The 57,671-nt window shown below is 66.2% G+C and carries 49 protein-coding genes, 1 tRNA gene and 1 pseudogene (1 of these 51 running past the window's edge); 17 read left to right on the plus strand and 34 right to left on the minus strand.

Features of this window, described 5'->3' with window-relative positions; translation table 11 throughout:
* Window positions 1-4,017, minus strand: a 4,017-nt coding sequence (locus tag KF759_RS06825; protein WP_291223895.1) for a hypothetical protein, incomplete at its 3' end; no start/stop codon positions are given.
* 76 nt (window positions 4,018-4,093) lie between these two features.
* On the opposite strand from KF759_RS06825, the gene KF759_RS06830 reads away from it, so the two are divergent.
* Window positions 4,094-4,387, plus strand: a complete 294-nt coding sequence (locus KF759_RS06830) for a hypothetical protein (RefSeq protein WP_291223897.1) — start codon at window positions 4,094-4,096, stop codon at window positions 4,385-4,387.
* A 319-nt stretch (window positions 4,388-4,706) separates the two neighbouring features.
* On the opposite strand, the gene KF759_RS06835 is transcribed toward KF759_RS06830, so the two are convergent.
* Window positions 4,707-6,299 (minus strand): NAD(P)/FAD-dependent oxidoreductase, encoded by a 1,593-nt coding sequence (locus KF759_RS06835; protein WP_291223899.1) that lies wholly within the window; start codon window positions 6,297-6,299, stop codon window positions 4,707-4,709.
* Between the two features lie 189 nt (window positions 6,300-6,488).
* Between KF759_RS06835 and KF759_RS06840 the strand changes: the two genes are divergently transcribed.
* The gene (locus KF759_RS06840) at window positions 6,489-6,728 is read left to right on the plus strand and encodes a heavy-metal-associated domain-containing protein (RefSeq protein WP_291223901.1); all 240 of its coding nucleotides are present in this window, start codon (window positions 6,489-6,491) and stop codon (window positions 6,726-6,728) included.
* 20 nt (window positions 6,729-6,748) lie between these two features.
* Here the strand turns inward: KF759_RS06840 and KF759_RS06845 are convergent, their stop codons facing one another.
* Genes KF759_RS06845 through KF759_RS06870 form a run of 6 tightly spaced genes read right to left on the minus strand, consistent with a single transcriptional unit; the run spans window position 6,749 to window position 11,964 of the window.
* Window positions 6,749-8,047, minus strand: coding sequence for an MFS transporter (locus tag KF759_RS06845; RefSeq protein ID WP_291224042.1), 1,299 nt, complete (start codon window positions 8,045-8,047; stop codon window positions 6,749-6,751).
* Window positions 8,048-8,103: 56 nt separating this feature from the next.
* Entirely contained in the window at window positions 8,104-8,583 is a 480-nt protein-coding gene (locus KF759_RS06850) for a glutathione peroxidase (RefSeq protein WP_291223903.1), read from the minus strand.
* 10 nt (window positions 8,584-8,593) lie between these two features.
* Window positions 8,594-9,511: a heme o synthase gene (cyoE, locus tag KF759_RS06855; RefSeq protein WP_291223904.1), complete on the minus strand. Its 918-nt coding sequence runs from the start codon at window positions 9,509-9,511 to the stop codon at window positions 8,594-8,596.
* A 10-nt stretch (window positions 9,512-9,521) separates the two neighbouring features.
* Window positions 9,522-10,670 (minus strand): COX15/CtaA family protein, encoded by a 1,149-nt coding sequence (locus KF759_RS06860; RefSeq protein ID WP_291223906.1) that lies wholly within the window; start codon window positions 10,668-10,670, stop codon window positions 9,522-9,524.
* 5 nt (window positions 10,671-10,675) lie between these two features.
* Window positions 10,676-11,230, minus strand: coding sequence for a hypothetical protein (locus KF759_RS06865; protein WP_291223907.1), 555 nt, complete (start codon window positions 11,228-11,230; stop codon window positions 10,676-10,678).
* Window positions 11,227-11,964 (minus strand): SURF1 family protein, encoded by a 738-nt coding sequence (locus KF759_RS06870; RefSeq protein WP_291223909.1) that lies wholly within the window; start codon window positions 11,962-11,964, stop codon window positions 11,227-11,229. Before KF759_RS06870 ends, KF759_RS06865 begins: the two co-directional genes overlap by 4 nt.
* 59 nt (window positions 11,965-12,023) lie before the next feature.
* Here KF759_RS06870 and KF759_RS06875 point away from each other — a divergent pair, with 59 nt between their 5' ends.
* Window positions 12,024-12,233, plus strand: coding sequence for a twin transmembrane helix small protein (locus tag KF759_RS06875; RefSeq protein ID WP_291223911.1), 210 nt, complete (start codon window positions 12,024-12,026; stop codon window positions 12,231-12,233).
* A 98-nt stretch (window positions 12,234-12,331) separates the two neighbouring features.
* On the opposite strand, the gene KF759_RS06880 is transcribed toward KF759_RS06875, so the two are convergent.
* Genes KF759_RS06880 through coxB form a run of 5 tightly spaced genes read right to left on the minus strand, consistent with a single transcriptional unit; the run spans window position 12,332 to window position 16,523 of the window.
* Window positions 12,332-13,198 (minus strand): cytochrome c oxidase subunit 3, encoded by an 867-nt coding sequence (locus KF759_RS06880; RefSeq protein WP_291223913.1) that lies wholly within the window; start codon window positions 13,196-13,198, stop codon window positions 12,332-12,334.
* Window positions 13,199-13,220: 22 nt separating this feature from the next.
* Complete coding sequence (locus tag KF759_RS06885; RefSeq protein WP_291223915.1) at window positions 13,221-13,799, minus strand: cytochrome c oxidase assembly protein; 579 nt, start codon at window positions 13,797-13,799, stop codon at window positions 13,221-13,223.
* A complete protein-coding gene (locus KF759_RS06890; protein WP_291223916.1) occupies window positions 13,796-13,927 on the minus strand; it encodes a hypothetical protein in 132 nt (43 codons plus the stop codon). The genes KF759_RS06885 and KF759_RS06890 overlap by 4 nt, the downstream gene beginning before the upstream one ends.
* Window positions 13,928-13,965: 38 nt before the next feature.
* Window positions 13,966-15,603: a cytochrome c oxidase subunit I gene (gene ctaD / locus KF759_RS06895; protein WP_291223918.1), complete on the minus strand. Its 1,638-nt coding sequence runs from the start codon at window positions 15,601-15,603 to the stop codon at window positions 13,966-13,968.
* Window positions 15,604-15,629: 26 nt separating this feature from the next.
* Window positions 15,630-16,523: a cytochrome c oxidase subunit II gene (gene coxB / locus KF759_RS06900; RefSeq protein ID WP_291224044.1), complete on the minus strand. Its 894-nt coding sequence runs from the start codon at window positions 16,521-16,523 to the stop codon at window positions 15,630-15,632.
* 289 nt (window positions 16,524-16,812) lie between these two features.
* Here coxB and putA point away from each other — a divergent pair, with 289 nt between their 5' ends.
* Together putA and KF759_RS06910 are read left to right on the plus strand one after the other, a co-directional pair.
* Window positions 16,813-19,962 (plus strand): bifunctional proline dehydrogenase/L-glutamate gamma-semialdehyde dehydrogenase PutA, encoded by a 3,150-nt coding sequence (gene putA / locus KF759_RS06905; RefSeq protein WP_291223919.1) that lies wholly within the window; start codon window positions 16,813-16,815, stop codon window positions 19,960-19,962.
* Between the two features lie 316 nt (window positions 19,963-20,278).
* Complete coding sequence (locus KF759_RS06910; RefSeq protein ID WP_291223921.1) at window positions 20,279-21,418, plus strand: hypothetical protein; 1,140 nt, start codon at window positions 20,279-20,281, stop codon at window positions 21,416-21,418.
* A gap of 108 nt (window positions 21,419-21,526) precedes the next feature.
* Here the strand turns inward: KF759_RS06910 and KF759_RS06915 are convergent, their stop codons facing one another.
* Entirely contained in the window at window positions 21,527-22,864 is a 1,338-nt protein-coding gene (locus KF759_RS06915) for an outer membrane protein transport protein (protein WP_291223923.1), read from the minus strand.
* Window positions 22,865-23,102: 238 nt separating this feature from the next.
* On the opposite strand from KF759_RS06915, the gene KF759_RS06920 reads away from it, so the two are divergent.
* The 4 genes and pseudogenes from KF759_RS06920 (at window position 23,103) to nagA (ending at window position 25,946) form a co-directional block, all read left to right on the plus strand.
* Window positions 23,103-23,960: a PHB depolymerase family esterase gene (locus KF759_RS06920; protein ID WP_291223925.1), complete on the plus strand. Its 858-nt coding sequence runs from the start codon at window positions 23,103-23,105 to the stop codon at window positions 23,958-23,960.
* Window positions 23,961-24,017: 57 nt separating this feature from the next.
* Complete coding sequence (locus tag KF759_RS06925) at window positions 24,018-24,614, plus strand: class I SAM-dependent methyltransferase (RefSeq protein ID WP_291223927.1); 597 nt, start codon at window positions 24,018-24,020, stop codon at window positions 24,612-24,614.
* Window positions 24,615-24,675: 61 nt separating this feature from the next.
* Window positions 24,676-24,801, plus strand: a pseudogene (locus KF759_RS06930) (iron dicitrate transport regulator FecR); the annotation flags it as partial.
* Entirely contained in the window at window positions 24,801-25,946 is a 1,146-nt protein-coding gene (gene nagA / locus KF759_RS06935) for an N-acetylglucosamine-6-phosphate deacetylase (RefSeq protein ID WP_291223929.1), read from the plus strand. The pseudogene KF759_RS06930 and the gene nagA, both read left to right, overlap by 1 nt.
* 101 nt (window positions 25,947-26,047) lie before the next feature.
* On the opposite strand, the gene KF759_RS06940 is transcribed toward nagA, so the two are convergent.
* Window positions 26,048-28,765: an Ig-like domain-containing protein gene (locus KF759_RS06940; RefSeq protein ID WP_291223931.1), complete on the minus strand. Its 2,718-nt coding sequence runs from the start codon at window positions 28,763-28,765 to the stop codon at window positions 26,048-26,050.
* Between the two features lie 213 nt (window positions 28,766-28,978).
* Here KF759_RS06940 and KF759_RS06945 point away from each other — a divergent pair, with 213 nt between their 5' ends.
* The 3 genes from KF759_RS06945 (at window position 28,979) to KF759_RS06955 (ending at window position 32,973) form a co-directional block, all read left to right on the plus strand.
* A complete protein-coding gene (locus tag KF759_RS06945) occupies window positions 28,979-29,872 on the plus strand; it encodes a hypothetical protein (RefSeq protein WP_291223933.1) in 894 nt (297 codons plus the stop codon).
* Window positions 29,873-30,422: 550 nt separating this feature from the next.
* Window positions 30,423-30,830, plus strand: a complete 408-nt coding sequence (locus KF759_RS06950) for a MerR family transcriptional regulator (RefSeq protein WP_291223934.1) — start codon at window positions 30,423-30,425, stop codon at window positions 30,828-30,830.
* 4 nt (window positions 30,831-30,834) lie between these two features.
* On the plus strand, window positions 30,835-32,973 hold the full coding sequence (locus tag KF759_RS06955) for a VIT and VWA domain-containing protein (RefSeq protein WP_291223936.1): 2,139 nt from the start codon (window positions 30,835-30,837) through the stop codon (window positions 32,971-32,973).
* Window positions 32,974-32,982: 9 nt separating this feature from the next.
* On the opposite strand, the gene KF759_RS06960 is transcribed toward KF759_RS06955, so the two are convergent.
* The 4 genes from KF759_RS06960 to dtd all read right to left on the minus strand — a co-directional run bounded on the left by KF759_RS06960 (window position 32,983) and on the right by dtd (window position 37,602).
* Window positions 32,983-33,058, minus strand: a tRNA-Ile gene (locus tag KF759_RS06960).
* Window positions 33,059-33,443: 385 nt separating this feature from the next.
* Window positions 33,444-34,979: a S8 family serine peptidase gene (locus KF759_RS06965; RefSeq protein ID WP_291223938.1), complete on the minus strand. Its 1,536-nt coding sequence runs from the start codon at window positions 34,977-34,979 to the stop codon at window positions 33,444-33,446.
* 178 nt (window positions 34,980-35,157) lie between these two features.
* Window positions 35,158-37,002 carry an RNA polymerase sigma factor RpoD gene (rpoD, locus tag KF759_RS06970; RefSeq protein ID WP_291223940.1) on the minus strand — a complete coding sequence of 615 codons (1,845 nt, stop codon included), beginning with the start codon at window positions 37,000-37,002 and terminating at the stop codon, window positions 35,158-35,160.
* 159 nt (window positions 37,003-37,161) lie between these two features.
* Window positions 37,162-37,602 carry a D-aminoacyl-tRNA deacylase gene (dtd, locus tag KF759_RS06975; RefSeq protein ID WP_291223942.1) on the minus strand — a complete coding sequence of 147 codons (441 nt, stop codon included), beginning with the start codon at window positions 37,600-37,602 and terminating at the stop codon, window positions 37,162-37,164.
* Window positions 37,603-37,742: 140 nt separating this feature from the next.
* On the opposite strand from dtd, the gene KF759_RS06980 reads away from it, so the two are divergent.
* From KF759_RS06980 to KF759_RS06990, 3 genes are all read left to right on the plus strand, one after another.
* On the plus strand, window positions 37,743-38,657 hold the full coding sequence (locus KF759_RS06980; protein ID WP_291223944.1) for a lipid A biosynthesis acyltransferase: 915 nt from the start codon (window positions 37,743-37,745) through the stop codon (window positions 38,655-38,657).
* 83 nt (window positions 38,658-38,740) lie between these two features.
* A complete protein-coding gene (locus KF759_RS06985; protein ID WP_291223946.1) occupies window positions 38,741-39,241 on the plus strand; it encodes a hypothetical protein in 501 nt (166 codons plus the stop codon).
* Window positions 39,238-40,071 carry a hypothetical protein gene (locus KF759_RS06990; RefSeq protein WP_291223948.1) on the plus strand — a complete coding sequence of 278 codons (834 nt, stop codon included), beginning with the start codon at window positions 39,238-39,240 and terminating at the stop codon, window positions 40,069-40,071. Before KF759_RS06985 ends, KF759_RS06990 begins: the two co-directional genes overlap by 4 nt.
* A 62-nt stretch (window positions 40,072-40,133) precedes the next feature.
* Here the strand turns inward: KF759_RS06990 and KF759_RS06995 are convergent, their stop codons facing one another.
* From KF759_RS06995 to KF759_RS07030, 8 genes are all read right to left on the minus strand, one after another.
* Window positions 40,134-40,781 (minus strand): response regulator transcription factor, encoded by a 648-nt coding sequence (locus KF759_RS06995; protein WP_291223950.1) that lies wholly within the window; start codon window positions 40,779-40,781, stop codon window positions 40,134-40,136.
* Entirely contained in the window at window positions 40,778-41,497 is a 720-nt protein-coding gene (locus KF759_RS07000) for an ATP-binding protein (RefSeq protein WP_291223952.1), read from the minus strand. The genes KF759_RS06995 and KF759_RS07000 overlap by 4 nt, the downstream gene beginning before the upstream one ends.
* Window positions 41,494-43,917, minus strand: a complete 2,424-nt coding sequence (locus tag KF759_RS07005) for a serine/threonine-protein kinase (RefSeq protein WP_291223954.1) — start codon at window positions 43,915-43,917, stop codon at window positions 41,494-41,496. The genes KF759_RS07000 and KF759_RS07005 overlap by 4 nt, the downstream gene beginning before the upstream one ends.
* 126 nt (window positions 43,918-44,043) lie before the next feature.
* Window positions 44,044-44,649 (minus strand): hypothetical protein, encoded by a 606-nt coding sequence (locus KF759_RS07010; protein WP_291223956.1) that lies wholly within the window; start codon window positions 44,647-44,649, stop codon window positions 44,044-44,046.
* Window positions 44,646-44,972 (minus strand): tetratricopeptide repeat protein, encoded by a 327-nt coding sequence (locus tag KF759_RS07015; protein WP_291223958.1) that lies wholly within the window; start codon window positions 44,970-44,972, stop codon window positions 44,646-44,648. Before KF759_RS07015 ends, KF759_RS07010 begins: the two co-directional genes overlap by 4 nt.
* Window positions 44,973-45,011: 39 nt before the next feature.
* Window positions 45,012-46,250, minus strand: coding sequence for a patatin-like phospholipase family protein (locus tag KF759_RS07020; protein ID WP_291223960.1), 1,239 nt, complete (start codon window positions 46,248-46,250; stop codon window positions 45,012-45,014).
* The gene (locus KF759_RS07025; protein WP_291224046.1) at window positions 46,247-47,032 is read right to left on the minus strand and encodes a 3-hydroxybutyrate dehydrogenase; all 786 of its coding nucleotides are present in this window, start codon (window positions 47,030-47,032) and stop codon (window positions 46,247-46,249) included. The genes KF759_RS07020 and KF759_RS07025 overlap by 4 nt, the downstream gene beginning before the upstream one ends.
* A 212-nt stretch (window positions 47,033-47,244) precedes the next feature.
* The gene (locus KF759_RS07030) at window positions 47,245-48,642 is read right to left on the minus strand and encodes a sigma-54 dependent transcriptional regulator (RefSeq protein ID WP_291223962.1); all 1,398 of its coding nucleotides are present in this window, start codon (window positions 48,640-48,642) and stop codon (window positions 47,245-47,247) included.
* A 131-nt stretch (window positions 48,643-48,773) separates the two neighbouring features.
* On the opposite strand from KF759_RS07030, the gene KF759_RS07035 reads away from it, so the two are divergent.
* Window positions 48,774-49,553 carry a glycosyltransferase family 2 protein gene (locus KF759_RS07035; RefSeq protein ID WP_291223963.1) on the plus strand — a complete coding sequence of 260 codons (780 nt, stop codon included), beginning with the start codon at window positions 48,774-48,776 and terminating at the stop codon, window positions 49,551-49,553.
* 6 nt (window positions 49,554-49,559) lie between these two features.
* On the opposite strand, the gene KF759_RS07040 is transcribed toward KF759_RS07035, so the two are convergent.
* Window positions 49,560-50,396, minus strand: coding sequence for a glycosyltransferase family 2 protein (locus KF759_RS07040; RefSeq protein ID WP_291223964.1), 837 nt, complete (start codon window positions 50,394-50,396; stop codon window positions 49,560-49,562).
* Window positions 50,397-50,530: 134 nt separating this feature from the next.
* On the opposite strand from KF759_RS07040, the gene KF759_RS07045 reads away from it, so the two are divergent.
* A complete protein-coding gene (locus KF759_RS07045; protein ID WP_291223965.1) occupies window positions 50,531-51,526 on the plus strand; it encodes a glycosyltransferase in 996 nt (331 codons plus the stop codon).
* A 31-nt stretch (window positions 51,527-51,557) separates the two neighbouring features.
* On the opposite strand, the gene KF759_RS07050 is transcribed toward KF759_RS07045, so the two are convergent.
* From KF759_RS07050 to KF759_RS07075, 6 genes are all read right to left on the minus strand, one after another.
* On the minus strand, window positions 51,558-53,714 hold the full coding sequence (locus KF759_RS07050) for an ATP-binding protein (protein ID WP_291223967.1): 2,157 nt from the start codon (window positions 53,712-53,714) through the stop codon (window positions 51,558-51,560).
* Entirely contained in the window at window positions 53,693-54,265 is a 573-nt protein-coding gene (locus KF759_RS07055; RefSeq protein ID WP_291223969.1) for a DUF4390 domain-containing protein, read from the minus strand. The genes KF759_RS07050 and KF759_RS07055 overlap by 22 nt, the downstream gene beginning before the upstream one ends.
* Complete coding sequence (gene rsmB / locus KF759_RS07060) at window positions 54,240-55,586, minus strand: 16S rRNA (cytosine(967)-C(5))-methyltransferase RsmB (RefSeq protein WP_291223971.1); 1,347 nt, start codon at window positions 55,584-55,586, stop codon at window positions 54,240-54,242. The genes KF759_RS07055 and rsmB overlap by 26 nt, the downstream gene beginning before the upstream one ends.
* Window positions 55,583-56,518, minus strand: coding sequence for a methionyl-tRNA formyltransferase (fmt, locus tag KF759_RS07065; protein WP_291223973.1), 936 nt, complete (start codon window positions 56,516-56,518; stop codon window positions 55,583-55,585). Before fmt ends, rsmB begins: the two co-directional genes overlap by 4 nt.
* Window positions 56,519-56,708: 190 nt before the next feature.
* A complete protein-coding gene (locus KF759_RS07070) occupies window positions 56,709-57,260 on the minus strand; it encodes a hypothetical protein (protein WP_291223975.1) in 552 nt (183 codons plus the stop codon).
* 10 nt (window positions 57,261-57,270) lie between these two features.
* On the minus strand, window positions 57,271-57,671 hold the 3' portion of the coding sequence (locus tag KF759_RS07075) for a hypothetical protein (protein WP_291223977.1). The gene runs 181 nt beyond the window's last position; only the last 401 of its 582 coding nucleotides appear in the window; the start codon falls outside the window, past its right edge; it ends in the stop codon at window positions 57,271-57,273.

Here is a 57,671-nt window from a genome sequence, read left to right on the forward strand (position 1 = left end):
GGTCCCGGGCACCGTGCCCGCAGGCAAGGTGAACACCAGGGTCGGTGCGCCGCTCACGTTCGCCGTGTACGCGCCCGGCACCGTCACGCTGCCGAAGGTCTGGCCCGCACTCAAGGTGTCGGTCAGCACCAGCGGCTGCGTCAGCGCCGCGTCCGTCACCGTCGCGGTCAAGGTGTAGGTGATCGGCTGGCCCGCCGTGACGGTTGCGCCACTGGCCGGGTTCGAGCTCTTGGCCACGCTGATTGCAGGAGCAGCAACGGGCGTGTCGACTTCGGCAGGTGGCGCAATGACCGGGTTGGTCCCCGGATCAACACCGGAGGCTGTGGCTTGGTTATGCACATTTCCGGCAATTACGTCAGCCATCACAACCGTGTAGCTGCCCGTGCAGGTCAGCGTTGCGCCGGGGATCAAGGTCGCCGGCTGCGCCGGCGTGCAGGTCAGCGCGCCCAGCAGCGCATCGCTGATCGATACGTTCGTCAGCGTCACCGTGCCGGTGTTGGTCGCCACGATCTGGTAGGCAATCGTGCTGCCCAGTGCATACGGACCCGTGCTCGTCACCGTCTTGACCAGACCCAGGCTCGCGCTCTGCGCGATCGGCGTGTCCACGCTCGCCGGCGGCGCCGTCACCGGGTTGTTGCCCGGATCATTGCCACCCGCATTGGCGGTGTTGTGCACGTTGCCCGTGTTCACATCCGCCTGCGTCACCGTGTAGCTGCCCGTGCAGGTCAGCGTTGCGCCGGGGATCAAGGTCGCCGGCTGCGCCGGCGTGCAGGTCAGCGCGCCCAGCAGCGCATCGCTGATCGACACGTTCGTCAGCGTCACCGTGCCCGTGTTGGTCGCCACGATCTGGTAGGCGATCGTGCTGCCCAGTGCATACGGACCCGTGCTCGTCACCGTCTTGGCCAGACCCAGGCTCGCGCTCTGCGCCAGCGGGATCGTGATCTGGTTGCTAGGCGTCGGCCCGACCTCGGTCGAGTTCACGTTGGCCTGATTGACGACCTGGCCGGCATCCATGTCCGCCTGCGTCACCACGTGCGTGCCCGTCAGCACGCAGGTGCCGGCGACCGGCACGTTTGCGCAGGTCTGTGAATTGGGCGCGAGCTTGGGGTCGCTCACGACCACGTTCGTCAGCGGCACGTTGCCGGTGTTGGTCATCACCACGCTGTAGCTGATTGGACTGCCAAGCGTGTAGGGACCGGTCGAGGTCTCGCTCTTGGCCACCGACATCTGCGGATTGGGAACGAGCACATGGACCGTCGCACTACCCGAAACCGGTGTCGGGGTCTCGACGCTGCTGGCGCTGGCGGTGTTGGTGATGTACCAGTCAAAGCCGACGCCCGGGTTGATGGTGACCTGGTAGGTCACGCTCATCTGCTGGCCGGGATCGAGGACGAAATTGTCGACCGCACGCACGAGGGTCGCGGGAATACCGCTGATCAAGTCGGCGTTGACGCCGGCCGGGATGTTGTCCTTGATCGATGCCACAGTGCCGGCGCAGGCGAAGCGGACGTTGTCGACATAGAGAAAACTGTTCTGATTGCCCACTTGCGTGGCGTTGAAGCGGATTCGCGTGTCGTTGCCGATTTCAGCGGCCGTCAAGGTGTGGGTGTAGGTACCCGCGCCGGTGTTGTTGCCGTTGTCGTAGGTTGCCAGCAGCGTGGTCTGGGTATTGCCCCGGTAGATATAGGCGCTGACCGTACGGTTGTTGGCCAACTGATTGTTGTAGTCATAGGACAGCACGATGGAACTCGCGCTGCTGCACGCAGGAACCGTGAGGTTGGCCTCACGATAGACGCTGTCGTTGGTGTCATTGGCGCGGATGCGCAGGCAGTTTCCGGCCGGGCACCCTGCATCGTTGACCACGCGAATGTTGCCGTTCCCGGTGCCCGCGCCGCCATTGTCCGTCTCGATCCAAGCCGACGGCGCCCAGTTGATCGAGCCATCGCTGCCGTTGAAGGCGATGCTGGCGAAGGAATCGTGATAGTCGGAGCTCGCGCCCAGGAAACCGTTGGCCTGCGTGCTCTGATTGACATAGGTCACGCCCGGTGGCAGCGGATCGTTGACGACGATGTTGTCCTGGCGGCCGGTGCCCTCATTGGTAATGGTGACGGTGTAGTTGATCGTGTCGCCTACACCGGCTGTGGTCGGGTTGGCCTGCTTGCTGATGCGCAGGTCGGAAATGTTCACCGTGGCACTGCCGTTCGCGCTGACCGGATTGCTGGCCGAATCGATGCCCGCGGCCGTCGCATTGTTGGTGCTGGTACCACCGGGTGGCGCGGTGGTGATGGCGGTGAAGGTGATGGTCAGCGTGGTGTTGGCCGCCATCGTCTGGTTGAGATTCCAGGTCAAGACCGGCATCGCGATCGCGGGATTGGCCGGCGCGCCGGAAATCGTGCCGCCACCGGGCAGGGTGATGACCGCGCTGTTGGCGACGAAGGCCCAGTTCGCGGGCAAGGTGTCCGTCACGTTCACGTTGGTGACCGTGCTGTTGTAGTTGTGCACCGTGAGCGTGAACTGCGAAGTTTCGCCGGCCTGGTTGACGATCGCGCTCGGGCTGGCGACCTTGCTCAGCAGCATCTGCGGCAGTGGCGTGAGGTTGATGTCGCTGTTGACGCTGCCGCTGACGGTCTGGCTCGGGTCGTTGGGGAAGGTCAGCGAGCCGTGCGTGATGTCGACCACGTTGGTGATCGTGCTGCCGCCGAAGCCGGGATCGATCGTGGCGCGGTACTTGAGAACGACACCCTGGGTGGGCAGCAGGGTGCCGCCCTCGACCGGCGGCGGCGGCACGCCACCGGTGGCACCGGCGCCAACGCGGAAGCTCAGCGTGCCGCGCGGACTGGCGCCGGCGTCGAACTCGGCGGTGTCGCCGTCGATCGCGTCGGACTTGACGCCGACGTTGCCCGGGAAGCCATCGTCCTGCGTGATCTGGATGCTGCCCGCCACGTAGATGAGGCCCACCGGGATCGGATCCTCAGCGACCACGCGGATCGCGCCGTCGCGGCCCTGATTGTGAAAGCTGATCGTGTATTCGATGGTGTCGCCCGGATGCAGGTCGGGCCCTGGCGAACCGCCGACCTTGACCGCGGTCTTGAGCAGGGTCGGGATGACATCAGGCTTGAACAGGTCGGTGACGAAGACCAGCGCGTGCGGGAAGTAGACATCGCCCGTGGAGGTGAAACTCAGCGTCGCATTGATGCCGATCGATGGATCGGCGCTGTTGCTCAGGTGAGGCAAGGCCGCGTTGGCCGGGGTGTTGGAGATGTCGACCATCTTGAGGTCGATGCCCAGGTTGTTCGTATAGGCCGGGTTGCGCGCCACGTTGAGCACGCCGAGGTTGGAGATCCGGCTGTTCCAGAAATTGTCGGCCGGGCTTTGCGCATCGGACAAATTGCCGGGATTGACGATGTCGGCGCCGGTCAACTGGAATCGATCGCCGATCAAGCCCGCATCGCCTTCCCACACCAGCGCGCCCATGTAGGCATTGAAGTCCCCACTGACCGGCGTGGTGATGCCGGTGACCGTGACGGTCTGATTGACGCCGTTAGAGACCGGCACGTTGCCGGCGTGGTAAATGGTGAGGCGTCGATACGGCTGGCCCGCATCGTGGTAGGCGACGATCAGCGCCCAGCCACCGTAGTAGCCGAGGTTGCTGTCGTAGCCTGCGGTCGTGGTCATGCCACCGACCGAATAGGTGCCGGCGCCCGCGCCCTGCACCAGGGTGGTGGCGTCGAAGAAGGCCGTATACGGCCGCGCGCCAGCGCTGCCCTGGGTGTTGAAGGTATTGGTGTCGGCCGCGAGCGCGGTGACCTGGCCATAGCTGCCCGCAGGCGCCTTGATCCAGATGTTGCGTGCTGCGGCGGCGATCGGCCCGTTGCCATCGCCCGAAGCCGTCGCGGTGCGCCCGGACCAGTACAGGCCGGCCCAGAGCACGCTGGAGCCCGGCGGCAGGCTGAGATTGGCCGTCGACGAGTTTGCGGGCGCGCCACCACCGACCGGATCGGTATTGATCTGGATCATGGTGTGTTGCTGATCGCTACCGGTGCCGTTGTTGCGATTGTTTGCGCAACTGGCTTGACCCTGAGCACCAACAGCCGTGCTGCACGTCAGCAAGGCATTGCCGATCTGGACCACGTTGCCGTTGTCGCTCGCAGTGAACCTCTGCGTGAGCTGGGCCATCGCGCTGGCGGGAAGCAGGCAGGCCAGCAAGAGCAGCAGGACCAAAGCGCGGCGCAAGCCAGCACGACCGATTTCGGTGCGGGCCAGTTTTGGAGTTGAAATCAACGACATGGTGGAACCCCAGATACGAAAATTGGTGATGCGTGAAACCGGTCCGCTCGACAGCGGGTTTGCGGATACGACAAAGGCCGTCACACGGCGGTCTCCTTGAGATTGCGGGTTTGCCCCTGACCACGGCCGGGTCGGCTGGGAGTATGGAAACCTTGCGGCGCCGAATCACCCCTGCCCGCGGTCAGATTGTGTCAACAATTGTGAAACAGCTCACATTTGTCCGATGCCTTGGATCAAGACGGGAGGCCGGTTCCGTTGCTTAGAGCTTCGAGGTCCCGGCCCGGCCGCGCCGGTTTGCGCGCGTCCCGAAACCCCAAGCTCCGCAGCGCCGAGTTGCAGTCGACTCCATTCTCGCAATGCAAAGCAAGGCACATGCCAAGCCGGCTCGCCAGGCGTGCCTCAACCAGCCGGAGCGGGTTTCAGCGCAGGTCGCGCGCGATCACCTTGGCGGCGTTGTGGCCGGGCGCGCCGGTGACGCCGCCGCCCGGATGCGTGCCGGCGCCGCACAGGTACAGGCCCGGCAAGGCGCCGCGGTAGTTGGCCTGGCCGAGCATGGGGCGGGCGCTGAAGAGCTGGTTGAGGCTGAGCGCGCCGTGGAAGATGTCGCCGCCGATCAGGCCGAAGTCGCGTTCCAGATCGAGCGGAGACTTGATCTGCCGGCCCAATACGCTGGCCTTGAAGCCCGGCGCGTAGCGCTCGACGGTCGCGATCATGAGATCGGCGACTTCTTCGCGATGGGCGTCCCATGAGGCGCCGTCTGGCAGTGTGGGCGCGACGTGCTGGCAAAACAGGCTGGCGACATGCTGGCCGGGCGGTGCCAGCGTGTCATCGAGCGTGGACGGGATCAGCATCTCGACGATGGGCTCGCGCGACCAGCCGTATGCCCGCGCGTCCAGATAGGCGCGATCCATGTAATCCAAGCTCGGCGCGAGGATGATGCCTGCAGTCAGATGATCGCCCACGCCCGGCAGACAGGTGAAATCCGGCAGACGCCCGAGCGCGACGTTCATGCGGAAGGTGCCCGAGCCGCAGCGCCAGTTGCGCATGCGCTCGCGCGTCGCCGGCGGCACCTGGTCGGGCGCGAGCAGGCGCTCGTACAGGAGCTTGGGATTGACGTTGGCGACGATCGCGCGCGCATGCTCGATGTCGCCGCCTGCGGTGACGACGCCGACCGCGCGGCCATCCTCGACGAGCACCTCGCGCACGCCGCAGCCGGTGCGGATTTCCACGCCGGCGGCTTGCGCGGATTTCGCCATCGCCTGCGTGATCGCGCCCATGCCGCCGATCGCATGGCCCCATGCACCCTTGACGCCGTTGACCTCGCCGAACACGTGATGCAACAGGACATAGGCACTGCCAGGCGTGTACGGGCTGGCGTAATTGCCGACCACGCCGTCGAAACCGAGCACGGCCTTGATCGGTTCGCTTTCGAAGAAGCGATCGAGGTATTCCGCCGCCGAGATCGTGAACAGGTCGAGCAAGTCGCTGCGCAGCGTCGCATCGAGCTGGCCCAGACGCTTGCCGAGCTTGCCTGCGCGGATCAGCTCGGGCAGCGCCTTGAGCCAGCCACCGTCGCTGACGTTGGGCGGCGGCTCGAGCGCGACCGCGCGCAACACGTCGGCGATCGCATCGAGGCGACGCTCGTATTCGGGCAGCGCATCGGCGTCCCTGCGCGAAAACTTCGCCACTTCATCGCGCGTGCGCCCGGCCCCGGTCAGCAGGCAGGACCCATCCGGACGCGGCAGGAAATTGTTGGCCTTGCGCAGCACCACGCGCAGGCCGTGTTTTTCCAGTTCCAGATCGGCAATCACCTTGGGTTGCAGCAGCGACACCGTGTAGGCGGCGACCGAATTGCGAAAGCCCGGATGGAACTCCTCGGTCACTGCGGCGCCGCCGACCACATCGCGATGTTCGAGCACGAGCACGCGCTTGCCGGCCTTGGCCAGATACGCGGCGCAGGTGAGGCCATTGTGGCCGCCGCCGATGAGGATCGCGTCATAGCCCGAGTTCACCACGTGCTCCTTTCACGGCCGGCGCGCTCGCGGCCAAGCCACGCATCCTACCGTGCGCGATTGCGAGAGCGCAGCGTCTTGCGTTGACCCCGGTCAAGGCCGCAGCGGTCATTGCCTGCGAGCATGCATGCGACGCGTTGCGCCAGAGCGCAATGCCACCTCCCATTCCCAATTCGAGGTCATCGCCCCATGCTGTTCGAAGTCCCCGCGATCCACAGTCCCGCCTGCGCCGCCGCCATCACCAACGCGCTGCTCGCGCAGGACCTCGGCGCCGCAGTCGAAGTCAAGCTCGGCGAGCGCCGCGTGCGCGTGGAAGGCAACCTGAGCAAGGACCAGGCACTGGCCGCGATCCGTGGCGCGGGCTTTGCCGCGGCTGAAGCACCGCCACACAGTGGCGCCGGCAGTACCTGCTGCGGCGGCTGCGCCTGACGGTCGACCAGCGCGCGGCCTCACGCGGTCGCGCGCTGCACCGTTTCGGCCGCGGGCCGTGTCGCGCCCGTGACCGCAAGCAGCATGCCCAGCGTGCACAGCGCGGCCACGTAATGCGCCGGGGCGAGCGGCCACTGCTGCGCCCACATCACCACCACCAGCGGCGTGAGTCCGCCGAAGATCGCATAGGCGACGTTGTAGGCGAAGGACACGCCGGAGAAGCGGATCGGCGCCGGGAACAGGCGCACCAGCAGCACCGGGATCACGCCCACCACGCCGACGCAGAAGCCGGCCAGCGCGTACCAGGTCGCCAAATGCGTCGCTGATGCGGTTGCCCCCGTGTAGAGCCCGTAGGTTGCGAGCAGGGTCAGCAGGCAACCTGCAAACAGCGCGCGGCCCGCGCCCAGGCGATCGGCAGCAACACCGAACACCACGCAGCCCAGCGTCAGCGCCGCGGTGGCCAGGCTGTTCGCGGCGAGCGCCTGTTCGGCAGGGATCGCGAACAGTTTCTGCATCAGGGTCGGGGTCATGAGGATCACCACCACGATCGCGGCGGTGAGCAGCCAGGTCAGCAACATCGAGCGCAACACCGCCCGGCCATGCCCGGCCAGCACGACGCGCAGCGGCAATCCGCGTTCGAGTTCGCCGCGCCGGCGCAGCTCGACGAACACCGGGGTTTCGGCGAGCAGGCGGCGCAGGAACACCGCGAGCAGGCCGAAGACGCCGCCGATCAGGAACGGGATGCGCCAGCCGAAGGCGAGCATTTCCTCGGGCGTGCAGCGCGCGACCACCGCTGCGCTGATCAGCGAACCGATGAGGATGCCCGCGGTGAGGCCCGCGGTGAGCGTGCCGCAGGCCAGGCCCACATGGCGCGGCGGCACATGCTCGGCGACGAAGGTCCACGCGCCAGGCACTTCGCCGCCGACCGCCGCGCCTTGCAGGATACGTAGCACGAGCAGCGCGAGCGGCGCGGCGTAACCGATCGTCGCGTACGTGGGCAACAGGCCGATCAGCAGGGTCGGAACCGCCATCAACAGCACGCTGAGCATGAACATGCGCTTGCGTCCGTCGCGGTCGCCGAAATGCGCCATCAGCACGCCGCCCAGCGGACGCGCGAGATAGCCCGCAGCGAACAGGCCGAAGGCCTGCAATTGGCGCAACCAGTCGGGCGTGTCGGGCGGGAAGAACAAGGTTCCGATCGTCGCCGTGAGGTAGACGAAGATGATGAAGTCGTAGAACTCGAGCGCGCCGCCGAGTGCGGCCAGAGCGAGCGTGCGCAGGTCGCTGCGCGTCAGGGCGGTGCGTGGCGCGGACTCCATCGGCATTTCACGGGCGGCGGAAAGGCGCAGATATACCGTGCCGGGCGGCCGTCGCGCTACAGCAGCTTGGCCAGATCCTTGCCGATGCGCTCGGGCGTATCGGTCGGCGCATAGCGACGCAAGACCTTGCCATCCGCATCGACGAGGAACTTGGTGAAGTTCCACTTGATCGCCTCGCTGCCGAGCACGCCCTTGGCCTGCGACTTCAGGAAGCGGTACAGCGGATGCGCCTTGTCGCCATTGACCTCGATCTTGGCGAACAGCGGGAAGCTCACGTCGTAGTTGAGCGCACAAAAGGATTTGATTTCCGCCTCGTCGCCCGGCTCCTGGTGGCCGAACTGGTCGCAGGGAAAGCCGAGCACCACCAGACCGCGCTCACGGTAATCGGCGTAGAGCTTTTCCAGCCCCGCGTACTGCGGCGTGAAACCACATTTGGAGGCGACGTTGACGATCAGCAGGGTCTTGCCCTTGTACGCGGCAAGCTTCTGCTGCTTGCCGTCGATCGTGCACGCGTCGAAGTCAAAGACCGATGCCATCGTGCCACCCTCAATCAATGCGCTGCCACAGCGTAGCACTGCCGCCCAGGCTCGCGTCGGGCAACAGGTAATGATCGACCAGCAGGAACGCGAACAGCGCCATCAGATAGATGATCGAGTAGTTGAACACGCGCATCGCAAAGAAATCATCGGGCGGGTTCAGCAGGCGGATCGCATACCAAAGGAAGGCGCCGCCGAGCACCAGCGCGCCGCCAAGGTAGAACAAACCGCTCATGCCAGTGAGGTATGGCAGCACCGTGATCACCACCAGCAACACCGTGTACAACAACACGTGCCAGCGCGTGTACTCCACGCCGTGGGTGACCGGCAGCATCGGCACATGGGCGCGCGCATAGTCCTCGCGACGGAAGATCGCCAGCGCCCAGAAATGCGGCGGCGTCCAGATGAAGATGATGAGGAACAGCAGCAGCGCATAGGGATGCACACTGCCGGTGACCGCGGTCCAGCCCAGGATCGGCGGCACCGCGCCGGCCGCGCCACCGATCACGATGTTCTGCGGCGTCGCGCGCTTGAGGAAGGCGGTGTAGATCACCGCATAGCCGATCAGGCCAAGGAAGGTGAGCACGGCGGTGAGCAGGTTGTCGAAAATGACGAGGATCGCCATCGACAGCACGCCCAGTGCCAGCGCGAAGACCAGCACCTGGACCGGCCGCAGGGCGCCGATCGCCAGCGGTCGGTGCGCGGTGCGCACCATCAGCTTGTCGATGCGCTGGTCGATCAGATGGTTGATCGCGGCCGCCGAGGCCGCCGCGAGCCAGATGCCGACGGCGCCCGCGATTGCTTCGCGCAGCGGCGGCAAGCCGGGCACCGCGAGCAACATGCCGATGATCGCGGTGAACACGATCAGCGCGACGATGCGCGGCTTGGTTACCTGCAGGTATTGGCTGAAGGTCGACGGTTGGGTCACGATTGCGAACTCAAGTGGAAGGCCGGTGATCGGGCGCTGCCGCCCGCGTGCGCACCAGCAAGGCGATCAGCGCCAGCAGGAGCAGGACGGCACCGGCATTGTGCGCCGTTGCGATGGGCAAGGGCAGCAGCAGCATCACGTTGGCGATGCCCAGCGCCACCTGCACGCACAGCAACGCGACAAGCGCGATCGCATGCGCCCGCAGGTCGCGTCGCCAACTGGCGAGCGCGGTGACGAGCACCATCACGAACACCACCAGCGCGCCGATGCGATGGGCCATTTGAATCGCCGCGCGCGCGGCGCCATCGAGCACGCCGCCTTCGTAATTGACGCCGATTCCGCGCCAGAGCACGAAGCCTTCGCGGAAATCGGTGGCCGGCCACCACGATCCGGCGCAGGTCGGAAAATCGCTGCCGCAGGCCAGCGCGGCGTAATTCGCGCTGGTCCAGCCGCCCAGCGCGATCTGCGCGGCGAGCAGCACGAGGGCAAGGATCACCAGCGGCCGCAAGGCCTGCTGCGCAGGTGTCGACTGCGTGCGCGCCGACAGGCTGAGCGCGACCCAGGCGAGCAAGGCCAGGGTGAGCAGGCCGCCGAGCAGATGCCCCATGACCACGATCGGCTTGAGCAGCAAGGTCACGGTCCACATGCCGAGCATGGCCTGGAAAATGATCACGGCCAGCGCAGCGACCGCGATGCGGTACGGCGCCGGGCGCTGCAGGCGCCAAGCCACCAGCAATGGCAGCGCCATCGCAAGTCCGGAAAGGGCCGCGGAAACACCCGGATGACCCTTGATGTAGAGCGCGACACCGAGCGCTGCCGCCAGCGCCGCGGCGAGAATCGCGGCGGGCGAACCACGCCGCGGCCACGCCGCAACGAGGGCCAGCGCGAGCACCAGGGTGCCAAGCGAACCGGCGAGCATGCGATGCACCTGCTCGCGCCAGGCCTTGTGGGTTTCCACCGGACGCTGCGGGAAGGCCTGGTTGGCGTGGGCGATTTCCTGTTCGTGACCCGGCCAGGTCGCCTTGCCGTAGCAGGTCGGCCAATCCGGGCACGACAATCCGGCGTTGGACAGGCGCACGAAGGCGCCAAACACGATGACGACCAAGGCGAGCAGCGTCGCGGCGAGCGCGAGGCGCGCAGTAAGCGGAAAAGAAGTCACTTTGATCAGCTCTTGATGGCGCGCTCGAGATCCTTGCGCAACTTGTTGGCGTCGTAGCCGGATGGATGACTGAGCACGAGGAAACCGTGCGGGTCGATGAAGACGACGGCAAGCGCATCGGCAGCCGATGGGCGATAGGCTGCGAGCGCGCCATCGGCATCCCTTGCCGACTGCATTGGTGCCAAGGCCGCGAGTTCGTCATCCGGCAAGTCGGCGAGCACGAGCAGGCGCACGCGCGCGGCGTTGCGATTGAGCGTAAGGCGCACGCGCCGGAGCTCGTCGAGTTTCTGCAGGCAGGATTGCGCGCATTCCGCGCCGGGCAAGGCGACCACCGTCCATGACCAGTTCGCATCCTTCCAAGCCAGCGCGCTACCGTCGGCGAGTACGAAACGGGCGCCGCCAAGGTCGCGCGGCGGCTCGATCAGGGTGCCGAAGTTGCGCATGCCCTGCGGTCGCCAACCGGTCGTACTCAGGAACCAGGTGCCGAGGAAGGGGACGATGAACACCGCCACGACGAGGATCAGGGCAATGCGATTGCGCGTGCGGTTGCGCGGGGTCATGGTCGATCGTTCTCGGGGCGCCAGTGCAGAACAAGGAAGGTTGCCACGACCACGGCGCAGAAAGCGAACCAGGTGAAGGCATAGGCGTAGTGGCGCTCGGGCGGGAACACCTCGGGACGCCATTGGCGCACGAATCCTGCGCCGGCATCGGCGGCATCGGTTTCCAGCAACACACGGGCATCGAGATGACGGTCGAGATCGGCGGCAATCTCGCCCGGATCGATGTAGATCGTGGTTTTGGGCCACTGTGCCTGCCGCGGCAAGGCATTGCCGCCCAGACGCAGGCCCGAGCCAGGTGGCGGTGCATACAGCCCTTGGATGCGAACCACGCCAGTGGGCGGAGACGGCATCGTCGGCAAGACGCCGCGCGCATCGCGCGCGAGATAGCCGCGGTTGACGAGCAGGGCCGGACCGCCTGCGCTGGGCGCGAAAACGTCCCAACGCATGACGCCGACCTTGCCACCTCGCACCTGGTCATCGAGCAAATAAGCATGCTCGGGATCGAAACTGCCCGTGATTTCGACCAGCGGATAAACCTGTGCACCGGCCTGCGTGCGCGCCTGGGTCAGCGTGATCGGTGCCTGGCTTGCCGCCGCATCGAACGCGGCGAACAAGGCTTCCTTCTCGTGGGCGCGACGAACCTGCCAGGTGCCCAGCGCGAGGAACACCGCAATTCCGATCAGGGCGAACAGCACGCCGATCGCGCGCGGCGCGTGCCAGCGTCTAGTGCTCATGCCAGGCGTCTATAATCGGACAGGCAACCGGCCGCAGGCGCCGGGACTCAGGCTCCACCATGCTCGGCACCGTTCTCGTCATCGTCTTCTTCATCGCCATCGTCTACAACCTGGGCGCCGGCCTCTACTACATGATGAGCGACAAGGGCACCACCGACCGCACGCTCAAGGCGCTGACACGCCGCATCGCGCTGTCGGTGCTGTTGATCGCGCTGATCATGCTCGGTATCTGGGCAGGGATCATCAAACCGCACGGCGTTGGCGGATGAATGGAGGGCCGGGTATGGGAAATCGGGAACGGAGAATCGTCAAAGACAATGCGCGCTTCGCATCCGATACCTGATACCCGGCTCGCGATTCCCGACGTTCAGAGCACGTAGACGAACAGGAACAAGCCAAGCCAGACCACGTCGACGAAGTGCCAGTACCAGGCAACCGCTTCGAAGGCGAAGTGATTGTCGCGGGTGAAGTGACCCTTGGCGCAGCGTGCCCACATCACCGCAAGCATGATCGCACCGAGCGTCACGTGCAGGCCGTGGAAACCGGTCAGCATGAAGAAGGTGCTGCCGTAGATGCCGCTGCCGAGCGTGAGATTGAAGTGCTCGTAGGCCTCGGCGTACTCATGCACTTGGAAGCCGAGGAAGATCGCGCCGAGAATCACGGTGAGGGCGAGGAACACCAGCAGGCGCGCGCGATGGCCGGTGCGCAACGCATGATGCGCAATCGTGATGGTCACGCCCGAGCTGAGCAGCAGCAGGGTGTTGAGCAGCGGAATGCCCCACGGCGACATCGTCGAGAAACCGCCACCGATGTCGGCCGGACCATTGGTCGGCCATGCTGCCGCGTACTGCGGCCACAGGTAGAAATTGGTCAGCGCGCCGTCGCCCTCGCCGCCCAGCCACGGCACCGAGAAGGTGCGCGCGTAAAACAGTGCGCCAAAGAAGGCAGCGAAGAACATCACTTCCGAGAAGATGAACCAGATCATCCCCATGCGGAACGAAACATCAACCTGCTTGTTGTAGTAACCGGCCAGCGACTCGCGGATCACCGAGCCGAACCAGCCGAACAGCATCACCACCAGCAGGCCGATGCCCACGGCCATGATCGGTTTGCCGACCATGACCTCGTTGAGCCACAGGCCCGCGCCGCCGACTGCGCCAAGCAAGCCGAAAGAGCCGACGATCGGCCAGTGGCTGCCGTGGGGAACGTAGTAAGCACCTTGTGTCTGGGCCATGTCGATCTCGATCGTTGCGTGGTCAACCCGCCGCAGGTTGCGGCGATCCGGTTTCAAGCAGTCGCTGGGTGGCGACTTCGTTGGCGTAGAAAGTGTACGACAAGGTCAGCTCGCGCACGTCCTTGGGCAGGCGCGGGTCGACGAAGAAACGTACCGGCATGCGCCGCGTTTCACCCGCGGCCAACACCTGCTCGGTGAAGCAGAAGCATTCGGTCTTGTTGAAGAAGGCCGAGGCCGCGGCCGGCGCCACGCTCGGCACCGCATTGCCGACGATCGCCTGTTTGCCGGTGTTGGTGGCATCGAACCAGGCATCGACGATCTTGCCCGGATGCACCTGCATGCTCGGTCGCTCGGGGGCGAAATCCCACGGCAACTTGCTGTTGACGTTGGCGACGAACTGCACGGTGATCGTGCGACTGGCGTCTTCGACCAGGGCTGCGGCATCACTCGCCGCCACCGCACCATCGCTCATGCGGATGCCGAATACGTGTTCGCAGACGATGCGGTAGACCGGCACCATCGCGAAGCCGAACACGAAGGCGCAGGCGACCACGATCAGGGCGGTCTTGAGCACGCCGTGGTGATTGACTGCCGCGTTCACTTGCGCAGCACCATCTGCAGGATCGCGGACAGGTAGATCACCAGCGCCACCGCACCGACAGTCAGCGCCGTGCGCCGCGCGCGGGCGCGGCCACTGGCTTGTTCGTCGCTGGTGGCTTGCCTTGCCATTTCCCGATCCGGCCCGATGCCCGCGTCGATGCGCGCGCTCAGTGGCTCACATCGCCATGCGCGAGCATGTCGTTGGTGATCACCGGCGGCGTGGAGAAGGTGTGGAACGGCGCCGGCGACGGCACCGTCCATTCCAGTCCACGCGCACCTTCCCAAACCTGCGCGGTGGCGCGCTGCCTGGAGAAGTACACGCAATGGATGATCACGCCGACGAAGATCAGCTGGCTGGCGCCGAACCAGAAACCGCCGATCGAGGAGATCATGTTGAAGTCGGCGAAGGCGACGTTGTAGTCGGGGATGCGGCGCGGCATGCCGGCAAGGCCGACAAAATGCTGCGGGAAGAACAGCACGTTGACCGCGATCGCGCTCGACCAGAAATGGATCTTGCCCCACTTCTCCGAGTACATGTTGCCCGACCACTTGGGCAGCCAGTAGTAGGCCGCAGCCATGATCCCGAACGCAGCGCCCGAGACCAGCACATAGTGGAAGTGGGCAACGACGAAATAGGTGTCCTGGTACTGGAAGTCGGCCGGAACGATCGCGCACATCACGCCGGAAAAGCCGCCGATCGTAAACAGGATCACGAATGCGATCGCGAACAGCATCGGCGTCTCGAAGGTGAGCGAGCCTTGCCACATCGTCGACAACCAGTTGAACACTTTCACCCCGGTCGGGATCGCGATCAGCATCGTCGCGTACATGAAGAACAGCTCGCCGCCGAGCGGCATGCCGACGGTGAACATGTGATGCGCCCAGACGATGAACGACAGGAACGCGATCGAGGCAATCGCATACACCATCGCCTGATAGCCGAAGATCGGCTTGCGCGAGAAGGTGGGGATGATTTCCGAGACGATCCCGAACGCCGGCAGGATCATGATGTAGACCTCGGGATGGCCGAAGAACCAGAAGATGTGCTGGTACATCACCGGATCGCCACCGCCGGCAGCGTGGAAGAAGCTCGTGCCGAAATACTTGTCGGTGAGCAGCATCGTCACCGCACCGGCCAGCACCGGCATCACCGCAATCAGCAGGAAGGCGGTGATCAGCCAGCTCCACACGAACACCGGCATCTTCAGCAGATCCATGCCCGGCGCGCGCATGTTGAGGATGGTGGCAATGATGTTGATCGCACCCATGATCGAGCTGATGCCCATCAGGTGGATCGCGAAAATCATGAAGGCGACGTTGAAGCCCCCCTCCAGCGACAACGGCGGATACATCGTCCAGCCGCCCTGCGGGCCGCCGCCGGGCATGAAGATCTCGCCGATCAACAGCAGGAAGGCGAACGGCAGGATCCAGAACGACCAGTTGTTCATGCGCGGCAGGGCCATGTCGGGCGCGCCGATCTGCAGCGGAATCATCCAGTTCCCGAGGCCGACGAAGGCCGGCATGATCGCGCCGAAGATCATGATCAGCGCGTGCATCGTGGTCAGTTCGTTGAATGTTTCCGGCTGCAGCAACTGCAGGCCCGGCTGGAACAATTCGGCACGGATCAGCATGGCGAAGCTGCCGCCGATGAAGAACATCGTCAGCGAGAACACCAGATACAGCGTACCGATGTCCTTGTGGTTGGTGGTGAACAACCAGCGATGCAGGAAGCCGTGCGGCTTGTCATCGTGACCGGCATGCCCATCGTGGTGCGTGTCGTGGATGGCGGGATTGACTGCGGCCATGGCCTGTAACCTCGATGTGGGGGCGATCAGCCCTGCGTGGCGGGCAACGCGGCGGCGGGAGCGGCCTGCGCGGTCTTGCTGGCGGAAGCGGCGGCCTGCTGGGTCGCCAGCCATTGTTCGAACTCGGCCTTGGGTACGGCCTTGACCACGATCGGCATGAAGCCGTGGTCGCGTCCGCACAGCTCGGCGCACTGGCCGCGGTAAGTGCCGGCCACGTCAATGCGGGTCCAGTTGTCGTTGATGATGCCGGGAATGGCATCCTGCTTCCAACCCAGATCCGGCACCCACCAGGAGTGGATGACGTCATCGGCGGTGATCACGAAGCGGACCTTGACCCCGACCGGCAGCACCAGCGGCTTGTCGACGTTGAGCAGATAGACGTTTTCATCGCCTTCCTTGACCGAATGCGGATCGAGACCCGAACCGGTCTGGCGCACGCGGTTGGACTCCGCATCAAGGGTGGAGATGAAATTGACCGGCGTGGCCTTGCCGAAATAGTCGACGTACTCGTAACGCCACTTCCACTGGTAGCCGGTGACCTTGATGGTCATCTCCGAGTTCTCGACATGGGCCATGTCGATCAGCAGCTTGGTCGCCGGCCACGCCATCGCGATCAGGATGAGGATCGGGATCGTCGTCCAGACCGCCTCCAGCATCGTGTTGTGGCTCCACTTGGCCGCCACCGCGCCGCGCGATTTGCGGAACTTGAACATCGCATAGACCATCGCGCCGTAAACGATCACGCCGATGGCGACGCAGATCCAGAATGCGAGCATGTGCACGCCGTGGATGCGCTGCGAAATGCTGGTGACGCCCGTGGGCATGTTGAGCTGCCAGGGCTGCGGTCCGGCCATGACCGTACCGCTGGCGAAGAGCGCGAACGCTGCCACCGCCGCCGCCGCGCGACGTGCGCCCACCATCCCGAATGAAATCATCGGCATCACCCTAGATTGTCTGCTTGCGTGGCCAGCTCGCGCCGCCTGCTGGCTTCCCCGACGCCACCTCCCCCGACGCATCGACGGATGCTCAGCATCAACGGGAATGAGGCGTATTGCCGGAATCATAGTGGAGTGCGCCTCGCAGCGGCAACCACACGGCGGCACGCGCGGCGTGCGGCAGCGCGATCCGCGTGGCGATCGTGCTCCTTGGCCCGCAACAGTCGCATCACTAAACTATCCGCCCCTTTCTCCCCATCGTATCGAGAAACCCTTGAGCGAGAGCCTCTTGCCCGAACTGCCGCCCGCGCCCGATCCGATCTGGGCACGCATGACCGGCGCCTGGTCACGCGACGAAACCGAATGTGTCGATGACCTGCTCGCGCAGGCGAGCTTGCCGCCCGCCGACCGAACGCGCGTGCTCGCGCACGCTGCGGATCTGGTCGCGCGCGTGCGTGCCCGCGCCAGCGAGCAGACCGTGGTCGAATCCTTCATGCGCCAGTACGACCTGTCGAGCGAGGAAGGCGTGCTGCTGATGTGCGTGGCCGAGGCCTTGCTGCGCATTCCCGACAAGACCACCGCCGACAAGCTGATCCGCGACAAGCTGGGTGAGGCCGACTGGAAAAAGCACCTGGGTGGCAGCAGCTCGGTGCTGGTCAATGCCTCGACCTGGGGCCTCATGCTCACCGGCCGCCTGGTCAATCTCGCCGAGGAGACCCGCCGCGATTTCACCGGCGCGCTCAAGCGCCTGATCGGTCGCTCCGGCGAGCCGGTGATCCGGCTCGCGGTACGCCAGGCGATGCGCATCATGGGCCACCAGTTCGTGATGGGCCGCAGCATCGATGAGGCGCTCGACCGCAGCGCACAGAAGGGCTACGCCGATTACCGCTATTCCTACGACATGCTTGGCGAGGCAGCGCTCACCCAACCCGACGCCGAGCGCTACCACAAGGCCTACAAGGACGCGATCGCCGCGCTTGGCGCGCGCGGCCCGTTTGCCGACGTGATCGAGGCGCCGTCGATCTCGGTCAAGCTGTCGGCACTGCATCCGCGTTATGAAATCGCCAAGCGCGGCCGCGTGCTTGCCGAGCTCACGCCCAAGGTGCTCGAGCTTGCGCAACTGGCGATGGCCAACGGCATCGGCATGACCGTCGATGCCGAGGAAGCCGATCGTCTCGAACTGTCGCTGGAAATCGTCGGCACGGTCTTCGCGCACGAATCGCTGGCAGGTTGGAACGGTTTCGGCCTGGCGATCCAGGCCTACCAGAAGCGCTGTCCGTTCGTGATCGACTGGCTCACCGAAACCGCGCGCAAGGTCGGGCGCCGCTGGTGCGTGCGCCTGGTCAAGGGTGCGTACTGGGACTCGGAAATCAAGCGCGCCCAGGAGCTGGGCCTGTCGGGCTACCCGGTGTTCACGCGCAAGCCCAACACCGACGTCTCCTACCTCGCCTGCGCCAAGCGCCTGTTCGCGGCCGGCAGCTCGCTGATCTATCCGCAATTCGCCACCCACAACGCGCACACCATCGCGGCGATCCACCATCACGCGCAGGGTCACGCGTTCGAATTCCAGCGCCTGCACGGCATGGGCACCGATCTGTATGCCGAAGTGATCGGCAGGGACAAGCTCGACGTACCCTGCCGCGTGTACGCGCCCGTGGGCAGCCATGAAGACCTGCTGCCCTATCTCGTGCGCCGCCTGCTCGAGAACGGCGCCAATTCCTCGTTCGTCAATCGCATCGTCGACGAATCGGTCGCGATCGACGAATTGGTCGCCGATCCCTGCGACACGGTTCGCGCATTCACCTCCAAGCCGCACCCGCGCATTGCGCTGCCGGTCGGCCTCTACGGTCAGCAACGGAAGAATTCCATGGGCGTCAATCTTGCAAACGACAATGAACTCAAGGCGCTGGCCGAAGCGGTCAACGCCAAGCACGGCCCTTGGAGCGCGGCGCCACTGGTGCCCGGCTCGAACAGCGGCGAAGCCGTCCGCGACGTGACCAATCCGGCCGATCGCCGCGAGGTCGTCGGCCAGTCACGCAACGCCGACGCCGCGACCATCGAGAAGGCGCTCGCCAACGCGCTTGCCGCGCAGGACGCCTGGGACACGATGCCGGCGGCCAGTCGCGCGACGATCCTCGAACATGCAGCCGACCTGCTCGAATCACGCCGCGGCGAATTCGTCGCGCTGTGCGTGCGCGAAGCGGGCAAGACGATCCCGGCGGCGATCTCCGAAGTGCGCGAAGCGGTCGACATGTGCCGTTACTACGCGGCGATGTCGCGCAAGCTGTTTGGCGCCCCCGAACAACTGCCCGGCCCGACCGGCGAATCGAACCAGTTGTTCCTGCGCGGTCGCGGCGTGTTCGTCTGCATCAGCCCGTGGAACTTCCCGCTCGCGATCTTCATGGGTCAGGTCGCCGCCGGTCTTGCTGCCGGCAATGCGGTGATCGCCAAGCCGGCCGACCAGACCACCCTGATCGGCCATGCCGCAATCAAACTGCTGCACGAAGCCGGCGTACCCGAAGCCGTCGTGCAGTATGTGCCCTGCAAGGGCTCGGTGCTCGGCAATACCCTGCTCACGCGTCCCGAAGTCGCCGGCGTCTGCTTCACCGGCTCTACCGAGACCGCCTGGACGATCAATCGCACGCTGGCCGCGCGCAATGCGCCGATCGCGGCTCTGATCGCCGAGACCGGTGGCCAGAATGCGCTGATCGCCGACTCTTCGGCCCTGCCCGAGCAGTTGGTCAAGGACGTGCTGGCCTCGGCCTTCGACTCCGCCGGCCAGCGTTGCTCGGCTGCGCGCGTGCTGTTCGTGCAGGAAGACATCGCCGACAAGGTGATCGGCATGCTCAAGGGCGCGATGGATGAACTCGTGGTCGGCGATCCGGCCAAGCTCTCGACCGATGTCGGCCCGGTGATCGACGAGCCTTCGCGCAAATTCCTCGTCGAGCATGCCGCTCGCATGGATCAGCAAGCCAAGCCGATCAACACCGCCAGGCTCGCTGACGGCAGTGACAACGGTACCTTCTTCGCGCCGCGCGCTTATGAAATCCCTTCGCTGTCGCTGCTCACCGGCGAAGTGTTCGGCCCGGTCCTGCACGTGCTGCGCTGGAAGGCGAGCGACCTCGACGGCGTGATCGATGCGATCAACGGCACGGGTTTTGGCCTCACGCTCGGGGTGCACAGCCGCATCGACGATACTGTTTCCCACATCGCCAAACGCGCCAAGGTCGGCAACTGCTACGTCAATCGCAACCAGATCGGCGCGGTGGTCGGCGTGCAGCCGTTCGGCGGCGAGGGCTTGTCGGGCACGGGCCCCAAGGCCGGCGGCCCGCATTACCTGCTGCGCTTCGCCACCGAGCGCACGCTCACGGTCAACACCACCGCCGCGGGCGGCAACGCCTCCCTGCTCACCCTCGGCGAGTGAGCGGTGCGCCCTGTCCGCGTCGCGGGCGGGCAGGGCATCGATGGATCGGCTTCAAGACAACGCTGAATTGCGTCGCGCGCGTCATTCCAGAGGATTCCAGAGAATGCCGGAATCCATTGCTTCAAGGCTCTGCCGAAGAGCTGGATCCCGGCTTTCGCCGGGATGACGACTTGCTCGATGACGGCCCCACGCGGGCCGTGTTCGCGCGCACATGAGTGGCTGACTGCGGGCGTTCATCGCGCCCCGATGGCGCCGGTTGGGGTTCCCGGCGACCTTTTGCATATCGGGAAGGGAGTTCTTTCCCAAGGAGCCCCCGATGTCCCGCTTTCGAACCACGATCCTGCGCGCCCCCCTGATCCTGTGCCTCGCCCTGCCCGGCCTCGCCCAGGCGGCCACTTACTGCGTGCGCAACCACACCGAGCTGCAGCAGGCACTCACCGCAGCGGCTGCTTCACCGGGCGACGACGAGATCAGGATCCGGGAAGGCGTCTACACCACCTTCAACGGCACCTTCACCTACACCGCACAGACCACCGGCTGGCTGTTCATCGTCGGCGGCTACTACACCGTCGATGGCAACGACTGCGCGCAGATGCGCATGGACGCCTCACGCACGATTCTCGACGGCGCGGGCCAGAACCAGGTGTTGAGAATCACCTTGCTGCCCCCCGCCGGAACCACGACGAGCGCGCGCCTGGGCGTCATGAACCTCAGCATCGCCAATGGCTACGGGGATTCCGCGACGTTCGTGCGGGGCGGCGGCGTCGACATGTCATCGTTCTCGGATGGCTATACCGAACTGTGGCTGGAGAACGTGATCGTTGCCGCCAGCAAGGGCTATTTCGGCGGCGGCGCCAACCTCTATGCAAAAAACGGACTGGCACGCATCGCCAACAGCCTGTTCGACGACAACCAGGCGCCAACCACGGCCTACGGCCACGCATCCATCACGGTCGTCTCCACGTTGGAGAACCTCGCCCATCCGGTGGTCATCGCCAACAGCAGCTTCGTGCGTGGCCGCTGCGCGGGCAATGGCACCCGCGGCTGCGGCGTTGGCGTCGGCCTGCCGGCCGGGGTGCATCTGGACGTGCTCAACAGCCTGTTCTTCGACAATGCGATCTCCGATCTCAACATCGAAGGCATGGCGAACATCGGCCTGGGCAATGGCAGCGCGAGCGCCGACTCCAGCCTGATTGGCACGCTCAGCGGCAACCTGCCGCTCACGGCGACCCGTGCACTCGCGGGCGATCCCGCCTTCGTCGACGCGACCAACGGAAATTTCCGCCTGCGCAACGATTCGCCGTTCATCAATCAGGCCCTGGCGACGATTCCGTACTATCCCCTCAGCATGCTCGATCTCGATGCCAAGCTGCGCACGCGCTTTGACGCGATGGACCCCGGGCCCTACGAGAACCAGACCTGGGACATCCTGTTCGTCGATGGCTTCGACGACTGAAGCTGCGCGCCCACAATGCGCCGGCGCCATGGACTGGCGGCGCGCAAAAAGCAACGGGCACCGCATGGGTGCCCGCCACCTCCCTCCCCAAATGGTACGTCTCGTCGATCAGAAGGTAATCTGGCCGGAGAAGCCGAGCAGGTTGCCGTAGCTCTCGAAATGACCGACGAGGGTGTCGTAGGTCGACGAGGTGTCATTGATCACGCCATCGTCAACGAACAAGTGCGCGAAACCGACGCTGAACCGCATGGTATCGCTGTAGGCATAGTCGGCGCCGAAGGCGATCCATTTGCGTGAGCCATCGGGCACGCGCGGATCACGATGCTCGTCGACCGTAGGCGTCTGGTCATAGGCAACGCCGCCGCGCAGGGTCCACTTGTCGTTGAGGCGATAATCGGCACCGACCGAGACGAACCAGGTGTCCTCGAAACCGAAGATCGTCGGGCGGTTGTAGGCCGCCTGCGCCGGATTGGCGTAATTGACCACGAGCTTGTCAAAACTCGACCAGTGCGTGTAGCCGACGTCGGCACCAAAACTCAGACGATCGTTGGCCGTGTGCCACCAGCTCACGCGTGCATAGGCCGGCGTGTTGAAGTCGGCCACGCCATCGGTATTGACGAAGGCGCCGTTGAAGTAAGGCAACAGGTTCGACGGCACTTCGAAGGTCGCCTTGCCATCGATCGTGTGGTCGATCTGCGAGCGGAAATTGAAGCCGATGCGATCATTGTCGGTCGGCTTCCACAGCAGGCCCAAGCCCCAACCGAAGCCCCAGTCGCTGCCCTTGAGCTGGGCGCGGGCATCGGCTTCCTGCGGCAGCCAGGCCCCATTGGTCGGCTGGGCGAGGATGGTGCCGAGATTGACCGCCTGGCCCAGCGTCGCGCTGGTGCGCTGGATGACCAGGCTCAGGCCGAGCGAGAACTCATCCGAAGCCTTCCACGAGCCAGCCACGGTGATTGCCGGCGACTGCAGTTTGGTGGTCTGGGCGAGATAACGGCCCATCCAGCGGTCGTTGTACTCGGTCTGGAAGCCGTAGGGCACGGTCATGGCGGCGCCGATAACGAACTGGTCGTTGATTGGCCGGACGTAGTAGGCAGCCGGCACCGGGATCACGGCGCCACCGTTGCCGCCGTCGCCACCGGTCAGCGGACGCCCGAGGAGATCGGTACCGCTGCCGTGGAACTGGGTGCTGAACTGGATTGCAGTCACGTCGGCCTGCAGGCACGACACATTGAACTGGCTCATCGCTGCCGGATTGTTGACCACCATCGAGCAGTCACCCGGCGCCGAGGCTCCGCCTGCATAGGCACGACCCAGGGCAATCGCATCGTTTTCCGCAAGCTGGAAACCGGCCGCCTGAGCAGTGCCCGTCATCATCGCCAGCGCCACCGCAAACGGCAGGGCGGCCAGCGCGGGACTGACTCGGAAACGGAATGGGGTGTGCTGCATGACGACGGCTCCTTGGGCAGAAAATCTGCGTGGAAATGGATTGATCAGCCGTGATATTAACGTCATCTTTACCGGACTGACCATCGTGCGCTGCCGCAAACGGTGGCGTATGGTCGGCACCGGGCGAAGGCCATCCACAGAAGTTCCGGAGCACCTGGAAGCGATGAGGTCGGATCAGTCTGCAAGGCGTGTTCCCACGCGGGTCGCGTGGTCGGCCCTGCTCGCGTTCGGCCTCGTCGTGCCAGCTTCCGCGGCGCAGACCGTGGTGCTGCCCGCATCGGCATGTCCGCAGTCCGATCCACTGTTCGCCGATGGTTTCCAGAACGCAGTGCCGATCCCGTCGGCGCCCTCCAACGGCAGTGGGGGGCTCTATCCGGGCAACATCACGCGCACGATCAACGTGCCCAGCCTGGGCAGCCGCAGTTACTACCTCCACGTTCCGGGCAGCTACGCTCCAGCGCAGCCCTGGCCGCTGCTGTTGGCCCTGCGCGGCACCAGCGCGAACAGCCAACCCGCGCGCGAGGCCGCCGCGCAGCAGATCCGCAACAACTGGGCAAGCTGGGCTGACAGCGCGGGCTTCATCGTGATCGCGCCGGTGGGCAATGCCGGCTCCAATCCGAATGCGAGCGGCTGGGGTGCTCCAGGCGATGGCGCGGAAATTTCCACCGCCCTCGACGATGCCATCGCGCATTACAACATCGAGCAAAGCCGCATCTATCTGTGGGGCTTTTCCGCCGGCGCGCATTACGGTCACGATCTGGCGCTCAACCACACCGACTTCTTTGCGGCCTATGGCGTCAGCGCGGGCTCGCTCGAAGCCTATGCCTGCACCGACGATGGCTCGTACCCACCCACTTGCGCCGCACTGCTCACAGGTGCGCAGCCGAAGATCCCGGTCGACATCCACCTTGGCAACAACGATCCGCTGGCCAACCCGCCCTACACCGCCGCCGGCGATGCAGCGCGCTTCGCAGCCCATGGCTGGGTGCCCAACCGCACTCTCCACTACACGCTGTTCAGTGGCGGCCATACCTACACCGTCGCCCAGCTCGGCGAGATCTGGAACCACCTGTGCCCGTTCGCGCTCGGCCCCTGATGCCCGCACGTGCTGGATGACTTGCGCCGTGCCGCTCCTCCGACAACCAGGGAACCGATGAGCAAACGTTACGACCGGCACTACTTCGACAAGTGGTATCGCAGCGACCAGCACCGCGTCGGTTCGCGTGCGCAGCTCGCGCGCAAGGTCGCGATGGTGGTGCATCTGGCCGAGTTCTATCTCGCGCGCCCCTTGCGCAGCGTGCTCGATGTCGGCTGCGGAGAGGCGCCTTGGCGCGCGCCCCTGCTGCGCCTGCGCCCGGAGCTGCACTACCGCGGTCTGGATTCCAGCGAATACGTGGTGCAGCGCTTCGGTCGCAGCCGCAACATCGGCCTCGCCCGCTTCGGCGAGCTTGCGCAGCTGCGTTTCGATGAACGATTCGACCTCATCGTCTGCAGCGACATACTGCATTACGTGCCTGCCGCCGAATTGCGGCGTGGCCTGTCGGGATTCTCCGAACTGCTCGACGGCATGGCCTTCATCGAAGTGTTCACCAGCGCCGATCGCCCCGATGGCGACCTCGACGGCTTCATCCGCCGCAGTCCGGCCTGGTACCGCGCGCGCTTTCTCGACGCGGGTCTCTTGCCCTGTGGTTCGCAGGCCTATCTCGGCCCAAGGTTGATGAAATCGGTCGCCGCGCTCGAATGCCTGTAATTCAAGAATGCCTGCCCGGCGCCAAGCGGCGGCGGGCGATCTTGCTTTCGCGGCGACCACCCATCCCGCCTGCACACCAATCGCCGCAGCGCACGCGTTCTATCATGTGGCCAATGCGCTGGCGGTGCGGCGTGGCCGCAACCCTGATCTGCCACCGCATCTGCGCAAGGTCACGGAAACGGTGTGATGGAAGCAGCTTTCGTCAATGGTCGGGTCTTGCTCGACTCCGGTTTCAGCGAAGACTGTGCCGTGCTCGTGCGCGGCGAGCACATCAGCGCGATCGTGGCGCACGACGACCCGCGCGTGCAGGCTTGCGCGCACCACCACGACCTGAAGGGCAATATCCTGCTGCCCGGCTTCATCGACGTGCAGGTCAATGGCGGCGGCGGCGTGCTGTTCAACGACGCGCCGACGCTCGACAGCATCCGCCGCATCGGCGCCGCGCATCGGCGCTTCGGCACCACCGGGTTCCTGCCGACCCTGGTGAGCGATGAGATCGAGGTGATGCGTGCCGCGATCGGCGCCGTGCAGGCAGCGATCGATGCCGGCGTGCCGGGCGTGCTCGGCATCCATCTCGAAGGTCCCTACATCGCGGCGGCCAAACGCGGCGCCCATGATGCCGCGAGGTTCCGCCTGCCCGATGCGGAAGAATTCGAGCTGGTGTGCTCCTTGCGCGGTGGCCGCACCGTGCTCACGCTAGCACCCGAACAGGCGGCACCGGAATTGGTGCGCGCCTTCCGCGAACGCGGTGTGATTGTCAGCCTCGGTCACAGCAATGCCAGCTACGAGCAGGCGCGTGCGGCACTGGATGCCGGCGCATCCGGCTTCACCCACCTGTACAACGCGATGTCGCCACTGCAGGGACGCGCACCCGGCATGGTCGGCGCCGCGCTCGAGGACGCCGGGAGCTGGGTCGGCATCATTGTCGATGGCCATCATGTGCACCCGGCCAGCCTGCGCGTTGCACGCGCAGCCAAGCCCCACGGCAAACTCATGCTTGTCACCGACGCGATGCCGCCGGTGGGCGCCGACAGCGGCGACTTCATGCTCGCAGGTCAGCGCGTGATCACCCGCAACGGCCGTTGTGAAAACGAACAAGGTTCGCTCGCCGGCTCGGCGCTCGACATGGCCGGCGCGCTGCGCAACACGATCGCATGGCTGGACGTGCCGCTCGCGGAGGCCGCACGCATGGCCTCGACCTCGCCCGCCGATTTCCTCGACCTGTCCGCTTCACGTGGGCGCATCGCACCGGGCCTGGTCGCCGACCTGGTCGAGCTGGATGCGGATCTGCAGGTCCGACGCGCGTGGACCCTGGGCGTCGCTGCGGCTTGATGGCGGCGCCAAGTCGCGGCACGGCGCACGCGACCGGAAAGCCATTGCTGGCGCAGGCCGGCATCCCGCACGGGATACCGGCCGCGCGGTAGAGACCTTGCCTACCAGCCCACGGTCACGGTTGCAGTCGCCGTGCCGCCCTGTCCGTCGCTGATGGTGTAGGTGAAGGTATCAAGCGTGCCAGCAGGCAAGGTCGTGGTCGCATATTGAATGATCTGATTGCCGTCGAGCGACACCGTGCCGTAGGTGCCCTGCGTGAATGACGTCACCGTCAATGGATCGCCATCGGGATCACTGTCATTGGCGCGCACATCGATGGCCGCGACGCCCCCCGCGCCGACGGCGAACAAGGTTGCCGTGTCGTTGTTCGCGATCGGTGGCTGGTTGAGCGGCGCCACGCCCGTGATCGTGACCGCCGCCGTCGCCGTGCCACCATTACCGTCGCTGATCGTGTAGGTGAAGGTGTCGACTGCGCCGATCGGCAGGGTGCCCGTGTAGCGCACCTGCTGGTTGGGCATGATCAGCACGGTGCCCAGCGCGCCCTGCGTGACCGCGGTCACCGTGAGTGGATCACCATCGGGATCGCTGTCGTTCTGGCGCACGTCGATGTCGACGGATGTCGGGAGGCCAACCGAGCTGAATGGAAGATTCGCCGCGTCGTTGTTGGCAATCGGTGGGTTGTTGAGCGGCGCCACACCCGTGATCGTGACCGTTGCCGTCGCAGTGCCACCATTACCGTCGCTGATCGTGTAGGTGAAGGTGTCGACTGCGCCGATCGGCAGGGTGCCCGTGTAGCGCACCAGGTTGCCCGGCATGATGAGCACCGTGCCCGATGCGCCCTGCGTCACTGCAGTCACCGTGAGCGGATCGCCATCGGGATCGCTGTCATTGGCGAGCACGTTGACATCGACGAACGTGGGCGTCCCCGTGCCCGTGTAGGTGAGGGAGGCGGAATCGTTGACCGCGACCGGTGGCTGGTTGAACGGCAGGACGGCGGTGATCGTCACCGTCGCAGTGTCGCTGTGACCGCGGTCATCCTGGATCGTGTAGGTGAATCGATCGATGCCCGAGCCCACGCTGGTGTCGGTCCAGGTGTACTGGATGGTCTGGTTAGGCAGGATCGTTGCGATGCCGTGTGTCCCCTGGGTCACCGACACCAAGGTGATCGGATCGCCATCTGGATCGTAGTCATTGGCAAGCACGGTCACCGCAACGGTTCCACCGCTCGCGACGTTGGCAGCATCGTTGTTGGCGACGGGTGGCCGGTTCAGCGGCGGTCTGACCGTGACCCGCACGCTTGCAACGGCCGTGTTGCCGTGTCCGTCGCTGACCGTATAGGTGAACTGGTCGCCGCCGGAATAGCCGCTGTTGGGCGTGTAGCTGAGCAGGTTGCCATTGGCGACGACCGTGCCATTGGCCGCTTGCGTGTGCGCCGTGACGCTCAACGTGTCGCCGTCGGGATCGGAATCATTGGCGAGTACGTTGACCGTGACCGCGGTGCCGGCGGCGGTGCTGGCGACATCGTCACGAGCGATCGGCGCGCTGTTGGCTCGCGGTGTCACCGTGACCGAGATGCTGCCGCTGGCGGTTCCGCCGCGACCGTCACTGACGGTGTAGCTGATCTGGTCGCTGCCCGTGTAGCCGGCCGTCGGCGTGTAGCTGATCTGCCCGCCAACAATCACGGCATTGCCGTGTGCTGCGCCGCTGACCGAAACGATCATCAGGGTGTCGCCGTCGGCATCGCTGTCGTTGGCAAGCACGTTGAGCATGTTGCCGCTCGAATCGGAAACCACGCTGAAACTGTCGGGCTGCGCAACCGGGTTGTAGTTGGTGTAGTGCTTGGGATCCACGCGCGTGGTCACCGTGCGTGTCGTGCGCCGGTTGTAGGTCTGCACGGTGCGTGGGTGGTTGTTGGGCGAATTCACCAATGCCCGCGAGATCCATGCCGGTGAGGTCAATTCCGAAGTCGGCACGAAGCTGCGCCCGCCGAACTCATAACGCAGGAAGAGTGAGGCCCGCGTATCCGAAGTACTGCCATGCAGAGGGTCGCCCGAAGCCTGATCGTGTTCGACCAGACCCGACATGCTCCAGCCGCGCGTGCCAAGGAATTTGTCGGCACCGGCCGATACCGTGAACACCTTTGCGCCACCACGTCCGTACTGATAATCCATGCCGCCGGTCAGGCGCAGCGCGAGCAGGTCGGAAAAATGCCCGGCGCGCACGCCGATGCCCTTGTCGTAAGCCCGGGTGACGAAACCGTCACTGGTGGTGACCGTCTGCAGCTGGGTGTAGGCGCCCATGTCGTCGGCGCCGCTGAGCATGGTCTCGACCGCGGTGCTGCGGCTGCCCGCTGCGCGGCTGCCGCTGGCCGCGGTGGAAAGATAGGCGTCGATGAAGTAGTTGGGCCGCTCGATCCCGAAACCGAAGGTCGCCTTGCGATCCTTGAACGGATTCTGATCGACGGCGATCATCGTGCGCGCGACCGTCACGCGCTCGGGATGTTCGCGCGCCTCGCGCAGACTCATTCCGCCCCACAACCAGTTGTAGCCGAGCTGCACACCGCCGGCCCCGCCGTTGGCCCACCACAGCTGGCCGATCCAGGCGTGCTCGCCGGTGTTGTCGAATACGCCCAGCGCCTCGCCCGTGCTGTTGCCTTCGCTGTCGATGCCGATCGAAATGCGACCGCTGCCACCGACGTAGCTGAGTGGAATTGCATGCGCAACCGACGGACCTTCACCGGGTTGCGGCTGTCCCAGTTGGGCGCTCGCGGTCGACACCGTGAGCCCACAAGCTGTCAGCATCAGCACCAAACGCTTCATGTACTTCCCCTGCTTCCAATGCACCATCCCGACGCTGTGGCGCGTCTTGGGGAGCTTGCAAACGGAGCCTGCCGACTGATGCCGCGACTCAACCCCCGGATGCGCAACCGTTTATCGTGCGCCCATCCGGCTGTCAAGGCAGGCTGCGGATTTCTTGAATGATTTCGTCCGCTTCGCCACGATTCGCCTTCGTTTTGCGTCTGGAAGCCGAAGATGACCCATATCGCCCTCGTCAGCGTGCAGGCCGCGCGGCCACTCGACGACGACCTCGCGCCGCTCACGGCCGCATTTCAGGCGGAAGGCGTAAACGCAAGCATCGTCGACTGGGATGACCCTCAAGCCGAGTGGACGCGCTTTGATGCTGCGGTACTGCGTTCGACATGGGATTACAGCGAGCGCCTGCCGGAGTTTCTTGCCTGGGCCGCACGGGTGGCCGCGCAAACGCGCCTGTTCAATCCATTCGAGGTCGTGCGCTGGAATACCGACAAACACTATCTCGCGGCGCTGGAGCGCGCCGGCGTGGCGATCGTGCCGAGTCTGTTCGTCGAACCCGACGAGTCGCCGCTGGACGCGCTGGCACGCTTCCTTGCCGCCTACCCGCTGGCCGAAGAGTTCGTCATCAAACCCTGCGTCGGCGCGGGTTCACGTGATGCCCAACGCCATCGACGCGAACACCGCGAGGGGGCACTCGTCCACCTCGCACGTCTGCTCGATGCAGGCCGCAGCGTACTCATGCAACCCTATCTCGCCACCGTCGATGATCGCGGCGAAACCGCCTTGATCCATTTCGACGGGCAATTCAGCCATGCGATCCGCAAGGGCGCGCTGCTGCTGCGCGGCGAAGGCCCGACGCAGGAATTGTTCGCTCCCGAACAGATCACGCCACGCGTACCCAGCGAGGCCGAACGTGCGCTGGCACTGCGCGCAGTGGCGGCAATCCCGTTTGCCGGACCCTTCGCATACGCACGTGTCGATCTCATCCACGGTGCTGATGGCGCGCCGCGCCTGCTCGAGTTGGAATTGGCCGAACCTTCGCTGTTCTTTGATCATGCACCGGGCTCGGCGCAGCGCTTTGCCCGCGTCATCCTCGCGCACATCACCGCATGAGCATGCACCCGGGCCGCGTTGCTGACGCAATGGCTGGCCTCGGGGAGCGCGGCGTTGGCCTTGGGACGCATGCCGGCATGCGCATGGACCCGAGCCTGCGTGCATGCCCTACAACGCCGCGTCACGCGCCACGAACCAAGTGCGCTCGGCCATGGGCATGCCCACCGATGCGCTCGATGTTCCCGGCAATGAAACTTCCAGCCTGAACACCCGCGGCTGATCGAGGACGTCGAACGCGGCGCGCATCGTCTTGGGCCAAGTCGCGGGCAAGTCGCCGTCGTCGCCCATCGCACGCATGCATTCGATGGCAACCGTCAGGGCGCCGACGCACCCAGGCGATCGGTTGCCAACGCCCGACCGCGCATGTCCAGCTTGAAGCGCGCGCTCGTGCCGCGCTGATCTCCATGATTTCCATGGAAGGGCACGCTGCGTCCATCTCAGCGCGTGCGACGGCGCGCGCCGACACTGCGGCCCGGGGTGAAGCATCGATCCGGATCGCGGCACGGGGCCATTGACATGCCAGGAAATATGGAACAGCATTTGAGACATCATGAATGTCTTAAAACTGTCGCTGGACCAACTCAGCACCCAGTCGGGCGTACCGGGCCGGACCATTCGCTTTTACATCCAGAAAGGCCTGATTGCGGGGCCGGAAGGCGAACGGCGTGGCGCGTGGTACACGCAGGCTCATCTGTCGGAACTGCTGCGAATACGGCAATGGCAGGAATCGGGACTGTCGCTGGATGCCATCGCCGGCTTGCTGCAGGCCCGGCAAGAACCGCCGGTGGCGCCGCGCCGCATCGGCGCCATCGAAGTGCAGTCGCACCTGATCGTTGCCGATGGCGTGGAGCTGGTGGTGTCGCCCGAACGCTCCGGCCTCACCCAAACGCAGGTGCGCCGCCTGTTCCAGACCGTGCTGACAGCACTGAACGACCTCAAGAAATCGCCGAAGGATTGAACCCATGAATGCCATCAAGCAAGCCGCCACCGCCGTCTCGCCCCTCGCGCATACCACGCTGCGCGCGACGATCACCGATCTTCTCTGCGAGTACGAGTTGCGTCATGTGTTCCGCAACGAGGGCGCGCAGGCCATTGAAGCGGTGTATTCGTTCCCGGTTCCGCTCGATGCCGCCTTCATCGGCATGGACGCCACGCTCGCAGGCGACACCCTGTCGGCGCAGGTGTTGCCCGCCCGGCAGGCCAGCCGCGAGTACGACCAGGCCATCGGCGAGGGCGATTCGGCCGTGCTGCTGGAACGACTGCAGCCGGGCCTGCTGTGCGTCAACCTCGGCAACTTGAAGCCCGACGAAAGCGGCGAAATCGTGTTGCGTTTTGCGGCGACGCTGAACGTCGCCGATGGCGTGGCGCGGTTTTCGCTGCCCTTGGTGCATCGCCCGCGCTATGGCCGCAGCCGGCTGGATGAAGTGGTGCAGCCGTACAACGACTTTGCGGTGGAGCATCCGCTGGAAGCGGAAATCCGGGTGCAAGGCCTGCTGGCCGCCTGCCCGGTGCAATGCGCCACGCAAGGTGTCCGGTTCGCGCTGGAGGCCGGCGAGTTGGTGCTGCGCGCGGGCAACGCCATGCTCGATCGTGATCTGATACTCAACTTCGACCTCGGCAACGCCTCGTTGTCGCAAGCGCGCCGGATCGCCGATGGCGAAGGCAGCCTGGGCATCGCCACGTTCACTGTGCCGCACTCCGTGGCGGGCCCGGCGACCGCGCTCGACCTCTGCCTGCTGCTCGATGGTTCCGGCTCGATGCAAGGCGATGCCATCGTGCAATCACGGGCAGCGCTGGCGGCGGTGACGGACGCGCTGCGCGAACAGGACCGAATTCAGGTCATACGCTTTGGCAATTCGACCCATGCCCTGTTCCGCCGTCCGCTGCAGGCCTCGTCACGCGTGAAGGATGCCCTGCGCGAGCTGATGGATACCGTTCACGCCAATCTGGGCGGCACTGAACTGGACGCGGCTTTGCAGGAAGCGCTGCAGGTCCTGGGCAAGCTCGATGGCGAATCCCGATGCAAGGTCGTCATTCTGGTGACCGATGGCGCAGTGCACGCGCACGAAATTGAACGCGCGCGGCAGCAGGCCATGCGCCAGGGCGTGCGCGTCTTCGTGGTCGCCGTCGGCAGCAGCGCCGGAGTGGATGCGCTGTCACCACTGGCCGAAAGCACGCGTGCCACGCTCGAACGCGCGGTACCTGCCGAACCCATCGATGCCGGCGTGATGCGCCAATTGCGTCGCGCACGCTCGTATCCAGCAAACCTGGAGGTTGCATGGACAGGAACCCAGGCCTCGCCGATCCCGACGGGCATCGTGTATCCGGGCGATGCGGTCACGCTGGTTGCGCGCTTTGCCGACCAACGACCGGTGACCGCCTCGGCAAGGCTTGTCGACGCCGGACGCACGCTCGAATTTTCCTTCGGTGAGCTGCACCAATCGCCGGCATGGAGGGCGTGGGCCGGACAGCGCGCCTACCTGGAAGCGGCGCCGGATTCGCCCGAACGCGAAGCATTGGCTTTGCGCTATGGCCTGATCACGGCAGAAACCAAGGCCGTGCTGGTGAAGCACCGCGTCGAGCACGACAAGGTCGAGGGCTTGCCCACGGTGACGCCGGTTGCCCACATGCTTCCTGCCGGGATGATCGCGAATGACTACCCGTCGGCCCTTTACTCGATGCTGCCCATGGCCATGGACACACTCCCCCAAACGGACTATCTGGACGTTCCCGCATTCTTGCGCCGAGATGCGGGCCCCTGGCCCGAGTACGAATTGCCAAAGCGCAAGCTTCCGAGACTCGACCTCGCAGCCAAGACCGCCTTGGCGCGGGCGCTGCGCGATCTCGCCCTGCATGGTGAATACGAGGAGTTGACCCTCGACGACCTGCTCCAGCGCATCGACAGCAAATGGCATCAGGTCGTGCGCGCCTACTGCGAATATCACGAGCTCGAGTGCTTCGACAGGCAAGATGCCGTGACGCGGCTACTCGTCTTGCTGGATGAAGGCGTCGCCATCGAATTCAACGACGACGAGGAAGCCCGCTTGGCTGCACTCAAAGGTGGTGCGCCGATGGGTCAGGTCGGATCCGTCCGATTCTGACTCTGGGAGTGGTGGGCCCACCAGGACTCGAACCTGGAACCAAGGGATTATGAGTCCCCTGCTCTAACCATTGAGCTATAGGCCCGCAACAAACTTTCATTCCAGCAACCATCCGTGGTGCGCAGTCCGGCCGCGCCCTCCATGGCGCGTCGCTCGACCCAGCGCGAGCTGCTCGTGGCAGCTCGCAGGCGCTGGCTCTCGCCCCTGCTCCAACCATTGAGCCATAGGCCCGCAACAAACTTTCATTCCAGCAACCATCCGTGGTGCGCAGTCCGGCCGCGCCCTCCATGGCGCGTCGCTCGACCCAGCGAGAGCTGCTCGTGGCAGCTCGCAGGCGCTGGCTCTCGCCCCTGCTCTAACCATTGAGCTATAGGCTCGTTGCAAAATTCCGCAAGCTGCTGTCCATGACACGAGATGCCGGCATTGACGCCCCGTGCGCTGCGGGCGGCAGCGACGTACGGTGGCCTTGATCAGGGATTGTCCTCGAATCCATCGGCAAAGATCGAGTCGGTCGGCAGTGCAAGCTGGACTGCGGCGAGCACGTCGATGCGACCCCAGCCTGCCTGATGGTTCGGCCGATCGGCGATGCTCAGACCGCCGCAGCCGCTGTTGTACGGATCGGTCACGCCAGCCATGACCGCCGTGCTGCGCAGCAAGGCAGCGACCTGGTCAGGATGGCCCTTGAGTGCGGGATTGGCCGACATGAGCAGCGCTGCGGCGCCGGCGACATGCGGGGTGGCCATGCTGGTGCCGCTCATGCTGCCATAGCTGTTGTTGCCGGAATTGAGTGTGGAGCGCACCGCCACGCCGGGTGCGGACACGTCCGGTCGCACGCGGTTTGCACCGCTGACGGGGCCGCGGCTGGAGAAACTCGCCATCGCGTCGGTGGCATCGGTGGCGCCGACCACGAAGGCCGAGTCGTAAGTCGAAGGCGCATCGAGGATCGACTGGCACGAGGAACCATCGTTTCCGGCCGCGGCGACGAAGAAGATGCCGCCGGCGACCATGTTGTCGACTGCGGTCTTGATTTCGTTGCCGCTCTGGCAGCCTTCCTCAGGCACGCAGCCCCAGGAATTGCTTGCGATGTCGGCGGCGCGATCCGGGTCCGGATTGGCATCGTTGGCATCGGTGGGCGCGAGCGTCCACTGCATGCACTCGATGTAGCGCGCGGGCGTGCCATTCCCATCGGCCATGTTGCGACAGCCGATCCACTGTGCGCCCGGGGCCACCCCGACCTGGTTGCTGCCCCCATCGTCACCGACGAGGGTGCCCACCGTGTGGGTGCCATGCCCGTAGTCGTCGCAGGGCGCCGGTGTCGAGTTCCCGCAATCGTTGCCGACGTCATCGTGGATCGCATCATGCCAGTTGTAGGCGTGCGTGGCGCTGCTGCCATCCCAGCCGCGGTAGTGCGTCTTGAGCGCGGCGTGGGTCCAGCGCACGCCGGTGTCGGCATCGGCGATCACCACGCCCTGACCGGTGTAACCCATGGCCCACACGGCGGGCGCATTGATCTTCGCAACTCCGTATTCGATCGCGGCGACAGCCTTGCCTTGGGGCATTGCTGCGGCCCGCGCGATCGGCAATCGCTGTGGCAGGTGCGGATTGGCATCGACCCGCGCAACGTCGTGGCGCTGCGCCAAGGCCGCGAGCTCGGCTTGCGACACGCGCGCCCACACGAGGTTGGCAATCCAGTAGGGCCGATACTCGATGCCACGCGCATCCAGCCACGCACGCAGGCCCGCCTGCCGCGTGTTCGCGCGTGAACGCAGCGCCGCGACCAGCGCGCGCCGCCGCACGCGGTAATCGGCAGTGATTTCAAGCGGAGCAAGGATGGGCGCAGCCTGGTCAGGCAGCACGAGCAAGGCTTCGACCCGCTCGCCACGGCTCGCCTGTGCGAGCAAGGCGGGATCGATCGATGCGCCCAGGGCTTGCGCGCAGGCCAAGGCGAGCGGCAGCAAGAACACGTGACTGGTCCGGCGCAACGCAGGAAACTGGATGGGGGTCATGGTGATCGACGCAAGCGAAGGAGCGGCAAGACATGCCGCGACTGGATTGGTGACGGCGAAGTCTAGGGCAACTCGAACCACCCCGCCTTGCCTTGCGAAGACCTGTCCCGTACCGGATCTGCCACGTGAAAACGCCCGCTTCGGGGCGGGCGCTTTCGGGTTCAATCCGCTGCGCGATTCACTCGATATCGAGGAAGGAGCGCAGTTGTTCCGAGCGGCTCGGGTGGCGCAGCTTGCGCAGCGCCTTGGCTTCGATCTGGCGAATGCGCTCGCGCGTTACATCGAACTGCTTGCCGACTTCTTCCAGCGTGTGGTCGGTGTTCATGTCGATGCCGAAACGCATGCGCAGCACCTTGGCCTCGCGCGGGGTGAGCCCGGCGAGGACTTCGCGCACGGTCTCCATGAGGCCGATGTTGGTCGAGGAATCGACCGGCGAGACGATCGCGGCATCTTCGATGAAATCGCCCAGATGCGAATCCTCGTCGTCGCCGATCGGGGTTTCCATCGAGATCGGTTCCTTGGCGATCTTGAGCACCTTGCGGATCTTGTCCTCGGGCATCTCCATCTTCACCGCGAGTTCGTCGGGCGTGGGCTCACGGCCCATTTCCTGCAACATCTGGCGCGAAATGCGATTGAGCTTGTTGATCGTCTCGATCATGTGCACGGGAATGCGGATCGTGCGCGCCTGGTCGGCGATCGAGCGCGTGATGGCCTGGCGGATCCACCAGGTGGCATAGGTCGAGAACTTGTAGCCGCGGCGGTATTCGAACTTGTCGACCGCCTTCATCAGGCCGATGTTGCCTTCCTGGATGAGGTCGAGGAACTGCAGGCCGCGGTTGGTGTACTTCTTGGCGATCGAGATCACCAGACGCAGGTTGGCCTCGACCATTTCCTTCTTCGCGCGGCGCGCCTTGGCCTCGCCGATCGACATTGCGCGGTTGATTTCCTTGATCTCGGCAATGCCCAGATACAGCATCTTTTCCATCGCCACGAGCTTTTCCTGCTCGCCGTGGATCGCATCGCGCTGCACCTTGATCGCGGGCGACCACTTCTGACGCTTGCGCGCAAGTTCGTCGGCCCACTCGAGGTTGGTTTCATTGGCCGGGAACAGCTTGAGGAAATCCTTGCGCGGCATGCGTGCATGCTTGACGCACAGGTCACCGATCACGCGCTCGTGATGACGGATATTGTTGACCACCTCGCGCAGTTTCTTGACGAAGCCATCGATCATGATCGCCGGCAGCTTGAGCTTGAGGAAAGCCTCGGCCATCTCGTCGCGCACCTTGATCGACTTGCGGTCGGCGCTGCCGTGCTTTTCGGCGACCTTCTGGAACTTGGCGTAAAGCTGGCGCAGTTCGTCCATGCGGCGCGCGACTTCGGCCAGATCCAGGCCGGTGTCGACCGGATCGGACTCCTCGCCACCACCCTCTTCTTCGTCGTCCTCGTCGCCTTCGGCGTCGGATTCGACCGCCGCCTCGGCGATCACGACGTCGGGCTGCTCCATGTCGGCAAAGCCGGCAAGGACTTCCGACAGGCGCTTCTTGCCCTCGGTGTGTTGGTCGTATTCCTCGACCAGGAGCTGGATCGACCACGGAAAATTCGCCAGCGCGCTCTGCACCTGACCCAGGCCTTCCTCGATGCGCTTGGCGATCGCGATCTCGCCCTCGCGGGTCAGCAGCTCGACCGTACCCATTTCGCGCATGTACATGCGAACCGGGTCGGTGGTGCGTCCCACCTCGGCATCGACCGCGCTGAGCACGGCCACTGCTTCTTCGGTCGCGGTGTCATCGTCGGTGGCGACCGGCGTCTCGGGCAGCATGGTCTCGGTATCGGGCGCAACCTCGTGCACCTCGATGCCCATGTCGTTGATCATGCCGATGATGTCTTCGATCTGCTCGGGGTCGACGATGTCGTCGGGCAGGTGATCGTTGACTTCGGCATAGGTCAGGTAACCCTGCTCCTTGCCCTTGATGATCAGGGTCTTGATCTCGGACTGCTGCTCCTGATTGTGTTCTGCGGCCATTTGACTTCCAGAAGAAAGATGCGTGTGACAAAGGAAAAACAGTATAGGAGCCCCGTCAAGGACGCCCGCGTGTGCCTTGGAGCGAAAAAAAGTGACGTCTCGGATCGCCACGGTCCGCTGATTGGCCGGGAATGCAAGTTTCGTGCTGCCGGTGGCGGCTCAGGGCACCTGAAGCCAGAACGTCACCGGCCCGTCGTTGATCAGATGGACCTTCATATGGGCACCGAAGCGCCCACTTTCCACCCCCGGATGGCACTTTCTGGCCATCCCCACGAGATTTTCGAACGCCTGCCGCGCCTGTTCGGGGGGCGCTGCGGTCGAGAACCCGGGTCGCAGGCCCGATCGGGTGTCGGCGGCAAGGGTGAACTGCGAGACCAGCAGGAGTCCGCCACGGGTGTCGGCAAGCGAGAGGTTCATGCGCCCCTGCCCGTCGGCAAATATCCGGTAGCCGAGCATCTTGTCGAGCAGGCGCTGCGCCTGCGCGGCGCCATCGCCAGGCTGCACCGCAACCAGCGCGAGCAGCCCGCCATCGATCCTGCCGACGACGCCGCCGTCGACCTCGACATGCGCCTGCGAAACGCGCTGGATCAAGGCAATCATCGACATCTCCGCTGCGCGAATCGATCGGCATTGCCGTGGGCCGGCGATCCTCGCCGCGCCGCGTGGAATCCGTCAATCCGGTGAAGGCGACGCCGCCACGCGCCGCCCATACAATGGCCGTTCCCATGCCCAACTCCTCGATGACTTTGCCAATCGCGCTGCTCTACGGCAGCTTGCGCATCGTCGGCATCCTGCCCTTGCGCTTCGTCCTTGCCTGCGGTGCCGGCTTCGGCCATCTGGCCTGGCACCTGCGTGGGCGCTCACGCCGGATCGCGGAACACAACCTGTCCCTGTTAATAACGCAACAAGGGGCCGAAAACAGACAACAACTGGCGAAAAAATGTGTAATTGAAGCCGGTCGCTCGATGGCCGAAATCATGGCGACCTGGGGCGCCGGCCCGCAGCGGGCGCTGCGCCGGGTGGTCGAGGTGCGCGGCCGCGAACTGTTCGATGCCGCACGCGCAGCGGGTCGCGGCGTGATCGTGGCGGCCCCGCATCTGGGCTGCTGGGAACTGCTCAACTTCTGGCTGGCGGCCCAGCAACCGTTGGCGATCCTCTACCGCCCCCCGCGCCGTGCCGCGCTCGAGCCCCTGCTGCGCAGGGTTCGCGGCGGCGCGCACGTCGAACAGATTCGCGCCGAAGCCAGCGGAGTGCGCGCGCTCTACAAGCGACTGGCCAGTGGTGGCATGGCTGGCATCCTGCCCGATCAGCAGCCACGTGCCGGCGAAGGCGTGGATGCGCCTTTTTTCGGCGTGCCTGCTTCGACGATGGTCCTGCTGCCGCGGCTGGCCGAGCGCACGGGTGCGGCGGTGGTGTTCGCTTTTGCCCAACGCCTGCCGCATGGCGCCGGCTATCGCCTGCACTTCCTGCCGGCTCCGGCCGGCGTTGCCGACAGCGACATCGAGCGCGCCTGCGCCGCGCTCAACCGCGGCGTCGAGGACTGCGTGCGCTTGGCCTTCACCCAGTACCAGTGGACCTACAAGCGTTGGCCCAAGACGGCCACGGCGCCGGTCGCCAACCGCGCGGAGCGCCCCCCCCCTGTTTGCGGGGTTTGAGCGCCTGCCTGACTCCTCCACGATAGGCATCGTCGAGTCCCGCGCTGCACACCACGCGACTCCGGACCGCACAGGGGGTCATCATGCAAACGCAAAGCGCTGCGCCATCGCGCAGCCGCAGCTTCGTCCATGTTTTGCTCATGCTGGCGGCAGGCTTGTCGGGCGTACTGATCGTCCTGCCTGCGCGGCCGTCCATTGCCGCCAAGACAGGCACGCGGCCAAGCCCGAACCAGACCCGCGTCGATGCCGCGACGAGGTTTGAATACGTCGCGGTGTTTCCCGCCGCCACGCCGTCGTCCTCGATCGAAACGTGGCGGCGCGAGGTGCTGGTGCGGTCGCACACCCAAGGCTGCAGCCCCGGGCGCTCCTGCGTGCAACGCCTGCTGCGCGGCTCGGGGCTCGGCGATCGGCGCGTGCAGACCCTCGGCTTTGATCTCGCCACCGCCACGCCGGCAGCCGAACGCGCCGCGATCCTCGCTGCAGCGGTCGCGCATGCGCCGCATCCCCACATCGAACCGGCCAGTTCGCTGCAACGCGCGGCCGAACTCCCCCTTCGCTCATTGCCTCAGGAATCGCAACCATGAACCGCATTGCCACAGCCTGGTCCCGCCTAGCCTTGCTCGTCCTGTGCAGCGCCGCGCCGTTGCCGGCGCTGGCAATTTTCCAGAACGGCGGATTCGAGACCAACGCCTACACCGCCTGGACCCTGGGTGGCGGCACCAACCCCGGCTTGGCTGGCGCCCCGCCATTCAACAGCGCCAGCGTGCAGATCACGCCGGGCGCGGCCGGGCCTGCCTCGATCGTCGGCCCGGGCAGCACCGATCCGCTGGCACCGACCATCCAACTGCCGCGCGTGGGCCAATTCACCGCCAAACTCAATGACGAAGGCGGCGGCGCGCTGGTCACCACGCTGCGCCAGACCGATACCGTGAGCCAGGCCGACATCGATCCTGCCGACGGCTTGCCGCATATCCGCTTCGCCTTCGCACCGGTGCTCGACGATCCCAACCATTCCCCTGCCGAGCAGCCGTACTTTTACGTCGTGGTGAAAAACCTCGCCGACAACAGCGTCTTGTTCGAACAGTTTGCCTATTCGGGTCAGGCCAACGTGCAGTTCCTGCAGGGCGCCGGCAGCTGGAAGTATCTGGAGTTCCAGAACGTCGACGCCGTGCTGCCGGCCAGCGCGCTCGGCCAACAGGTGGAGCTGACCGTGATCGCCTCCGACTGCTCGCTGGGCGGACACGGCGGCTACGTCTATGTCGACGGATTCGGTTCGGCCCAGGTGCCGCCCGACAACTCCGGTGGCCCGCAAGGTGCGCCGCACGCGGTTCCTGCCCTGGGACCGGCCGGACTGGGCTTGCTCGGCGTCTTGCTGGCGCTCACCGCGCTGTCGATGCGTCGCTGGCACGCCTGACTGCGTGATCGAACGCAGCGCCTGCGATGGGAGCGTCCACGGCCAGGGAAGGCCCCTCTCGGCTACGGCGTCACCAATCCCCGCCGCAGCGCCTCCATCGTCGCCTCGGCCCGCGTGCCCACCGCCAGCTTCCGATAGATGTCCTTGAGATAGCCGGCCACGGTATGCCGCGACAGGGTCAGCAGCTCGGCGGTTTCAGCCACGCTCATGCCCTTGGCGATCAGACGCAGCACTTCGGTTTCGCGCGGCGTCAGCGTCGCCTCCGGTTCCGCGACTGCCGCCGCTTCCGGCAATGGCTGGAAATGCCGCAGCAAGCGCCGTGCGATCGATGGCGACAGCGGCGGCTGGCCGCCGGCGATGCCGGTGAGCATCGCCGCGAGCGATTGCGGCGTCTGATCCTTGAGCACGTAGCCCTGCGCACCGGCATGCAGGGCAGGAAACAGATGCGCATCGTCGTCGAACACGGTTGCCACGATGCACAAGGTGCCGCGCGGATGCAGGTGTTCGATCAACGCGACGCCGCTGCCATCGGGCAGGCCGAGATCGATCAAGGCCAGCGGCGGCGGTGGATCGCATGCCGCGCGCGCCTGCGCCAGCGTTGCCGCGTGGGCTATCGAGATGCCCGGAAAGGCCAGCGCCAGGGCTTGCGCCAGCCAATCGCGGCTCGATGCCAGGTCATCGACCACGAGCGCGTGATGAAAGCCGCTCATTGCCGCTCCCCGAGCGGCAGCGTCAACAGCACCTTGGTACCTCCCGCGGTACCCGGCTTCCAGTCGATGTCACCGGCGAGCTGTGCGGCGCGCTCGCGCATGCCGCGCAGGCCACTGCCGCTGCGCGGCGCATCGACACCCGCGCCACTGCCGTCGTCGGTGAGCTCCAGGCGCAACTGCGCGTCATCTGCCGCCACGCGCACGCGCACGTGGCGGGCCTGCGCATGGCGAATCACGTTGCTGATCGCCTCACGCGTGATTCGCTGCAGATGCAGGGCGCGGCCGGTGTCGAGCGCGGGATCCGGCAAGGCCTGCGCCACCTGCCAGTCCAGCGTAACGCCGACCGCGCACAAACGCTGCTGGATCTCGGCGCGAATATCGCCGAGCACATCGCCGAGCGTACCCGGCGTGCCCCGCGAACGCGTGACCACGTCGCGCAGGTCCTGCAGCAGGGCGCGTGCCTGATCGGCTTGTTGCGGCGTCGACGCCGAGTGCACCAACCCAAGCAGCTTGGCGCCCAGATCGTCATGCAGGTCGGCATAGATGCGCTCCCGTTCGCTCGCCGTGGCCTGCGCGCGCACCAGCATCTCGCGTTCGTGGAGTCGCGCGTTTGCCTGCGCCCGTTCGCGCCCAAGCCGGATGCGCAAGGACAGGGCCAGCGCGATCGCCGCAAACGCCAGCGCGACCAGCACCACGATCAGCGCCATGGCCGTCATGTTGCCGTTCCGGTCTCGAGCGCAGCGGCCTTGGTCTTCTCGCCCAGCCGCGTGTAGACCTCGGCGAGCCGCTCGGCCGCGGTGCGCGTGCGCGCATGTCCGCTGCCGACCAGGGTCGACAACTGCGCATGCGCAGCCTCGAGCTCCGCGCGCGCATCGCGCAGGCGGCCCATTTTCGTCAGGCACAAGCCGTGATTGCTGCGAAAGATGGCCGTCATCAAGTGGGCGGGACCGACCGCCTCGCGCGCATCTTCGACCAGGCTGGAGAATTCCCCGTCCGCCACGGTGAGCTTGCCCGCTTCCATCAGCAGCATCGCCAGGTTGTTGCGCGGCGCGAAGGTCGACGGATGGCGACTGCCGGCACGCTGCTGAATCCGGATGATGCGTCGATACAACGCCTCGGCATCTTCGCTGCGATGACGCTCTTCGAGGATGTAGGCCAGCGAATTCATGGCCGCGAGTGTCTGCACGTTGGCCTCGCCCGCGGTGCGCTCGAAGCCCTGCATCGAAGTTCGTGCGGCATCCTCGGCTTCATCGAGACGACCTTGCGCGACCAGGATGTTCGCCAGCGTCTGCCATGTCGTGAGCGTCGACGAATGCGCCTCGCCCAGCACTTCACGCTGCAAGCCCAGGGTCGCGCGCGCTTCCTTTTCGGCGGCGGGATTGTCGCCGCGCGCGGCGAGGATCAGCGCCAGATTGTGGTGGCTGGTCAGGGTGGTCGGCGCGCGTTCGCCGAAAGCCGCCCGCCGCCAGGCGAACACCTCGCGCGTGAGTGCTTCGGCTTCCTCCAGCTGGCCGGACTCGCGCAACAGGGTCGACAGGCTGCTGCGTGCCGTGGCGATCGTGATCTGCACCTCGCGCTGCGCGGCGGCGGCTTGGTCAAGTTGCCGGGCATTGGCGAGCAGCGCGCGCAAGCCGCGCGTTGCGGCTTCGACCTTGCCTTCGTCGCTGTCGATGCGGGTTGCCGCCAGATCGAAGTCCAGGCGCGCCGCAGCGGTCGCCTCGGGCCAGGCCTCACGCGCTTTCGCCAAGGCCGCGCGCGCCTGCTCGAAACGCGTGAGTTCGGTCAGGATCGTGGCGTGCTCACGCCAGAGGGCGGCCCGTTGTGCAGGCGGCGTCTGCGCCCCGATCAAGGCCAGGGCGCGCTCGCTGAGCGCGAGCGCAGCGGGGTAATCGCCCAGCGCACGGCGGGTCGAGGCGAGCGTTGCCGCCACCGCGCGCTGCACGTTCGGCTGCGCGGAAAGCTCGTCGAGATCGTGCTCGGCCGCGGCAACCACCTCGTCCAGAGCGGGACGGCTGCCGGCCGTGGCTTCGGGGTTGGCCGATGCAAGCATGCGCTGCAGGAAGGCGCCGACTGCCGCACTCTCCTGGGCGCGTCGTTCGGCCTGGACATGCGCCGCGCGTTCTGACCACGCCAGCCGCAGGGAAACCACGGTCGCCGCCGCCAGCACCACGAAAACCGCTGCTGCCGCCGCGGTCAGCGCGCGATGCCGGCGCACGAACACGCGGGCGCGATAGGCCAGGGTTGCCGGCCGCGCCACCACCGGCCGATGCGCGAGAATGCGCTCCAGATCATCGGCAAACTCGGCGGCGCTCGCGTAGCGATGCGTGCGCTCGCTCGCCAATGCCTTCATCACCACGGTATCGAGGTCGCCCCGAGCGCTGCGCACCACCCGCGCCAGCGGCGGCGGTGCATCGCGCAGAATGTCGAGGGCCTCGAACAGATTCGAATCGCTCAGCCGCGGATGGGGCAGTCGTCCGCCAATGAGTTCGTAAGCCATCACTCCGAGCGAATAGATGTCGCTGCCGGCGTCGACATTGCGATCGCCGCCGCGCAGCTGCTCCGGACTCATGTAGGGCAGCGTGCCCAGTACCTGGCCGGCGATCGTGAGTGTTTGCTCGCCACTGTCTTCACGATGGGCGACACCGAAATCAAGCACCTTGACCTGCCCGTCGCGGGTCACGCGCAGGTTGGCCGGCTTGAGATCACGATGGATCACGCCATGCTCATGCGCGTGGTGGACTGCCCGCGCGATCGACACCAGCAGCCGCAAGCGCTGCTCCAGCGTGCAGTTGGCTTCGCGCACATGGTCGAGCAGGTCGCTGCCGCGCACGTATTCCATCGCCAGCCAGGGCATGCGCCCACCCTCGACAACGACTTCCCCCGCCGCGTACAGCCTTGCGATACCCGGATGTTCGAGCGCAGCGAGCGTGTCGATCTCGCGCTGCAGCCGGGCGATCAGGCTTGGCGAGGCGCTGCGCACGACCTTGAGCGCGACCCTGCGCGCAGGTTGTGTTTCCTCGGCCAGATAGACGCGACCCATGCCGCCCTCACCGAGCACGCCGAGGATGCGGTAGGGACCGATGCGCGAGGGCATGGCGTCGGCGCCGCCGGCGTCAACGTGGCTGTCGTTGTGCATCAGAAGCTTCCTGGATTTCCCCGTCGCCGATGCTGCCACATCGCCGGGGCAGACACGAGCGCGCGGTCGTCGCCCGCCCGGGCGCCAAGGCACGCCGGCTCCGCGCCGGTCACGATCCGCACACGCTCAGTCGCGGGCGTCGACTTCGCGCACGACCATCAGCTCGCAGGCACCGGCACCGGAATCCTCGCGCGTGAGCGAACTGCGCCAAGTCCAGCCGTCGGCACGCACCGCACGCACCAGCTGCCCCTTGAGCTCCACCAGCGCCCCCACGCGCACGCGATCGAGCGCGCGGGCGATGCGGTCGTCGGCGGGAATCAAATGCACATTGGCGCTTTCACGCACGATATCCCGCGGCGGCAGCGGCGGCTGATCGCGCCAACGATAGCTGTAGAAGCGTGCCGCCTGACTGATGTCCAGCTGCGCCAGCACGGCGCTGTCGGACATGCCGCGCCAGCCGAGCGCGAAGTCGAGCGGCGACAGCGCGCTGCCTTCATCGAAGCGATAGTCCTTGCGCGACAACACGCGTGCGCGGATTGCGTAGTCGGCGAGCGGCTCGAGGGTGTAGTCGCCGTGCTTGAACGGAGCCGGATCGAGCGGATCGCTTTGCTCGGGCTCGGCATCGACGAGCACGCCATCCGCGCGCGCCAGCGGGCGTTCCCTGAGCGCCCAGTTGAAGGCGCCCAGCACTCCGAGCCCCAGCAACAGCGCAACCCACAGCCGCCGATTCATGATGCTGGTTTGTGCAAGCGCTTGCGGAACACCGCCATCTCCTTGGCCGCCTGCACGTCACCGCGCGCCTGCGCTACGGCAATGCCCTGCTCGAAACTGGCGTCGGCCGCCGCCGAGTCACCCGCCTGCGCCTGCGCGCGCCCCAGCGCCTTCCACGCCGCCGAGTAGCGCGGGTCGAACGCGAGCGCCTGCTGCAGCGCCTCGATCGCGGCCGCGAAATCGCCCTGCGCCAGCAGCGCATTGCCGAGCGAGTAGCGCAGCAAGGCGCCATCACGCGAACCGCCGAGCTGGGCGCGCAAGCCCGCGATCAATCCTGCATTCATGCCGCCATCATCGCGCAAGCGCGGGCTGCGCGGAAACCGTCATGGCGCAGTGCGACCCGCAGCGACGAGGCGATGCACGTCATGGGTGGCGACACCGACATCATGCGACGGCTTGACGAAGAAATCGGCATGTTCGAGCGTGCGCTCCATGTCACCGCGCCCGGCCGCCCAGTGCTCGCGCATCGTGCCCAGGCCGAAGGCATAGTCCTTGAACTGAGCCTCGTAGGGCTTGGCCTGATAGATCAGGTGCACGATGTTGAACACGTGGATGCCCACCCACGGCAGCAAGGTCTGCCGCAGCTGCGCATCGATGTGCGTCGATGGCACCGCTTCGAGCAGGCGCCGGATTGCGTGGCGCAACTGCTGCAGGTGGGCGACATGGTCGGTCTCCAGTCGCGTGCGACTGGAATACTGGATGTCCTTCTGCCGTTCGAGCACATCCATCAGGGTGCGCGGCAATTGCCCGCGTGCGCTCCACAGGTCAACCTGCAACACGAGGCTGTCGCGGCGCGGCGTGTCGGCGAGCACGTGATCGAGCGGCGTGTTGGAGACCAAACCGCCATCCCAATACTTCTCGCCATCGATCTCGATCGCGGGAAACGCCGGCGGCAGGGCGCCCGAAGCCATGATGTGTTCGGCGCGGATGACTTCGTGCGCCGAGTCGAAATAGCGGAAATTGCCGGTGCGCACCTGGGTCGCGCCCACCGACAGCCGCACTTCGCCGGCATTGATGCGATCGAAGTCGACCAGGCGTTCGAGCGTGCTCTTGAGCGGCGCGGTATCGTAAAAACTGGTGGCCTCGACGCTGCCGTCGCTGAACAGCAGCGGCGACTGCGGGCGCACCTTGAAGAAGCCTTGCTGACCGAAGGCCAGTGCACCGAACGCGCCCAGCGAATTGGCCCAGGCATCGAGTGCGTGGCTGGGCGGCATCCATTCGAGCATCGCCCGCACGCCAGCGCCGATGATGGCCGCACCGCCACCGGGCTCGCAGATGGTTTCCCAGAATTCGCGCAGGCGCGCGACGCGCTGCCCTGGCGCATTGCCGGCAAGGATCGCCGCATTGATCGCGCCGATCGAAGTGCCGGCAAACCAGTTTGGTCGCAAGCCGCCTTCGTGCAGCCCCTCGTAGACGCCGCACTGATACGAGCCGAGCGCGCCGCCACCCTGCATGACGAGCGCGACCGTGGCGTAGTCAGCCGCGAGCTGTGCCGGTGAGCGTGCCTGCGGTTTCGCGCCAATGCTGCGCTTCGTGCGCGTGGTGCGGCGCGCGGGGCTCACTGCATGAACCAGCCGTGGCTCACGACCACGCTTTGCCCGGTCAGCGCGTTGCTGCCGAAGCCGGCGAAGAACAGCGCGCATGCGGCGACGTCGTCGACCGTGGTGAACTGGCCATCGACGGTGTCCTTGAGCATGACCTTCTTGACCACCTCGTCTTCGGAGATGCCCAGTTCCTTCGCCTGTTCCGGAATCTGCTTGTCCACCAGCGGTGTGCGCACGAAGCCCGGACAGATCACGTTCGCGCGCACGCCGTGCGCGGCGCCTTCCTTGGCCACCACCTTGGCCAGGCCGATCAGCCCGTGCTTGGCGGTGACGTAGGGCGCCTTGAGCTTGGAGGCTTCCTTGGAATGCACCGAACCCATGTAGATGATCGAACCGCCGTTGCCGCGCGCATACATCTGGCGCAGGCAGGCGCGGGTGGTGAGGAAGGCGCCATCGACATGGATCGCCATCAGTTTCTTCCAGTCGGCGTAGGAGAAGTTCTCGATCGGATTGACGATCTGGATGCCGGCGTTGGAAACGAGGATGTCGACCGCACCGAGTTGCTTGACCACGCTGTCGACACCGGCATCGACCTGTTGCTCGTTGGTGACGTCCATTGCCACGCCGATCGCCTTGACACCCTTGCCCGTGAGCTCCTTCGCGGTCGCCTGTGCACCGTCGAGGTTGAGGTCGGCGATGGCGACGTTGGCGCCGTGATCGGCGAACACTTCAGCGATGCGCTTGCCGATGCCGCTGGCCGCGCCCGTCACGATTGCCACTTTGCCATCAAGTCTCATGATCCTTTCTCCATGATCGACGCGGCCATGCCGCAGAAATGTTGGCGCGCTGCCTGAATCCGCGATACCTGCAGCCGGCCCAAAAAAAAGCGCCGCGCGTTTCCGGGCGGCGCCAAGAGGAGTGTGAAATGAAGCTGGCCATTGGGACCGCATGCCGCGCGCGAGGTTCCGCAGCGCAGCAAACGCCAGCTGAACGAGGCGTGCGCCGTGCCCACTCAGGCATCCTCAGCCGCGCCTGCCCGCGGCCCGCGCGGATCGATGTCGAGATCCTTGAGTTTGCGGTACAGGTGAGTGCGCTCCATGCCTGCGGCCTTGGCGAGCTTGCCGACGCTGCCGCCGGCCAGCGCGAGCTGGTGCAACAGGTAGGCACGCTCGAATTGCTCGCGCGCCTCGCGCAACGGCAAGGCGAAATCGATCGGCACGGCGCCCGCGCCATCGCTCGGCGACGCAACCGACGGACTGCCGAGCGCGGCCTCGACTTCCTCGAGGCTGACGTCGCTGGATCCTCCGAGCACCAACAGCCGCTGCACGAGGTTGCGCAGCTCGCGCAGGTTGCCCGGCCAGACATGATTGCGCAGACGGTTCTGCGCGGCGAGTGCGAACTTGCGGTACGGCAATTGGTCGCGGTTGGCAAACCAGTCGGCGTGATAGCGCAGCAATTCGGGCACGTCGTCGGCACGCTCGCGCAAGGGCGGCACCGACAGCGGCACGATGCGCAGCTGGTAGTAGAGCTCCTCACGGAAGCGTCCCGCCGCCACCTGGGCCTGCAGATCCTGCGCGCTCGCGGCGATCACGCGCGCATCCAGTGGCACCGGCTCATGGCCGCCACTGCGGATCAGGCTACGCCGCTCCAGCACACTCGACAGGCGCAACTGGGTGTCGGAATCCAGGTCGGCGACTTCGTCGAGGAACAACGTGCCGCCGTTGGCCTGCTCGATCAGGCCGTGATGCAGACTGCCGCCTTCCTCGCTGCCGAACAGCGCGCGCGCCGCGCCGCCCTGCGCAATCGCGCCTGCGGCCACGGTGATGAACGGTCCGGCGCGACGCGCACTGCGCTCATGCAGCGCTCGCGCGATCGTCTCCTTGCCGGTGCCGGCTTCGCCGAGCACCAGTACGCCGGTATCGTGGGCGGCGATCTTGTCGAGTTGGGCGCGCAGTGCCTGCATCGCCTTGCCGCTGCCGACGAGATCGGCCGGCGCCGGCAATTGAAGGCGCAGGCCTTCGTTTTCGCGCCGCAATTGGCCCGCTTCGACCGCGTGGCCGACCACCAGCAACAGCTTGGCCAGCGACAACGGCTTTTCGATGAAGTCCCAGGCACCCAGGCGCGTCGCCTCGACCGCGGTTTCGATGTTACCGTGACCGGAAATCATGATCACCGGGCACGGCAGGCCGCCGCATTCGCTCCATTCGCGCAGCAGGCTGATGCCATCCAGATCGGGCATCCAGATGTCGAGCAGGATCGCGTCGGGGCGTTGCCGGCGCCGCGCTTCGCGTGCCGCGGCGGCCGATTCGGCGAGATCGACCCGATAGCCCTCGTCTTCGAGAATGTCTTTGATCGTGGCCCGGATGTCGGGTTCGTCATCGACCACGAGGATGCGTGCACCTGCCGCCATGCGGATACCGACGTTGCAAAAACGAGACAGCGAGCATAGCGCAGCCCCCGGCTGCGTGGCAGTGATCATCCTGCCAATGTCGGGATCGCGCAGGCTCGGCTACGCTTGCGCGTCGCCCGCCACGCACCGCCATGTCCCCATCCTCGCCCCGCCCACCGCTGTCTGCCTGCATCATCACGCTCAACGAAGCCGACCGCATCGATGCCTGCCTCGACTCGCTCGCTTTCTGCGACGAGATCGTGGTGGTCGACTCGGGCTCCACCGATGACACCCGCGAACGTGCCGCAGCCAAGGGAGCCCGCGTGCTCGAGCGCGCCTTCGATGGCTATCGGCGGCAGAAGGACTTTGCGGTGCAGGCCGCCAGCAACGACTGGGTGCTGTGCATCGATGCCGACGAACGCGTCACGCCGGCGCTGCGCGAAGCGATCGAAGGGGCGCGCACGCGCGGCTTTGCCGACGCACAAGGCTATCGCTTCGCGCGTTGCACCGAGTATTTCGGTGCGCCGCTGCGGCATGGCAATGCCTATCCCGATCGCGTGCTGCGCCTGTTCGACCGTCGTCGCGGCGGCTGGCGCGGCGAGCGCGAAATCCACGAGCAACTGCGCGTCGATGGCCGTGTCGGCCTGCTCGCCGGCGATCTCGACCATCAGGCCTATCGCTCGCTGGATGACCAGATTCGCCGCCTGGATCGCTATGCAACCCTCATGGCCCGGCATCTGCACGAACGCGGCAAGCACGCGCATCTGGCCACGATCGTGTTCAGCCCGCTGTGGCGTTTCCTGCGTGGCTATGTGCTGCGCGCGGGATTCCTCGACGGCTGGCGCGGGTTGGTGTTCGCGCTGGTGGAAGCCAACTACGTGCGGCAGAAGGCGATCAAGCACTGGTTGCTGGATCGCAACCAGAAAATCTGAGCCGCCTCACTCGGCGCGATTGTCTTCGCCCTTGTGCAGGTCGATGCCGTAGGGCGTCCAGCTCGCGCGCTCGCGCCGCGTCTGCGCACGGATCGCATCGTTCTTCTGCCGCATCTCGGGCTTCATGTAGCCGCGCTTGTGCTCCAGATGCACGCAGATCGCCGAATAACGGATCGTCTTGCCGCGTACGCCGGCGTTGACGAGGCGCTCGCCCAGCTCGAGATCCTGACCGCCGTACTGCATGCGCTCGTCCCAGCCGTTGACGCGGATCACATCCTCTTTCCACACCGAGGCGTTGTGACCATGCAGGCGCGGCTTGACCGGCGTGAGCGCATTGAACAGGCTGCGCAGGAACTCGTTGCGCAGACGCAGCTTGAGCGTATGTCGTTCGAGGCCATTGGCGGCGAGCCAGGCGTAGTCGGTGGCGCGGCCGGCAAGGATGTCTTCGCGCGTGATCGCCTGCGACAGGGCCAGCGGCAACTTGCAGTAGCCGCCGGTGAGATAGCGACCGCGTTCACGCAGCGCGAGGTGGCGGGCGACGAACTGCGGATGCGGGATGCAGTCGCCGTCGGTGAAGATCAGGTAATCGCTGCGCGCGAGCAGGATGCCGCGGTTCATGCCCTTGCATTTCTGATAGCCCTCATCGGGCTGCCAGAAGTGACGCAGCGGATAATTCATCTGTGGTCGCAGGCGATCGATCACTGCGCGCGTGTCCTCGCGGGATCCATCGTCGACGACGATCACTTCGAAATCCCTGGTCGTCTGCGTGGTGTATCCCCACAGCACCCACTCGAGCCAGCGCGGCTCGTTGTAGGTGGCAAACATCACGGTTGCGGCAGGCATGGCGCGGATTCGTCGAGGCAATGCAGGGCGCGCATTCTACCCGCAGCGCCTTGTCGGCACCGTACACTGCGCGCCTGTCCGCAACGCCTGCAAGGTCCCATGTCGTTTCCGGCCTCACCCCGCGAGCATCGCCCATGACCCACGTCCACGTCATCGCGCGCGACAACGGCGCCGGGCTCTCGCGCGATCTGGCGATCCTCACGCGCGTGCTCGCGCAGACCGGGCTCGAAGTCACGATCAGCGCGATCGGCGCGGGCGGCTTGCGTCGCAGCGCGACGCTGTGGCGGCGGCGCGCGCAACTGCTCTGGCGCGGCTGGCGCAGCGGCACCGCACGCGCGCGTTTCGACGTCAACCTCATGGACGAGCGCATCCGCGTCGATCACTTGAAACTCGCGCGCCGCAACGTGCTGATGCCGCATCCGGAATGGTTCGCGGAGCAGGATCGACCGCATCTGCCGGCGATCGACTGCGTGTTTGCCAAGACCCGTCATGCGGTACCGATCTTCGAGGCACTCGGCTGCCGTGCACGGTTCATCGGCTTCACCAGTCTCAACCGGCACCTGCCGCAGGTGCCGCGCGAACCGACGTTTTTTCATCTGGGTGGCCGCAGCCCCAACAAGGGCACGCAAGCGATCCTCGATGCCTGGCTGCGCGCGCCGCACTGGCCGCCGCTCACCTTCATCCAGCGCGCGCCGCTCAAGCTGCCGGCGCAGTTGCCGGGGAATCTGCGGCACGTCACGGCCTATCTGGATGATGACGAGCTCAAGCAGATGCAGAACCGCCACCTCTTCCACCTGTGCCCGTCGGAGACCGAAGGTTTTGGCCATCATCTGGTCGAGGGGCTCAGCGTCGGCGCGCTGCTGCTGGCCACCGATGCGCCGCCGATGAACGAGATGGTGACGCGCGAGCACGGCGTGCTGGTGCCGGCCGCGCGCACCGGCACGCAGCGTTTGGCGACGACCCATTTCGTTGAATCGGACGCGATCAGCGCCGGCGTCGAACGCCTGCTCGCGCTGGATCCGGATCGACGCACCCGCATGGGCGAGCGGGCACGTGGCTGGTGGCTCGACAACGACCGCGCTTTCGGCGAGCGCCTGCGCGTCGCGATCGAAACCCTCGCTGCCGAGTGAACTGCGCGCATCGTCGCGCCGGGCAAGGCGGTCACAAGGCAGGCAGCACCACGATGAACTGCGCACCACCGGATTCACGATTGGCGGCGCGCACGCTGCCGCCATGTTCCTCGGCGATCTTCTTGACCACCGCAAGCCCAAGCCCGGTGCCGCGCTGCTTGCTCGAGGTGTAGGGCTCGTACCAGCGTTCGCCGAAATCGGCAGGCAAGCCCGGGCCATTGTCGGCGACCGCCAATTCGACCCAGGTCTCGCCCTCGCGCTCGAGGCTGCGCGTGGCCACCACGAGCTGCGCCTTGTGCGCATCACCGATCGCCTCGAGCGCATTCTTGATGAGGTTGTGCAGCGCCTGGCGCAGGCGCACCGCGTCGCCGCGCACGCGCGGATCGCCCGCATCGAGCTGGCGCGTGAGACCCAGCCGCTGGTCATTCTCGTAAAGGTCGAGCACTTCGTTGACCAGCGCGTTGAGCGCGATCGGATGGGTGGTCATGGGTGGTGGCCGCGCGTAATCGCCAAACGCGTTGACCATCGTCTTGAGCGCCTCGACCTGGCTCACGATCGTTTGCGTGGCGCGATCGATGAGCTCGCCATCGTCGGGCGGCAGGCGGCCGAGGAAACGCCGGCGCAGGCGTTCGGCGGCGAGCTGGATCGGCGTCAGCGGATTCTTGACCTCGTGGGCGAGGCGACGCGCGACTTCGCCCCAGGCCGCGTCGCGCTGGGCGCGGTTGAGCACGGTGAGATCGTCGAACACGGCGACGAAACCGGCGTGGCCGGGCAGCGCCGCGCCGCGCACCATCAGGGTACGCGGACCCAGGGGCGAATCGAGCACGACTTCCTCGCGCCACTCGCGCGCCTGTTCGCGCAGGTGGCGACCGAGCGGTTCGACGAAGGGTGCGAGCTGGCCATGCGCCTTGCCGATTTCGGCCGCGCTGGCGCCGAGCTGGTGCGTGAGCGGCACGCCGAGAATCGCCTCGGCTGCGGGATTGACGCTGCGCAGATGTGCTTCGTGGTCAAAGCCGAGCACACCTGCCGACAGCCGTTCGAGCACCGCTTCAAGCCAGGCGCGCTGCTGCTCGATCTCGCGCGTGCTGCGCTGGGCGCGGGCGCCGGCCAGTTCCAGATCGCGGGTCATCTGTGCGAAGGAACGGACGAGGAAACCGAGCTCGTCATCGCTGGTCGCTGGCAACGGCGTGTCGAAACGCCCGGCCGCGACAGCGCGCGTGGCCGCCGACAGGCGGCTGATCGGCGCCACCAGGCGCCGCGTGAGCACGAAGGCGACCAGCACCACCGCCAGCGCCGACAGCAACAGCACGAAGGTGAGGATCAGGGCAAACGTGAGCTTGAGCGAACCGCGCAGGAATTTGAGGCGCTGGAAATCGAAGCTTGCGCTCTCGATGCCACGCATCAGCGGCTGCACCTGCGCCGGCAGCGGAAACAGCGCCTGCAGCAGGCGCTGGCGCTCGGGCGCCACGCGCGCATCCTCGATCGGCAACACCACGCGCAGCATCAAGCCGTCACCGAGCGGCTCGGCCGCGGCATAGCGATGATCGCCACGCACGCGCAGCAGCAGCGCGCTGTCGGGCAAGGGCGGTTCGAGCCAGCGCGGATCGGAACTGGCGAGTGCCTGCACCCGTGAATCGGCACCGAGCAGGGCCAACTGGATTGCGCCGGTGGCTTCGATGCGGTCGTCGAGAATCTGCTGCGGGTCTGCCGTGGGCGTTTCGGCTATGCGTCCCGCCAGGCCCGCGGTGGCCGACTCGGCGGCCTGCAGATGCTCATCGATGACGAGGCGTCCGAGTTCGAGCGCATCGTCGAGCGCCTGCTCCAGTCGCACGTTGAACCAGTTGTCGATCGTCGCATCGAGAAAACGCAACGAAAAGCCGTAGACGATCAGGCTGGCCGGCAGGGCCAGCGCGATCATCAGGCCCAGCAGTCGGCGGTTCAGACGTGCGCCGGGTGCGCCGCGGCGCACGTCGGCGCGCAGGCGCAACAGGCGCGTGCCGATCACCAGCACCAGCACCGCCAGCGCCAGCAGCGCCGCACCGAGCACCAGGCGATAGTGGCTGGCGAAGCGCGCGTTGTCGCCAGCGGCCTCTTCGGCGAGCTTGAGCGAGGCCAGCAGCAGCGCGGCGACCGCGAGCGCCGGCAGCACACGCCGCAGCAGGATCTTCAGGGCGTCGCGCGCGGCCATGTGGTCTCCGCGGCCGCGAGATGCCAGGCCGGCTCGAACAGGGCCGGCAGACGCAGCGCGCCGGGCAAGGCGGCCGGGTCGAGCGCGGCGGACACGCGCAACGGCGCGCTGGCTGGTTGCTGCACGAACGCATTCGGCAGTTCCAGCCGCAGCGAACCGAGCGCAGCGAGCAGGTAGCCACGCGTGGCAAAGCCGCGTTCGTCCTGATTGCCGTTGACGCTGAGTTGGTAGCGACGCGACAACGGAAAGTAACGCAGCTCGATGCGGGGTCGCGCACGCAGGCCGAGTCTGCCACGCACGTCGATTTCCAGTTCCAGCGGAATGCCGTTGTCGAGTGCATCCTGCATCGGCCCGCTGAGCTGGCAGTCGAGCGCGAGGTCGAGCCGCGCCCGACCGTCCTGCGCGACCAGTCGTGCCTGCCGTACCACCAAGGTGCCCGGGGTCTGGTGCGCGAGCACACCGCAGCCGGCCAGCAGCAGGCCCGTGAGCAGGCACAGCAACGCAGCACAGCTGCGATGCAGCGCTTCAGCCGGTTTTTTCGAGCAGACCATAGAAGAATCCGTCCATGCCGCCCTCGCCCGGCAGGCGCTGGCGACCGACGCCGGCAACCTGTCCCAACCGCACGGGAAGCGGCACTGCACGGGCATCATCGTGGCCGGCGAGGAAGGCGGCAAGCACCTGCTCGTTTTCCTCGCGCAGGATCGAGCAGGTGGCGTAGAGCAAATGTCCACCCGGCGCCAGCAAGGGCCACAGTGCATCGAGGATGCCGCGCTGGGTCGCCGCGAGCGCCGCAATGTCACCGGCGCGCCGGTGCAGCTTGATGTCGGGCTGACGGCGGATGATGCCGCTCGCCGAACAGGGCGCATCGACGAGGATGCGCTCGAAGGCGCGCCCGTCCCACCAGGCTGCGGGCGCACTCGCGTCACCGTGCACGAGCTTCGCCGCAAGACCCAGGCGCGCGAGATTCTCGCCCACCCGCGCGAGCCGCCGCGCATCGTGGTCGAGGGCGACGAGATCGACGCGCGCGCGTTCGAGCAGATGTGCTGCCTTGCCACCCGGCGCAGCGCAGGCATCGAGCACACGCAGACCATCGCGCGCATCAAGCAAATCGGCGACGCACTGCGCTGCGCCATCCTGCACCGAGAACGCGCCCTGCGCGAAGCCGGGCAGTTGACTGACATCGCGGCTTTCGGCGAGCACGATCGCATCCGGCAATTGGGCTGGTGCATTCGCCTCGATGCCGGCAGCCGCCAACTGCGCGAGCAATTCGTCGCGCTGCGCGCGTCGCCGGTTGACGCGCAGGGTCAGTGGCGCTTCGAGATTGTTGGCCGCGAGAATCGCCTCGGCCTGCTGCGGCCAGTCGCGCGTGATCGCCTCGATCAACCAGTGCGGATGTGCACTGCGCGTGACCGCATCGGCATCGAGCTGCGCTTCGAGCACACCGCGCTCGCGCGCGTAGCGGCGCAGCACCGCGTTGACCAGCCCGGCGAACGGCGCCTGACCCAGGCTGCGCGTGGCATCGACGCAGGCGCCGACCACCGCGTAGTCGGGCTGCCCGAGCACACCGATCTGCGCGCAACCCAGCACGAGCAAGGCGCGCACGCTGCGTGCGCGCTGCGGCAGCGGCTTGTCCATCAGCAGATCGAGCGCAGCCGTGAGTCGCAGCCACCAGCGGGTGGCCGCGAACACGCTTGCGGCGAGCAGGGCGCGGTCGCGCGGGTCGGCGAACTTCGCCTGCGCGGGGGGCAGCGCGGCACGCAACGAAACACCGTCGAAGGCCACTTCGCCGAGCACGCGCGTCGCCGCCACGCGCACGGCGACGCCCGCGGCGGGCGGGGCGGCGTGGCGCTGTCGTGGTGCTGCCCGCTTCATGTCCGCCCGCGCTCGCGGCGTGCATTGAGCCAGTCGCGCGCGCGGATGCGGCGACCGCCATCGCGCTGCAATTCAAGGATGCGCAGCACGCCCTCGCCGGTGGCGATGTCGATGCCCTCGGCGCTGCACGCGAGGATGCTGCCCGGCACGGCATTGCTGAGTTGCTCGAGCGCCCTGGCCGCCCACACACGAACGCGCTCACCTTCGATGCGGGTTTCGGCGACCGGCCAGGGATCGAAGGCGCGCACCTTGCGCGCGAGTGCGGCTGCAGGCAGGTTCCAGTCGAGCAGGGCTTCGGCCTTGTCGAGCTTGTGCGCATACTCGACACCCTCGCCGCGCTGCGGCCGCGCGATCAGGGTTTCGCCTCGCTGCACGCGGGCAAGCGCATCAGCGAGCAGGTCTGCGCCGAGCGTGGCGAGGCGATCATGCAGGCTGCCCGCAGTGTCCTCGGCGTGGATCGGCGTGCGCGCCTCGAGCAGGACCGGTCCGGTGTCGAGGCCGGCTTCCATCTGCATCAGATCGACGCCGGTCTCGGTGTCGCCCGCGAGCAGCGCGCGCTGGATCGGCGCCGCGCCGCGCCAACGCGGCAGCAACGAAGCATGCACGTTCCAGCAGCCCAGGCGCGGCAGCGCGAGCACGGCCTTGGGCAGGATCAGACCATAGGCGACGACCACGATGAGGTCGGGCGCATGGTCAGCCAGACGCGCGCGCGCGGCGGCATCGCGCAGGGTCTCGGGTTGCTCTACCGCGATCCCCGCCGCGAGCGCCGCCTGCTTGACCGGACTGGCGAGGAGCTGGCGTCCGCGCCCGGCCGGCCGATCGGGTTGGGTGTAGACCGCCAGCACCTGCGCACCACTGGCAAGGCAGGCCTGCAGCGAGGGCAGCGCGAATTCCGGAGTTCCGGCAAAGACGAGGCGCAAGGGCGCGGGCATGGAGGGCCGCTCGAGCAGAAAGGCGCGATTGTAGGAGACACCGCACGGAGACGCCTGCCCGGCGTTGCAGGCGGCAGTACGCAACCCGGCAAGCAAAAAGAAAGGCGGCACGATCCAGGCATGGGTCGTGCCGCCCCTGCAGCACCCGGCCATCACCCACCTGCGGGCGATCGGGCAGACAGGTCCGTCGTTACGGCTGGTCCCACATCACTCGCACGCCACAGAACAGCAACGGCCGTGCGGAACCGGCATCGAAACCGCTGAAGAAGATCGTGTCGTCGGTTCGATACTGCACGTTGATCACATACGCATGACCCATAGCATCGAAGGCGTGCGCAAGGTCGGGCGAGAGCAACGACGCATAGCCGCTCGCGTTGGGCGTGAGCATGGCTCCATAGTCATCGAGGGCCCCGGCCGCGTCATAGCGTGTTACCGATGAAAAGAGTGCATCCGGGCCTTCATCGCGATAGTAGGTACGCAGATAGCGCAATGTCGCACCCTCGGGCAGCATCAGCTTGTGGGTCAATTCCAGGTTGGGCGACACGCTCAGACAACCGCCGTTGGCGTATTGGTAGGTCATGCCCGAGCTGCGCGAAACAAAGGTCGCGGCCGGAATCATCCGCCAGTAGGTGGCAAGCACAGACGAAGGAGTGGTGTCGGGGGCTGCCGCTCCGGTCGGGCAGGCACCCGCCGCGAGCAGCGCACCCAGCAGCGCCCGCACGAGAGTCACGGAATTTGTCATGGCCGCGTCCTCACGGGATGCTGTAGAAGAGACGCGCGCCGCAGATCGCGGTCGAGGTCGACGGGCCGGCTTGCTTCACGTTGAAGACATAGGACCGCGCGGAGTTGGCGGTCACGAGGTAGGGCGAGAACGTGAATGTCGCGCTGCTGTAACCAACGGCCGCGACGCTGGTGACCGGACCGTAGTCGCTGGTGTTTCCCGCTGCATCGTAGGCCGTCACGTACGCGGTGACCGTATTGTTCGCGTCGGTGTCCTTGTAGTAGACCCGCAGCACCGCCATCGATGCGCCGTCTTCGATCTGGATGTCCGACACCGCGTAATCGCTCTTGGCCTGGATGCAGCCGCCGCTCGTGTAGGTGGTCTGGTCACTGCTCGAGCGTCGATTGAAGGCGCTGGCAGGGACGAAGTAGT

Source organism: Dokdonella sp., assembly GCF_019634815.1.
Lineage (GTDB): Bacteria > Pseudomonadota > Gammaproteobacteria > Xanthomonadales > Rhodanobacteraceae > Dokdonella_A.

Excerpts from the sequence above, each read along its gene's own strand:
- KF759_RS06840 (WP_291223901.1), top strand. The coding sequence starts at position 6,489 with ATGCTGTTCGAAGTCCCCGCGATCCACAGTCCCGCCTGCGCCGCCGCC.
- KF759_RS06845 (WP_291224042.1), bottom strand. The coding sequence starts at position 8,047 with ATGGAGTCCGCGCCACGCACCGCCCTGACGCGCAGCGACCTGCGCACG.
- KF759_RS06850 (WP_291223903.1), bottom strand. The coding sequence starts at position 8,583 with ATGGCATCGGTCTTTGACTTCGACGCGTGCACGATCGACGGCAAGCAG.
- KF759_RS06865 (WP_291223907.1), bottom strand. The coding sequence starts at position 11,230 with ATGACCCCGCGCAACCGCACGCGCAATCGCATTGCCCTGATCCTCGTC.
- KF759_RS06870 (WP_291223909.1), bottom strand. The coding sequence starts at position 11,964 with ATGAGCACTAGACGCTGGCACGCGCCGCGCGCGATCGGCGTGCTGTTC.
- KF759_RS06875 (WP_291223911.1), top strand. The coding sequence starts at position 12,024 with ATGCTCGGCACCGTTCTCGTCATCGTCTTCTTCATCGCCATCGTCTAC.
- KF759_RS06880 (WP_291223913.1), bottom strand. The coding sequence starts at position 13,198 with ATGGCCCAGACACAAGGTGCTTACTACGTTCCCCACGGCAGCCACTGG.
- KF759_RS06890 (WP_291223916.1), bottom strand. The coding sequence starts at position 13,927 with ATGGCAAGGCAAGCCACCAGCGACGAACAAGCCAGTGGCCGCGCCCGC.
- ctaD (WP_291223918.1), bottom strand. The coding sequence starts at position 15,603 with ATGGCCGCAGTCAATCCCGCCATCCACGACACGCACCACGATGGGCAT.
- coxB (WP_291224044.1), bottom strand. The coding sequence starts at position 16,523 with ATGGTGGGCGCACGTCGCGCGGCGGCGGCGGTGGCAGCGTTCGCGCTC.
- KF759_RS06910 (WP_291223921.1), top strand. The coding sequence starts at position 20,279 with ATGTCCCGCTTTCGAACCACGATCCTGCGCGCCCCCCTGATCCTGTGC.
- KF759_RS06915 (WP_291223923.1), bottom strand. The coding sequence starts at position 22,864 with ATGCAGCACACCCCATTCCGTTTCCGAGTCAGTCCCGCGCTGGCCGCC.
- KF759_RS06925 (WP_291223927.1), top strand. The coding sequence starts at position 24,018 with ATGAGCAAACGTTACGACCGGCACTACTTCGACAAGTGGTATCGCAGC.
- nagA (WP_291223929.1), top strand. The coding sequence starts at position 24,801 with ATGGAAGCAGCTTTCGTCAATGGTCGGGTCTTGCTCGACTCCGGTTTC.
- KF759_RS06940 (WP_291223931.1), bottom strand. The coding sequence starts at position 28,765 with ATGAAGCGTTTGGTGCTGATGCTGACAGCTTGTGGGCTCACGGTGTCG.
- KF759_RS06945 (WP_291223933.1), top strand. The coding sequence starts at position 28,979 with ATGACCCATATCGCCCTCGTCAGCGTGCAGGCCGCGCGGCCACTCGAC.
- KF759_RS06950 (WP_291223934.1), top strand. The coding sequence starts at position 30,423 with ATGAATGTCTTAAAACTGTCGCTGGACCAACTCAGCACCCAGTCGGGC.
- KF759_RS06955 (WP_291223936.1), top strand. The coding sequence starts at position 30,835 with ATGAATGCCATCAAGCAAGCCGCCACCGCCGTCTCGCCCCTCGCGCAT.
- KF759_RS06965 (WP_291223938.1), bottom strand. The coding sequence starts at position 34,979 with ATGACCCCCATCCAGTTTCCTGCGTTGCGCCGGACCAGTCACGTGTTC.
- rpoD (WP_291223940.1), bottom strand. The coding sequence starts at position 37,002 with ATGGCCGCAGAACACAATCAGGAGCAGCAGTCCGAGATCAAGACCCTG.
- dtd (WP_291223942.1), bottom strand. The coding sequence starts at position 37,602 with ATGATTGCCTTGATCCAGCGCGTTTCGCAGGCGCATGTCGAGGTCGAC.
- KF759_RS06980 (WP_291223944.1), top strand. The coding sequence starts at position 37,743 with ATGACTTTGCCAATCGCGCTGCTCTACGGCAGCTTGCGCATCGTCGGC.
- KF759_RS06985 (WP_291223946.1), top strand. The coding sequence starts at position 38,741 with ATGCAAACGCAAAGCGCTGCGCCATCGCGCAGCCGCAGCTTCGTCCAT.
- KF759_RS06990 (WP_291223948.1), top strand. The coding sequence starts at position 39,238 with ATGAACCGCATTGCCACAGCCTGGTCCCGCCTAGCCTTGCTCGTCCTG.
- KF759_RS06995 (WP_291223950.1), bottom strand. The coding sequence starts at position 40,781 with ATGAGCGGCTTTCATCACGCGCTCGTGGTCGATGACCTGGCATCGAGC.
- KF759_RS07000 (WP_291223952.1), bottom strand. The coding sequence starts at position 41,497 with ATGACGGCCATGGCGCTGATCGTGGTGCTGGTCGCGCTGGCGTTTGCG.
- KF759_RS07005 (WP_291223954.1), bottom strand. The coding sequence starts at position 43,917 with ATGCACAACGACAGCCACGTTGACGCCGGCGGCGCCGACGCCATGCCC.
- KF759_RS07010 (WP_291223956.1), bottom strand. The coding sequence starts at position 44,649 with ATGAATCGGCGGCTGTGGGTTGCGCTGTTGCTGGGGCTCGGAGTGCTG.
- KF759_RS07015 (WP_291223958.1), bottom strand. The coding sequence starts at position 44,972 with ATGAATGCAGGATTGATCGCGGGCTTGCGCGCCCAGCTCGGCGGTTCG.
- KF759_RS07030 (WP_291223962.1), bottom strand. The coding sequence starts at position 48,642 with ATGGCGGCAGGTGCACGCATCCTCGTGGTCGATGACGAACCCGACATC.
- KF759_RS07035 (WP_291223963.1), top strand. The coding sequence starts at position 48,774 with ATGTCCCCATCCTCGCCCCGCCCACCGCTGTCTGCCTGCATCATCACG.
- KF759_RS07040 (WP_291223964.1), bottom strand. The coding sequence starts at position 50,396 with ATGCCTGCCGCAACCGTGATGTTTGCCACCTACAACGAGCCGCGCTGG.
- KF759_RS07045 (WP_291223965.1), top strand. The coding sequence starts at position 50,531 with ATGACCCACGTCCACGTCATCGCGCGCGACAACGGCGCCGGGCTCTCG.
- KF759_RS07050 (WP_291223967.1), bottom strand. The coding sequence starts at position 53,714 with ATGGCCGCGCGCGACGCCCTGAAGATCCTGCTGCGGCGTGTGCTGCCG.
- KF759_RS07055 (WP_291223969.1), bottom strand. The coding sequence starts at position 54,265 with ATGGTCTGCTCGAAAAAACCGGCTGAAGCGCTGCATCGCAGCTGTGCT.
- rsmB (WP_291223971.1), bottom strand. The coding sequence starts at position 55,586 with ATGAAGCGGGCAGCACCACGACAGCGCCACGCCGCCCCGCCCGCCGCG.
- fmt (WP_291223973.1), bottom strand. The coding sequence starts at position 56,518 with ATGCCCGCGCCCTTGCGCCTCGTCTTTGCCGGAACTCCGGAATTCGCG.
- KF759_RS07070 (WP_291223975.1), bottom strand. The coding sequence starts at position 57,260 with ATGACAAATTCCGTGACTCTCGTGCGGGCGCTGCTGGGTGCGCTGCTC.